This is a genomic window from Brevibacillus choshinensis (assembly GCF_016811915.1).
GTDB classification, from domain to species: Bacteria; Bacillota; Bacilli; order Brevibacillales; family Brevibacillaceae; genus Brevibacillus; species Brevibacillus choshinensis_A.
Map to the genome: position 1 here is coordinate 4,250,001 of NZ_CP069127.1, position 57,671 is coordinate 4,307,671.

A 57,671-nucleotide genomic window follows, 5' to 3' on the forward strand; every position below is an offset into this window, starting at 1 on the left:
GCTGTCGATTCCCCCGGAAAGCAGGAGCAGCACTTTTCCGCTCACACCCACCGGCAATCCACCTAGCCCAGGAATGGTTTCGCAGCTGACGTAGGTTCCTTCCGTACGAATTTCCACATTGACAATGGCTTCCGGTTCATGCACATCCACTTTAATGGCTGGGAGGGCACGCAAAATGTGGGTTCCGACCATGCGATTGACTTCCATCGAAGGGATCGGGTAGCGCTTGTCCGCACGACGGGTTACCACGCGGAACGTGCGAGGCTGCGGATTCATTTGGCGAATCAGCTCCAGGGAGCGTTCCTTGATCGTCTCAATATCCGGGTCCACGTGAATCGTCGGGCTGATCGAGGAGATCCCGAAAACACGCTTCAGTCGGTCCATGACTTCGTAAGCATCTTCCCCGTGCAGCTCCACATACATCCGTCCGTAATTGCGGCGCACTTTTACTTTATAGAAGGAACGCAAAACGCTTTTTACGCTGCGCATCAATGTTTCTTCAAACATGTCGCGGTTTTTCCCTTTCAGGGCCAACTCTCCGTAACGGATCAAAATTACATCGTAGTTCATGTTCGTCTCCTTTATCTGGTTACGCTTTTTGGTTTCATTTGCTTGCGCAGGCTATTGACACACGCCTCTAAAGCTGCGAGAAACTGACTGATGTCTTCCTTCGTATTTTCCCGTCCTAGGCTAATTCGCAGGGAAGACAGTGCACAATCACGCTCGATACCCACGGATGTCAGGACGCGACTCGGTTCATTCGCTTTGGAGGAGCAGGCTGATTTGGTGGAAACCAAAAAGCCCCGTTCTTCCAACGCGTGCAAGAGCACTTCCGCCTTCACTCCTGGAACAGAGATGTTCATGATGTGCGGTGCCGCTCCATTTGCTGGCGTATTGATGATGCATCCTTCGATCGCGGAGATTCCTTCACGCAGGTGATTCAGCAAAGCTTTCAGGCGGATGCTTTCCACCGAGCCCGTTTCTTCCAATAAACGGACTGCTTTCGCCATACCCGCAATCGCAGGCAAATTCTCCGTACCTGATCGAACGCCGCCTTCTTGGCCTCCCCCCATCATCAAAGGGTGAATGATCAATCCCTCACGCTTGTACAAGATCCCTACACCACGCGGTCCGTAAAACTTGTGGGCAGACACGCTCAAAAGATCAATGCCGGAATCCTTAAGGCGAAGCGGGACTTTTCCTACTGCTTGCACCGCATCCACATGAAACAGGACTTTGGGAAACTGCTTCAGCCATTGACCTATCTCCTCGATCGGCTGAATGGTACCCAATTCATTGTTCACATGCATGATGGAAACGAGAATCGTATCCGGCCGCATCGCTTTTTTCACATTTTCAAGCGAGACGCGTCCTTCTCGGTCGACAGGCAAAAAGGTCGTCGTAAACCCCAGGCTCTCCAATTGCTTGCAAACATCATAAACAGCCGGATGCTCTACCTGGGTCGTAATGATATGCTTCCCACGGTTTTGATATTGAAAGGCTACGCCTTTGATCGCCGTATTATTGCTTTCCGTACCGCCGGAGGTAAAAATGATTTCCCCCGCTTTGCAGCCCAAGAACTTTGCTGCTACCTCTCGCGCTTGCTTCAAAACTGCTTCCGCCTCTACTCCCATTTGATGGAGGGAGGAAGGGTTGCCATAGTAGCTTTCCATGGCACGTCTCATCGTCTCAACCACTTGGGGATGAGGACGAGTCGTAGCACTGTTGTCCAAATAAATCACTAGTCCACACCTTCCTGAGGGCGAGGTGCCCCATGTCTACGCTACATCATAACACGACTGTTCGTCGTACATACAGCGCAAAGCATGCTTTCCCTTCTATTTTCCCCACTTTCCCATCCAAATTCGCCATTTCCGCTGCGCTCCGAGCGATCGTTCACACACTATTCACACATAAAGCGCTTACATCCAGCATTAGGCTCTTTACATCAAAGGTCCTTTTCGTTAGAATTGTCAGTAAATTTAAACAAAACAACGAGGAGAGAGCAACCATGACAACCCAAGCTATGCAAGAAAAAATCACCAAGATGGAAGCAGAACTGAAACGCCTGCAGGCTGAACTTGCAAAAATGAACAAAAGCACCCCTCCCATCAACCGATCTGACGTCGCATACCTAAATGAGGTGTACAACGGGTGACATTTCGCTTATTTTGTTTTCAGTAGCGTGGAAGTGGCATGAAGGATCTGCCGCATCCCACGCTATTTTTGTGTCCATTTGCCCTTTTTCCTCCTACTTTGGTACGAAAATACATTTCTCAAAAGGGAGCCTACTTGCTCTTGCTGGAAATTGCGTCCATGTGAGTGTTAATTTACCTAATGAAAGCAGTTGGTTCTGCTGGTTACAATTATGGTGGAAAGATTCAAAAAACATCACGCTACGGCATCGAGGAGGCTTTCATGCTCAAATCAACACGATGGAAACGTCTAGCTGCTCAAACCACCCTGATTGCACTGCTGCTTCCTTCCACATCTGCTTTTGCACAGTCTATCTCCGTAAAGTCTGGAGACACACTGGGGAATCTGGCCTATCGCTACCAGGTGACAGTCGAGCAATTGATGATCGCCAACCACCTGCAAACCGATCAGATCCTATCCGGCCAATCCCTGTACATACCGCCAAGCTCAGATATTTATACCGTCAAATCTGGTGATGTCTTGTGGAAAATCGCTGCAGACCACCAGACCACCATTCCTACACTCATGGAGATCAATCAGCGCACGTCTTACGATCTCCTCGCAGGCGAGAAGCTCCTCGTACCGAAATCCGCGAATTCGGCAAACAACACCTACACGGTAAAAAGCGGAGACGTACTCTGGAAGATTGCGAGCCGCTACAGCGTAACCATCCAGGCCATCCTGGATGCCAACCAATTGACTTCTACAGATCTCTTGGTCGGACAAAAATTGCTGATCCCTTCTTCAGGTGGACAAGCCAATACCAAGCCCGTCGAACAGCCGAAAACGGATACGAGCAAACCTTGGGTAGAAAATACTCGCTATCAAGTGGCAAAAGGGGACACTCCCTGGACCGTTTCGATCGCTCACGGTATTCCGATGACGGAGCTGCTGCAAGTAAACAACCTGTCGGAAAGTTCTGAGCTGCAAATCGGGCAGTCACTCATCATCCCGGTTCACCATATCCCGAAGACGCAAGTTACAAGTTCCAAATACGGAGAATACCTGGATTGGTTTGAAGCAAGCCAGTATCTCTTTCCCATAAACGCCGTTGCGACCGTAACCGACTTTGAGACAGGGAAGAGCTTCCAAGTCAAACGGACCATCGGTGCCTCCCATTCCGATACCGAGCCTCTCACTGCTGCCGACACAGCAATCATCAAAGAGGTCTGGGGTGGCGATTTTTCATGGAGTGTACGTCCGGTAATTGTAGAAGTGAACGGCAGAAGAATCGCCGCTTCGATGACCTCCATGCCTCACAGCATCGAATACATCACCGACAATAACTTTACGGGTCACTTTGACATCCATTTCCTGAACAGCCTGCGTCATAAGGACAACGAGATCGATCCTGATCACCAGGAAGCCATCAAAGTGGCTGCTGGACTGAAATAGCACAAAAAACGTTCCGGTCATTTTCGACGGAACGTTTTTGCTTTTTCTATTTATAAGGGATCGGGCCTTGGTAGACTCCGGAAAATACTTCTGTGGCAGGGCCAGTCATAAACACGCGATTGTCGCTTTCTCGCCATTCTATAAACAGATCGCCGCCTGCCAGATGCACGGTCACCTTGCGATCCACTTTATCGCTCAAGATCGCGGCGACTGCTGCAGCACAGGCTCCTGTTCCACAGGCAAGAGTGACGCCTGAGCCTCTCTCCCATACCCGGAAGAGAATTTCCTGGCGGTCGAGAATCTGGATGAACTCTACATTCGTACGTTCCGGGAACCACTCATGAAATTCGATCTTCGGGCCGTACTTGACTACATCTTCGTCTACCACTTCATCCATGAACAGAATCGCATGCGGGTTTCCCATCGAAACTGCGGTCATGGTAAAAGCCTCTCCATCCACTTCGATGGTTTCTTCAAGAGCCTTCTCCTCCGGAATTCCTGCCATCGGAATGGCTGCACGCTCAAATCGCGGCTCGCCCATGTCAATCGTGACTTGCTCTACCTTGCCATCCTCGCCGAGTGACACGACAGGAGTCACAATTCCCCCCAACGTCTCTACGGTAAATGTATGTTCATGGGTCAAGCCATGATCGAATACGTACTTGCTGACACAGCGCAAGCCGTTCCCACAGTTTTTCGCTTCGCTGCCGTCGTTATTGAACACGCGCATGCGGAAATCCGCCCGCTCGGAGGGCAGGATCAAGATCAAGCCGTCACCGCCAATGCCGAAATGGCGGTCGCTTACACGTCTCGACAGCTCGGGAAGATCTACACCGGTCAAGTCTTCTGTGAAACCATTCACATATACATAATCGTTTCCCAGTCCATGCAATTTTGTGAACTTCATGGTCCTCTCCTCTTTTTCTCACAAATTTCTGTCTCTAGTATAAGCCCTATCTTATCACATCGCACCCGTTTATGGGGAAGTGGTATACTACCACTAGTTTATCGCAAGAAGCAGGAGGAGTGTCCCATGGATTTTTCCACCATTCGCTATGCGCTCGGAACAACGAACGCTGCCAAAAAAGCGGCCGTGCAGATGGCTACGCTTGCCGAACCCATTTGCCAATCCGTCCCTTCCGGCGTGTCAGGCCAACCCATGTCTGAGGAGGAAACGATTGCCGGCGCTATAAACCGCGCAAAGACCGTACTTGCAGAAGTCCCTCACGCACAAATCGGATTGGGACTGGAAGGCGGGCTCATGTACGACGATCGATACACACACCAATGGTATCTGATTTCCGTATGCGCTGCCTGGAACGGTGCAGAGCTTCATGTCGGAAAAGGCTTGTCCTTCCCCATCCCCAATAAAGCCGCTGAAAGGATTCAAAAGGAAAATATCGAATTGAGCGTCATCATCGACGAATGGAGCGGCCTTACAAACAGCAATCACCAGGGAGGAGCTTACGCTTTATTAACGGAGGACCGCATTCGCCGTGCGGATGTTTTTCGCGACGCCGTCCTTGCTGCGTTGACTCCTTTTTTCTCCAAACTCTATGAGTAAATGGAAAACCTCTCCAGACTGATCTGGAGAGGTTTTTTGGGAACGGTACCTACCGGGCCGTGTAGAATGGGTAAATGATTAGCGCGCCCAAAATGGCGATTGCCCCTACAATCATCGCCCAAGCCCCAAGCGTTCTCGAATTGCGTCGATACGCCAAGTAGCCAAGCACCATCCCAATGGGTGCAATCAGGTACGGCATTAAGAACAGGGAAAGGATCGACAACCCGAGCCCTGTCATCCCGATACCGCTTGCCCCACCTTCCCGACTGTCCTCCTCAGGTTCAACACGATCAGAACGACGTCGAACCGGAATCGGTTCGGCGATTTCCGCAGCGGTCTCTGTGTCGCGGTCCCGTACAGAGGATACCCTGTATACTTCTTCCTGTGTACGATCCACGCCGTCCAGGCGCTCGGAAAAATCGTTCTTGTCCTTACCCAGCTCGCCGTTATAGCGCTCTGTGCGGGTGTACGGGTCATACTGGATTCTTTGGATGGCGGCGTTTTTGTCGTCATCATCAAACGCCTTTTCAGTCCACGTATCCGCAGCAAACTCCGTATCGTGCAGGTCGACTGTCTCGGAAAAGCCGGTATCTTCCTTCCGCTTCGCAGTCATACGTTCAATACAGTCCGACATGCATGCTCAGCCCCTTTTGGCAAAGGATTTGTTGGTGAAGGAAGTAGCCTTATTCTCTGCGTTCGGTGTACAATTTAAACTGGAGGCGAGAGGATGAAACCAGAGAAAGTCCTAACGATTGGCATTGATATCGACGGCACAGTGACGTCACCCAGCAGTATTGTCCCGCTGATGAACGAAAGCTTTGGAAGAGATTTACGATATGAAGACTGCTATGAATACAACCTTGCTAATGTTTACAACATTACGGACGAGGAATTTGACAAATGGCTCGATCAGAATGGGGAGCGCTTATACAAGGAAGCTCCCGTTCACGGAAACGCGGATGACATCTTGAGAGCTTGGCATCCGCATTTCAAACTGGTTTACATCAGCGCTAGGGAAGATAGGCACCGCGATGTCACCATCAATTGGTTTTCCCGTTACGACATTCCGTTTCACGAGCTTGATCTGATTGGCTCCCATGACAAGCTGTCTGCTGCGAAAAAATGGGGCGTCGATCTGTTTTTGGAGGATCGCCTGGAAAATGCCCTTCAGCTGTCGGAAGCCCTGCAAATCCCAGTCTTTTTGTTCGATACTCCCTATAATCAGGGTGATCTTCCATCGCTCGTACATCGCGTCACCACCTGGGATGAAGTGCAAGAAAAAATTCAGCTGCTTTCCATGGAACGGACAAGCGTATAAGAAACGGCAAAAAGACGTATCACCAGTCAGGGATACGTCTTTTTGCGCCAAAAGCAGCCTACTTGCCGGATTGTTTCGGCTTGAACGTGAGACAACAGGTCTCGGACGAGGTGTTAGCCTTATCCTGGTGCGAATCGTTCTCCGCGGCAAACTCCGTCTTGTAGTCTGCGCTCGCGTGTGCGTCGATTTCCACCATGATCTCGTCAGCACTGCACAAGTTCCCTTGCGCCCAATACTCGCAATTCGCTACACTGCATTTTACTTGTGGCATGTGTATTCACCCCCTAGGGGCTATCCTTCACATCCTCAGGGAGGCTTATACCATGTCCAGTGTGGAAATAAACGCGGGAATCTTCCCATCTAAAACCGTCAGAAAGGATGAATCCATGACCGTACAGCGAATCGTCGTCATCACCGGAGCCTCAAGCGGACTTGGCCGAGCGCTCATCCGTCTGCATCTGGACAGAGGGGACATCGTCATCGCCACTGGACGCAAAGCATCCGGGCTGCAAGCACTCACATTGGAGCACCAGCAAAACGAGCGGCTACATACGCAGCTGTTCGATGTCGCTGACAGCGAAGCGGCTCGTCAATTGGCAGCGTGGGTACATGTGCGCTTTGGCGGCTGTGACCTCTTGTATAACAATGCTGGATCTGCCGTATTCACCGCACTTGCAGACATGCGTCTGGACGAGCTGGAAGAGATGCTGCGTACGAATATTGCAGGAGTGATGTTTACCACCCGCGCATTTTTGCCCATGATGCAGCAGGCCAAAGCGGGACATGTCGTCAATATTGCCTCCTTAGCCGGACAAGTCGCGACGTCCAAAGCAGCTGTATACGCTGCCAGCAAAGCAGCCATCATCCGATTGAGCGAAGGCTTGCGGCACGAGCTGAAGGAGCACGGCATTCACATTACCTGTGCAATGCCAGGCCCGATCGATACACCCTTTCTCGATCGGGCAGATCGAACCGGAAACTATCGCAGCAAAGTCAGCAAGTACCTGCTGACACCGGAGCAAACAGCAGCCTTAATCCTGCAGGCAGTCGAACGAAAAAAGCCGGAAGTGGCGATGCCCAAGCGCCTCTACTACCTGTCCTTACTCTACGCCCTCCTGCCGCACAGTGTGAAGCGACTCGTCGCCCCTCTCCTGAATCGCAAGTGACGGCTCATCCAATCGGCGCAGCATCCCGAATGCAATCCCGCCACAGACGATGCACACAGCAGCCCCGGCTCCAAACAAGCCTTGTACGCCCATAATGGGAATCAACAAGCCTGAGACGGCGGCTCCTGCGGGCATGCCAGTGCCTGTAATGGTCCGAATGCTGGTCATGACCCGTCCCAACAGCTCATCGGGGACCTGCTTCTGCAAATAGCTGCGATACAAAATGTTGTACGGAGAATAACAGAAGCCTGCCAAGGCCATCGCCAGCATCGCCACTTCCAGTCTGGAGAACAGGGCTAGCGGAAGTGTCGTAACCCCCCATCCCACAATGATTCCGGCCAGAGTCGCTCCCAACGGCCATTTCCAAGTAATCGTCGAGAAGAACAAGGAACCTAACAGAGCGCCGATTGCCAGGGAGGACCACAGCATCCCCAGTGCCACAGACCCTCCGCCCAAATCCTGATTCGCATAGAGCGGCAAAGCCACCTCTACAGGTCCATACGCCATATTGAACAAAAAGGTAAACAGGACGAGCACCAGCATCTGCTTGTGCCCTACGAGATAGCGGTAACCCGTGCGCATATCCAGAAGCAGAGTGCGCAAGTAAGCCCCCGCTTCGCTTTCCTTGGCGTCAGAAGCTGCCATGGCACTCTGCGTGAGGCGCTTCGGCAATCGCGAAAAGCAGAATGCGCATACAAAAAAGCTTGCTGCATCAATCAACAGCACATAAGCTTCGCCAATCCAACCGATGAGGACACCCGCCAGGGCAGGGCCAAACATGTATACGATCTGCCACTGACTTTCCATGACCCCATTCGCTTTGACCAAATGCTTGGGGTCTGACACCAACCTCGGCAGCAACGTCTGCGCCCCTGCTGTGCTAAGGGGAGAAAGAATCCCTGCAATGACAATCAGCATGTATATCACGAACAAAGGTACTTGGTCGACCTGAAGCAAGATCACCAATGAAATGAAAATAAAGCCTCGAGTGATATTGTCGATCATAATCAGTTTTCTGCGGTCATACCGATCCAAAAGCACTCCCGCTACCAATCCTGCCAATACGGCTGGCAGCATGTAGGCGAGAATCACTCCGCCCATTGCTGCAGAAGAGCCGGTCTTCTTCATGACAAACCAAGTCAAACCCATCCAGCCAAACTGATCACCCAGTCCTGACAAAAACATCCCCAGCCAGTACCAGCGAAAAGCATTCTGCCGCCAAAGCTCTTTCATTTCCATCTTCCTTTTCTTTCCTGTGGTTGCCCTTATTGTAAAGATTTTATCATACTTTTACAACAATTATATTTATTAAACCAAAAACTTTCGGATGAATCTGAGCAAAAAAAATCCCTTCGCCAAAGAAAGGCAAAAGGATTGCTTTCGTTTTACATTTCGGCCTCTCGATTTTCCAGCTGACGCCGACTCCACAACCAGATAAAGCCTGCAACGACTCCAAAAACGGCCAGCCAAACGGATACGACGGCACTCCCCACTTTTTCGGCTCCGTATCCCAGCACGAGACAGCTTGCAGAAAAGCTGCCCATCGTCGCCATTTCCCGTATGGAGAACACACGTGCCAAGTATTCGGGATCCGCCAAGCGCTGGAGCTTGGTAACGGAGAGAATCGAAGCACTGTAGGAAGCAAAGGAACAAAAGAGGATCGCCACAGCCAAACCGAGCAAGGGCTTGATGTGGAACACCGCGTAGATGGAGATCCCCATCGCCACCAGAGTCCAGCCCTGCACACCGGATACTCCTCTTTCCCCCAGACGGTCAGACATTCTCGACACCAGCACGCCAGCGAATACGCCTCCCAGTCCCAGGGGTATATCCAGCAGGCCGAAGATATAGAGTCCCTCTCCCCGCTCCTGAAGAATGTAAAACATCAGCATGATGTAGTACGCGCCCAATACACGCTCCGCCATTTGATACATCAGTACTTGGCCGATTTCCTTTTTGCTTGCAATGTAGCGAAAGCCCTCCTGCAGACGGGTCAAAAAGCTCGTTGCTTTTTTCGATTCGCTGGAAATCGCCATCTCGGGAAGTCTCAGCAGGATCAGCAAGGACAGCAGGTAGCAGGCAGCGTCGAGAAGGAAATTGTAGCGGTAGGAGAACAGATACACCAGGACAGCCGCAACACCCTGACAAACGATGATCAAAAAGGACGTCGTCCCCTGGAGCAAGGAATTCGCTGTGAGCCGATCCTTTTCATCTACCGAGCTGACGATGGCTACCTGCATAGCCGGCTGAAAAAAGGCGCTGCATATATTTACGAGAATCAAGAGCAAAAATGCGACCCACAAATAAGCGGGAGAGGAAATGAAGAAAAACAGACTGACGAGAATGCCGCGGAGCAGGTTGACCGTGATCATCACTCGTTGCTTATCCCAATTTTCCACGAGGGCTCCCGAAAAAAAGCTGGTCAGCACATAGGGAAGCATGCGAAAGACTGTTCCAGCGGCAAATGAAAGACCCGAGCCGCTCAGATCATGCAAGAGCCCTACTACCGCAATAAAAGTAAACTCATTTCCGATGATGTGAATGATATGTGCCGCGTACAAACGGCGAAATACCGGATGCGTGAGCAATGCCATAGATCTGGTCCCTTTCCACCGTTTTTCTCGTATTGTATCACTTGTCGAAAAATAAAGGCAGAATGGTCTTGAAATTCACTTCTTTTTGTTGATACAATACGTTCAAATAAAGTTGAACGTTTAAAAACAAAAAAACGTTTATCTGCACCGAAATGAGGCTGATCCTGTTGAAACGCTACCTGGTTATTGAGACCCTCGATCAATTAAAAGCCATCAGCGACTCCTTGCGCATGGACATCATTTCCTTACTCGTCAAAGACGCATTCACGGGAAAGCAGTTGGCCACCATGCTGAACCTCTCTGCATCCAAGGTCCATTACCATCTCAAGGAGTTGGAAAACCACCACTTTGTACATGTCGTGCGTACGGAAGAGAAGAACGGCATCGTCCAAAAGTTTTACCGTGCAGCGGCTTATGACATGAAGGTCAGTGATGCGCTGCTCCCCTCCCTGCAAGAAGACACCATGCTCATGCAGGAGGCGCTGCTCAATCATTTGCGCTCCAGTATCACTCGCTTGTATAACGCGCCTGACGAGTCCTTTCTGCAGTTTGCCGACGAGGCGAAACGCCCACCTGCCATCGGACTCAACTCGGAAGTCAAGGCTCCGCGTCACGAGATCAAAGCGTGGCTCAAGAAGTACATGGCTTTGATAAATGAGCTCGGAGAAATGGAGGCGCGCCATCTGCAGAAAGTAGCGAATGGAGAAGCAGAAGATAGCGAAGAAAACTTTTATCTGGTGACGGTCGGGTTCATGACCAACGAGCGCTACTACGTCTCGGAAGACGAATCCCTGCCTGATCACTACGAGCATGTCCCAACCGAGTACGAATACATCACAGAAAAAGTCGTAAAGAAAAAGAAAGGAAGCGACACTCATGACGACGATGACCGCAGCTAGGAGCCTTTGGCACAATCGCTCCTTTGTTCGCTTGTGGTGCGGCACCATTTTGTCAGCGCTCGCTGACAGTGCCTTTTTCATTGTGCTCTCCTGGTTCATCGTGGATGTGACTGGGTCGGAGGCCATGCTGGGAACCACGTTGATCTGCATGTCCATCCCGCGTCTGCTTTTTATGCTCGTAGGCGGTGTTGCTGCGGACCGCTGGAGTCGAAAGTGGATCATGTTTGGCTCGATTCTCGCGCGCGGCGTGATTCTCGCCCTGTTCAGCCTGCTGTTGATGGATGAGGGCGGCAGCGGGCTTCCTTACTCCGCCTATGCCGTCGCTGTGCTCTTTGGGACCGTCGATGCTTTCTTTTGGCCTGCTCGCAGCTCGATCTTGCCTTTTCTCGTGCCGCGCGAGCAGCTTGCGCCCGCCAACAGCATGATGGAAATTTCCCAGCAAATCAGTATGGTCGGAGGACCCTTGGTTTCTGCGCTGCTCATTCGGACCGCCCATTATCCCACCATGTTTCTCCTGCTTGGGGCAGCCTTTTTTGCGGGAACACTTTTCATCCTTTCGCTTCGCCTGGAGCCTGTCGAGGAGAATAATCCGACGAATGCGGCGGTTACCAGCTCCTATTTCAAAGATATTTTCAGCGGCATTCGCTTCACTTTCTCTGTTCCCATTTTAAGCATCATCTTTGTCACGTGCCTTTTTACGAACATGACGTTCTCCGGTCCGATCAACATGGGACTCCCCCTTCTCGTAAAAAGTCTGGGATGGGGTGGGAGCGCCTACAGCTCGCTCAGTATCACGCTCGGAATTGGCACGATCATTGGCGGAATCCTCACGGGTATCCTGAATGGCTTTCGCGGAAAATTCATGCTTCTCCCTTTCTTTACTGCCGTCATGGGCTTTGCGATAAGCTCCTTATTTTTCATGCAGCATATCAGCCTGGGATACGCAGCCATGTTTACGGTCGGCCTCATTCTCAGCATGACCAACATCCCCTATATCACCTACATCCAGAGCATCGTTCCCTCACACATGCTGGGACGTGTCATGTCGCTGCTTTCGCTGATGTCTATTGGTCTTGGTCCCGTGAGCTATGCCATCTGCTCATTTGTCCTTGAGCATAAGGTTGCCACTCCTGGCGTCATCATGCTCGCAGGCGGCTTCGGACTTGCGCTCATCAGCATGAGCTTGTGGCTTTTCCGTGAGTTTCGGAGGATGGAGCAGCACCCCTCCTGGGCAGGCTCGAACACAGCCACCTCTACGCGCTCGCTCTCCTCTTAGCATTGGCAATGGGCATAGAGAAACGCACACCCAAAGAGCAGGTCATCTGGCTCAGGGTGTGCGTTTGGTTTTTGATTATTTCACAGGTCGGAAGTTGGCGGAGCGAATGACATACTTTCCTACAGCCGCCTGGTTCACGGAATAGCCGATACCCGGTCCTTCCGGGACTGCGAGCTGACCCGGCGCAATCAGTTCCACGCCTGGCTCGATGATGTCCTGATCCCAGTAGCGGCTGGATGCTGCTGTATCCCCCGGAATCGTAAAGTTTGGCAGCGAGGTAATGGCCACATTGTGGGCGCGACCCACTCCGGATTCGACCATCCCTCCGCACCATACCGGAATGCCGTGCGCCTGGCACAGGTCGTGGATGCGCTTGGATTCTGTAAGCCCTCCTACGCGGCCAATTTTGATGTTGATGATCCCGCAGCTTCCCAGCTCGATCGCCTTTCTCGCATCTTCCGCATTATGAATGCTTTCGTCAAGGCAGATCGGCGTCTTCAGCTGTGCCTGCAGCTTGGCGTGATCGATGATATCGTCATGTGCCAATGGCTGTTCAATCATGATCAATCCGTATTGATCCAGCTCTTTCATGACGTCGAGGTGCTCCATCGTGTACGCAGAGTTGGCGTCGGCCATGAGGGGAACGGCGTCACCAAAGCGCTCACGGATCCCGCGGATGACCTGAACATCGAAACCTGGCTTGATTTTCACCTTGATTTTCTTGTACCCATCTCCGAGTGCACGCTCTACCTTCTCCAGCACTTGTTCTACCGACGGCTCGATGCCGATGCTGATGCCGACATCAATGACAGATTTCTCACCGCCCAATGCTTTTGCCAGTGAGATTCCTTTTTGCTTGCAGTAAAGATCCCAAATGGCGCCCTCCAGCGCAGACTTCGCCATGTTGTTCCGGCGAATGGATGCGAAAAGACGGTCTACATCTTCCGGTGTTTCTATCGGATTTGCAAACAGACGAGGAATCAAAAACTTCTCCAGCATGTACCACACGGTCTCCGTCGTTTCTTCATTATAAAAAGGATTGGGCATGGCCACGCTCTCTCCATAACCGACTTCTCCCTCAGCGTGTACAGAAATAAGCAGAAAATCTTTGATCGTTGTGCTGCCAAAGCTCGTTTCAAAGCGGAAACGAAGCGGCATATGTAATTGCTGTACCTCAATGCGCTCGATTTTCATTTCGTTCATCCTCTCTAATCGATATGACGTACAAACGGGTAAATTTGGCGGCTGGTCTCCTCATACTGGTCCAGCCGTTTTTGTACCTGCTCCCTGTCTGCCGCAACCACTCCGCTCACCAATGTATTCAGCAAGGAAAACAAGGCGGCCATCCCCACTAACACCGTCGGCGCAGGGGCTGTGACCTTGAGCAGCTGATCGGCAATCGGCCCGAGCGGAGACAGCTCGTTATCAGTGATCCCCAGCACGACTGCCCCTTTTTCCTTGGCCGCTTGGGCAAACTGAATCGTCTCGTTGATATACCGTGGAAACGAAAAAGCGATCACCAGGCAAGAAGAATCCAGCTGCGTAAGCAGGTAATTGGCATCGTCGATCGGCCCGTGGTACTGACGAACATTGCCTCTTACGACATTCAGCGCAAAGGCGAGCCAGTGTGCAGGCGCGTGCGAGCTGCGGAACCCTACCACAATAATTTGTTTGGCGGCAAGAATCGACGTGACGGCACGCTCCAGCTTCTCCTTGCCCATATCCGTCAACGTCTGCTGGATCGTGGCAAAATCTTGTTCCATGTGAAAAGCAATCAGATCCTCTTGTCCTTGCAGCTCATCTGCTGCATCCCGCAAATGGCTGAGGGTCTGCTCCTGTGGCGGACGGTCTAAAAGCGTACGGCGCAATTCGTTTTGCAGCTCGCTGTACCCCGAGTAGGAGAGGGCGTAGCATAAGCGGATGATTGTCGTTTCACTCGTTCCACTGAGTGCCCCTACGACCTTGGCAGGATTCAGGGCAACCTCTTTCGGCTCTTCCAAGATAAACTTGGCTGCCAGCTTTTGCTGATTGGTCAGTTGTGGAAAATACTTTCGAATACGCTCTTGAACATCTTCCATAAGGTACCTGAACGATTCTCCCTTCGACTGAAGTATAAACTTTAGTTTCTTGCAAACTTTGCAGTGTATCCTTACTTGAAAGTATAGTCTCCTTTTTCAAAATATTCAATGCCGCTCGTAGAAATCTTGGCTGCCCCTCGATTTTTTTGAGTGGGCCTTACCTGAAAAAAACCCCTCTTCCTATTCGGAAGAGAGGTTCCACTTGTTTTAGGACGTTTTCCATTTTGCCAATTCGGAAGGGAATTTGTCATTCAGCACCTTGATATAGGTACCTTTCATTCCCAACGAACGTGATTCCAGTACGCCGGCACTCGCCAGCTTGCGCAGAGCATTGACGATGACAGAACGGGTAAGCCCTGCTTGATCTGCCAATTGGCTTGCGACCAGCAAACCTTCTTTCGCGTCCAGCTGCTCCATGATTTTTTCAATCGCGATTTGCTCACTGTAGGAAAGCGATGAAAGCGCGATTTTTGCAAACGTTTTGTCACGAACTTCATTTTCGATCTGTTCGGTGCGTTGACGGACAATCTTCATTCCGATGACGGTCGCCCCGATTTCACCCAGGATCAGGTCCTCCGTTTCAAACTGTCCGTACGCACGGAGCAGCACCAACGTTCCAAGACGGCTGCCTCCTGCATTGATCGGCACGACTGTGGTCATCATCTGCGGGAACAGGGAACTCATATCGGCTGGCACCAGGCTGTATGGGCTGTTGACTGGCTCATTGGCCAGTGTTTGATTGACCTCCAACAGTTTTTGATGTACTCCATCCTGAACAGAGTTCGTGGAGCGTCCCTCATCGCTCAGCGTGATTTCCTGATTGAGGCCGCTGCCGAGGATCGAGCCGTCCGCTGTAATAATGTACACGTTCGCGGCAATGACTTCAGACAAGAGCCTCGCGAGATCTTGATACCCTACTCCGCTTCCTCCCATTGTCTTTTGCAGCATCACGTTAATTTTTCTGGTTTTTTCTAGTAAATTCATCAATTATTTCCTCCTTGGATTCTTCATGGTCACAGTATTGTCAGAAAAATCCAGGGCTATACATGCAAATCAAAAAATTAGAAAGACACTTTCTGGATGTTGTGAGGTACATGAATTAGGTCAAAGCCCGGACACCAGATCGTCTATCCACTAATATCCTGTAGGGAACAGAAGCTGAATCGTGAGCAGGAGGGAAATAAATGGGCCTCTTTAATGGAATTGGGATTGGATTGATCCTCGTATTGTTTATCCTACTGGTCATTGTCGGTGGCGATGAGTAATGATGGAAATGCAGAAAGCTGCCTGTGCACGTGGCTACAGGCAGCTTTTTATTTCTTAGGCACGAATTTGCTTGCGAATCAGATCCTCGATAGAGTCTGCAATGACACTCGTCGGACGATTCAGATCATCCGTATGAAGTCGGAAGCGCACATAGCGTTCATCCAAATTAAAGGCTTCTTCAAAGGCTCCCAGGAAGCCGCGGGCACGTTTGTCCAGCTCCAATAGCACCTCTACGCTGTTTTCCCGCAGGAAGAATACCACTTCCAGCTCCTCCAATCGACTGCGGAAAGGGCCAGTCGGACGGAATTCGAATTCCTGTACAAACGGATGCGTTTTCCCCAAATGACGATTATACTCGCAATCAACCTTGTACAATTGGAACCCGATGCTCTGAATCGCATCCAGCACCTTCACCATCAAGGGATGCGGGCGCACTTCGATAAAGTCAGAATCTCCGGGGTCGATCGCATTTTTGATGTCCAGTCCAGTCCGCAAATAAACGGGCTGGCGTCCCATTGTCAGCGGCGTTTCATACGGGAGCCGGAATGCGAACGGGAGTACCATGTTTTCTTTTGGCTGCAACACGATCGGATCTGTCAGGCGATGCTTGAGCAGGGTGCATTCTTCTTTTACCTTGGTGTCATTCGTTTCCCGTTCATAATGCGTGATGACATACATGTAAATCTCGTCGATCTCCTGGGCCACGTCTCCTCCGGTAAGATGCACCTCACCGGATAGTACATCCCCGGGCATAAGGGAATCCTGCTCCAATCTCGTGTCCACTTTCGCAGCTCCAACTCCCACGCTGGCCAACAGTTTTTTGAACATCGACATGCACTCATTCTCTCCTTTACGATGACCCTGTTAATCCGGTTAATCAGTCTACAGAGTACTTATGTAGGAGTATACGGTTGAAAAAAAAGAAAGTTTCGGGCGACCTTTTTCAAGACATCATCCTTTTTGACTTCAGCGGAAACAAACAGATGCAAAGTACGGCCAATGACGACTGTTTTTACCCGCACCTCTACCATGGTTCGATCGGGGAGGACGTATTCGCGTCGGCGCAGCATCTCATGAAGAACCTGGTGAACCTCTGCGACCTGCTCGACTTTTTTTCCCTTCAAGGAAGCGAGGTCCTTTTCCATCCTTTCGACGATCTGAACCTCGATTGTAGGATGGGGCTTGGGGTCGAGGACGGTGACTCGGACTTCCTCGATGCCTGTCGTCTGTTTTCTTCGCGCTACATTCTGACTTTTTTTCAGCTCCAGATTCTCTTCGTACAGCTTTTTGTTTTGAAACTCCAGACTCTTCTTTACTAGCATCATTTCTTCCATTTCCTTCCCATACAAAAAAAGCACAGCGGCTCCGCCGAGCAGGATGCCGATGACCCAAATGGCAACGTACCGTTTCCAATGCTGCCTGCTCATGATCGCACCTGTACCAGCCACTGCACGCAGATGGTCCCGATATGCGCTCCTAAAAAGGCGACGACAATCATCACCAATTGCTTGAACACGGGAGAGAAATTCCCCATCAGTATTTTCTCAATCTGTAAAAAGGAATCGAACGTCCCCCCCAACGCTCCAACGAGTCCCCATATCTTCAACTGATCCGCCAGCAGAGCCATGGACAAGAGAGGTGGTTTGTCCGTTAAAAATGCACCCAGTCCCCCTGATAGCGACCCTCCTATCACGATGCCGTACGCCACAAAAAACGTCAAAATCACTTGTGCCATGAAAGAATCCCTCCTCCCGACTGCGAGGTATATGGTTTATCCCTACGCGGCTTGTCTGGTTTTTATGATCGTGGAAGAGCGCGGCTTGCGATGTAAACAAGCGGCATGAATCTCTTGCACTCATGCCGCTGTTCGCCGGTATTATTTTCTTCTTCTCTTCAGCCTGCGCAGTCTTCTTTCAATTCGCGGAGAATACTGGACCATGTGATCCATGAAAAGATTGACCATCTTTGGATTGCTCAACATCTTTTTAAACACATCCGGGTTATCTTTGAACCATTGCTCATTGGCTCTTACCCACGCCTTAAACCCATCATTGGATCTGTAATATCGATTTAAAGGTCGGACCGATCGATTGCCACTCATCTTAATCAATCCCTTCATCAAAGAATATAGAGAGGAGAAAGATGATCAAAACGATCCAGATCACCACTTCAAAGCCATCTTGGTTAAAAAAACCACTCATGTCTATCCCCCCTTCGTGCCACCACGCGCCTTGCCTGCCAGGCTTACCGCCCACCGCTTTCTTCTTATTAGGTATATGTCGTCTTATCCCCTATGGATTGGACTTTTGTCCCGCTTCCTCTCATTTTCCGCAGCTACCCAATTTCGTGTATAGATCCCCTCGTTTTCCACTCATACTAATCCGGAGATGAACAAAAGAGGAGACGATCATGGAAGCCCAGGCTCGTTCACTGTGGCGTAACAAGCCATATCTATTGCTCTTGCTGCTCGTGTTTTTCATGCACCTCGCATCATATCTCGTCATCCCTGTCTTTCCTATTTTTTTGGAAAAGGCTCGTGCGCTCTCCCTCTCACAGGTAGGGCTCGTGCTGGGAGCAGGCAGCATCACCTACCAGATTGGCAGCCTGCTGGGGGGACCCATGTCAGACCGCTTTGGCAGACGCAGCATCATTTCGATTGGCGCCCTGCTCCAGGGAAGTGCGATGCTCGGCTATCACTATGCCATCTCGTATTGGTTGTTTCTCCTGTTTTCCGCTGTCAATGGTCTGGGTCTTGGCTTGCTTGCCCCCACGATTAAAGCCATGATCGCGGATGAAGTCGAAGCCGACCAACGAACCGCTGCCTTCTCCTGGCGTGGGATTCTGGCTCATTCCGGCATCATCGTGGCGGGTGTCGTCATCGCCTGGATGACCTCCCTCGGCCAACGGCCATTTCTCATGGCCGCGCTCGTTTTCGGTTCGCTCTCGGCACTCACCCGGTTCAGTCTCCCGGATGATCGCTGCGTCGGCCCAAACTGTGAACGGACACCGCTATCAGAGTATAAGAATATCCTGACTCACCGCAGCTTCCTGCTGTTTTCCGGAATTACGCTCTTGATCTGGGCGCTGTATGCACAATTTGCCCTGATCCTGCCGCTCCGGGGAGAGCATGTCCTCCATTCTTCCACGATGATCGGCCTAATCTGGACGATCAATTCGACCAGCGTCGTCTTGCTGCAGGGGGGAATCTCCCGCTTTGTCCTGCAGAAGATCAATCCTTATCTGTCTCTTGCGCTCGGCACGACTCTGTTAGGCACGGGACTGACTGTCATGGGGTGGGCCGAACAATTTTTGACCCTGAGTGGCGCAGCCATTTTGTTCATTTTGGGTGAAATGCTGTTTATGCCTGTGCAGGACAGCCTCGTTACCCATTTCGCCAAGGAGGATTGGCTGGGAGCTTACTTCGGTTTTTCCAACTTTGTCTCGGGCATCGGAACCGCCATTGGCACGAGCATAGGCGGGCTCATGGTGGAAAAACTGGGTGGTGTGGGGAGTCCTAATCCATGGATTGCCTACGGTGTCATCACGATATTCGTGACGGCCGTCCTCGGACTGTTCGCCATCTATGCCATGGCTCGGTACAAGCAGGCAGATCCACGGAAAAATCAGGCTGGCGCAGGAAATAAGGAGGGAGCTACTTGAAAAGCGCAGAAAGCCAACCGACTTCGATTGCATCGGAGAATAGATGGATGCCATTGTCTTCTCTGTTCGTTCATTTGGAAGACGTCGCAACCACTCGTCGGTACCCAAAGCAGGCAAAATCCAGCCGGAATTCTTGGCTGTAAACAAAGGAGGCTTGCATGGACAAGCAAAAACAAAAATCATCTGTTTCTGAGCAAAATGCCGAACGAAACCGCCAACCGGATTCCGTCAAAAACGATGCGCCAGGTTACGGGGATAAAAAACTGGAAGGGCCGAATCGCCCATCCACATAAGAAACATCCAGGAGCATTCACCTATATCGAATGCTCCTTTTACTATGCCTTACGTACCACATTTAATTTTCGACAATATTCGGATATTTTCTTGAAGGTTATGCCTCGATGCCCTATTATGAAAGAACAGCATACCAAAAATCGGAAAGGACGTAGAGCCTTGCCACTCAAATCAACGACCAAATCTCATCTTTATCCTATATTCCTCGTGCTTCTCCCTATTATTTTTACGGTGGTCGTTGTCATCGGGTATTCAGAGGCGAAAAAGCTCTATTTTCAATCTGGCGTACACGCGATGGACAGGCAGCTGAACACCGTAACGCAAATTCTTTCCCTTTTTAACGATCAGGTGAAAGACGGGCTCCTCAGCTACACCGCTGCGGAAAATCAGATCAGAGACATGATGGTCGGCCCCAAATTGCCAGATCAAACCCGCGACCGCACTCAGGTCAAGCTGACACTCGCCCAGGGCGATGAGCTGTTCGCGTTCAACTCACAAGGGACCTACATCGTCCACAATTCCCTCGAAGGGCAAAACATGTACAATCTTCCCAACCAGGGAGATCGTTTTCTGGTGAAGCAGACATTGGATGAGGGAAAGAAATTCAGCACCTATCGCTGGTCGCTGCCGGACGGTTCCTCTAGCATGGAAAAGATTGCTGTCGTTCGTTATTTCCCTCAATGGGACTGGTACATTTGCCTGGTTTCTACAGAGAGTGAATTTTACGAGCAATTTACTAAGGTCAAAGTCTTTCTCATCCTTCTCGTCGTCGGGAGCTATCTGATTGCCGCTATCTTGTTTACCCTCACATACCGGAAAGAAAAAGCCCTCCTCTCCTCCAATCTACGCGGAGAGCAGCTGGCAGAAGTGAACCAGAGCATCCTAAAATCCCTTGCGGTCGCCCTGGAAGAGCGCGATTCGTACACATCCGGTCACTCACAGCGTGTGGCGTATTACATGCACGTCATCGGCAAACAGATGGGATTAGATGAACGAACGCTTGACTTGATGTACACCGGCGGTTTGCTCCATGATATCGGCAAGATCGGGATCGAAGACAGCATTTTGCTCAAGCCGGGAAAACTGACGGACGAAGAATTCCACAGCATCAAGTCTCATCCCGTCCGCGGTGAGGCCCTTCTGCGAAAACTGTACGCGCAGGTGGATAAGAAGGACGCGGCCGGCATTCGATGCATTCTGGCGATTACACGCCACCATCATGAGCGCTTTGATGGAAAAGGATATCCCGACCAGCTGCAAAAGGACGATATCCCTATCTTTGCACGCGTTACCGCTGTTGCCGATTCCTTTGATGCGATGACCTCTTCGCGTGCGTACCGAAAAGGGCTCTCCTTTTCCAAAGCCTGTGATGAAATCATTCGCAATAAGGGAACGCAGTTTTGCCCCAAGGTGGTTGATGCGTTCTTTCAGAGCATCACCGAGGAAACCTTTCACCATGCTCATCAAATTTCGCGGGCGAACGAGCTGCTCGATCCCCTCGTGATGGAACAGCGCGCCCATCTCGCCTAGCAGTGACCGACCATTTCCACTCGGATAAAAGAAAAAAGCCATGCGCTCCCGGACTGACCCCGTAATGTGAGACAAATCAAAACACCTTCAAGAGAAAACAACCATGTCGTAAGATATGGGGACAACCTTGGAGGTGTTTTTGCGTTGGCAACAAGAGTTAGTTATCCCGTAGAAATTAAAATGAAAGCAATTGAAATGCGTCTTGCAGGCGTCACCAAAAAGCAGATCATGCAAGAACTAAATATAAAAAATAAGACCCAAATTCAACAGTGGATGCGCTGGTATCGTAGTGGAGACGTTCATCGTCTTCAGCAACCTGTAGGAAAGCAATACAGTTTTGGAAGAGGGCCGATGTACGATTCTGAACTGGAACAGGTCAAAGCAGAGAATCGTTTTCTAAAACAACAACTGGACGTTCTAAAAAAGTTAGAGGAGTGGGAAAGGAGGTGTCACCAGAAGTAATCGTTCCTTGGATGGAGTCCATTCGTGGGCAAGTAAGTGTGAGCCAAGCTTGCGCGTGGCTTGGTATCCCTCGTTCTACCTACTACCGTTGGAAAGCTGCATACGGGAAAAGAAACGAGGATCTCGTTGTGGGAAAGATTCGGCAATTATGTATTCAACATAAGTTCCGTTATGGGTATAGAAAGATTACAGCTCTGATGCGAGCTGAGATGTCTATTAATCATAAACGAGTACAACGTATCATGCAGCGTGAACAACTACAATGCCGAGTGAAGGTGAAGAAGCGCAAGACAACAGGTCAACCTTCTTATGTAGCAGATCATCTCCTGCTGAGACAATTTCAAGCAAGTGCCCCAATGCAGAAATTAGTGACCGACATTACTTATTTACCTTACGGAAGTAAACTTTTATATTTATCGAGCATCATGGACTTGTACAACGGTGAGATTGTGGCATACAGTATTTCTGACAAGCAAGACACATCGTTAGTCCTCGATACGCTATATCAACTGCCAGACCAACCTGGAATGATGCTTCATAGCGATCAGGGCAGCGTGTATACGTCTCAGGCGTATCAAGCAGCAGTAAAGGGAAAAGGCATTACCATGAGCATGTCCCGTAAGGGTACGCCCGCTGATAATGCCCCCATCGAGTCGTTTCATTCCACACTAAAGTCTGAAACGTTCTATCTCGATAATTTTATCTGTACGACGACGGCCATCGTTGTACAGATTGTCCAAAACTACATTCATTACTATAACTCAATTCGCATTCAAACGAAACTAAACAACCAGTCACCGATTCAATTTCGGCAACTGGCTGCTTAAATGGCTAAGGTGTTTTGATCCCTGTCCTACGGACGGGGGTCAGTCCCCCCCTTTCAATGGAGCTGCATGGCTTTTTGTCTGTATGAATTACTTGATCGGTACGAGCTTGTATGGCAAGGAATAGGCATCAAGCCCGGCCAAAAACCGATCCTGAGATCGAGCGTCAGGGGCGATCAGCTGCAAATAACGCGTAAAGTAAAAGACGATCCGATCTTCATCGCCTTCTTTCAAGCGGTAATGCGCAAGTGTCGCAATATCTTTGAGATGGTAGAAATACTCGTAGCGCTCCTCTGTCAACGGTGCGCGAAACGTACGACTGACTACGACTCCGTTTGTCATCGTCTCCCGGCTGTTGTCTTTGGTAGCCCCGAGGAAGCGGAGCAGCTCTCCAGCTCTTTTTGCGCCCACTTTTTCGACCAGCATGCTGTCATTGTACTCGATCTCCACTTCATTCAGCAGCTCGTGGACGGATTCCAGCATGGCCATCAAGACTTTACGCACCGCCAGGTTCTCCGTTGCAAACTGGTTGTCGAATACATTGAACTCAAAGGATGTGGCTTGCCCAAGACGCCTGGTGTATAAAGTGATGGCGTTCATCGCGCCACCTCCGTTTCGTTGTTATCTCGGCAGGATGGACTCCCATGTCTTGCGATCGAGCTTGCGCACAATGGAGAACAGAAGACGTTTGGCCGCTTCGTAATCTGCCGTGTCGATAATCGAAGCGTGACTATGGATATAGCGGGATGGAATGCCGATTACCGCTGAAGGCACACCTATGCCGTGGTTCTGAACTACGCCCGCGTCCGTGTACCCTTTAGCCACATAGATCTGGTACCGGATATTTTCTTCTTCACAGGTGGAAATCAGCAGCTCTCTAAGACCGACTGGCATGACGTACATCGGGTCGTAAATACGCATCAGCAGTCCGCCGCCAAGTTTGCCGCCTTCTTCCCGAACGCCTGGGATGTCTCCTGCCGGGCTGGCATCCAGTGCCAAAAAGAGATCCGGCTGAATCAATTCGGCAGCTGTTTTGGCACCACGGGCACCGCTCAGCTCTTCCTGCACGGTAGCGCCTACGTAGACGACATTCGGATGTCCAGGGTTTTCATGCAGATCTTTTGCCAGCTCTACTGCCAGACTGCAGCCATAGCGGTTGTCCCACGATTTGGCCATGATCCGTCGAGGATTTGCCATCACCTGAAGCGGACAGATCGGCAAAATCGGCTGACCCGGGCGAATGCCCAGACGCTCTGCTTCCTCCCTCGAATCGACTCCGATATCGATGTACATATTGCGCACATCCATCGGACGATTGCGCTGATCATCGCTCAGCACGTGCGGCGGGATCGAGCTGATGACGCCCTCGATGACGCCATGACCCGTAATGATCTGAACGCGCTGTGCCAGCAGGACCTGTCCCCACCAACCACCGAGCGTTTGGAAGGAAATAAACCCTTTTTCCGAAATGCGTGTGACCATGAAGCCCACTTCGTCCATATGTCCCGCCACCATGATACGCGGTCCCTGCTCATCGCCACGCATCACACCGAACATGCTGCCCAGATTATCGAATACGAGCTCATTTGTATACTGACTTATGTATTCTCGCATGATATCGCGTACCGGCCCTTCAAAGCCAGGCGCGCCAGGTGCTTCTGTCAGTCGTTTCCAAAGCTCGAGCTGATACTCGTTTGCCATAGCAGTCGTGCCTCCTCTATGTACTGCCAATTAACCTCTACGACCTCTATTATCGGCGAGGGGGCGCGGGGATGCAACCAATCTGTGGCAGGAATGCGCACACGTTTCCCCGAATGCTTTAGCATTACACCTTGTTTGGGAGGAAATCACATGTCCATTACGTTTCGCAAACTGACAGAGCCTGCCGAGCTGCAGCAGGTGGAAGCGCTGGAAGGCGCAGTCTGGAATACAACTGAGGTCATTCCGTACCACATGACCATTACGCTCGCCAAATTTGGCGGTCTCTTTTTGGGAGCATTCGAGGGAGACAAGATGATTGGCTTTCTCTACAGTTTTCCCGGCTATACGCACGGCGAACCTCACCTCTGCTCTCATATGCTCGGCTTCTTGCCTGAATATCGCAAGCAGGGCCTGGGCGTACAGATGAAGTGGCAGCAGCGTGGCGAAGCGCTGGCAATGGGGCACACGAAGATTACCTGGACGTATGACCCTTTGGAAACGGTCAATGGCATGCTCAATATCGTCAAGCTCGGAGGGATCGTGCGCTCCTACCTCCCTGACTGCTACGGCGAGCTGGAGGATGACTTCAATCGCGGACTGCCGACAGACCGTTTCCTCGTCGAATGGTTCCTCAATAGCAATCGCGTAGAAAGTCATCACACAGGACGTGCGGGAAAGCCGGCAGGAATCGAGCACGCCCCCGAGGTCCTTACCTTTGAATACGTGGATCAAGTACCGAGTCCGCGAAAGATGCGGCTCGATTTGCAGGATCCCGTGCTTTTGCTCCCCGTCCCTGCCCAGTTTCAGGAGGTCAAACGAAAGGATATGGACATTGCCAAGGCATGGCGCAAGATGACAAGCGAGCTGTTTACCACCTATATGGAAAAAGGCTACACGGTGACGCACTTGATCCGAGATCAAGATGTCGTCCGTTACGTACTCGAGCGTCAGCCGCTAACCTCTATCCTGAATGCATCGTCCCATGGGTAAGAGCGCACTGGATGACGCTTGTGGTACAATGGGTGTTGGCCTACCCTACACAAAAAGGACGAGAATATTCCATGCATAGATCTGAACACGATTATGATGTCATTATTATCGGCGGGGGTCCATCGGGATTGATGGCCTCAGTCGCCGCTTCCGCTCAGGGAGCGAGAGTCTGCCTCGTGGAAAAAGGCGGCAAGCTCGGGCGTAAGCTGATCATCTCTGGCGGCGGTCGCTGCAATGTAACCAATGCCAAGGAACAAGATGAATTGATCAAGCAGATGCCCGGAAACGGACGATTCATGTACAGCGCATTCGCACAGTTTAGCAATCGTGAAATCATCCAGTTTTTCGAGGAGCTCGGTGTCGCGCTGAAAGAAGAAGATCGCGGACGCATGTTTCCCGTGACCGACAAGGCTGTCACCGTCGCGCAAGCCCTGATCGACAAGATGAAAAAACAAGGCGTTACGGTACGTTTGAACAGTCCTGTCCAAAAAGTGCTCTATGAGGATGGGCACACTGCCGGAATCCAGCTGCAATCCGGCGAAGAACTGAGGTCTTCCTGTGTCGTGATTGCCGTAGGCGGCTGTTCTGTCCCTCAAACAGGTTCGACTGGTGATGGCTACTCCTGGGCAAAGGATGCCGGTCACACCATTACGGATCTTTACCCAACCGAAGTGCCTCTTGTGGCAAACGATCCCTTTATCCGCGATAAATCGGTGCAAGGCCTTTCTCTTCGCGATGTGGAAATGACGTTGTACGCCCCCAATGGAAAAAAGGTATCCACTCAGGAAGGAGACATGATCTTCACCCACCAAGGCTTGTCTGGCCCGGCTTCCCTGCGGATGGGTCATTACGTCTCCATTACCCAGCGAAAGCACGGGGCGATTCCCCTTTCCCTCACCATCGATCTCATGCCAACCAAGTCGGCTGACGAGATCGCTGCGGAGAGCTGGGAGCTTTTGGAGGAGCAGCCGAAGAAAGCGGTGAAGAATGTCCTGAAAGGGTATCTGCCCGAGCGAATCATCCCTCTCGTGCTCTCTCTCGCTTCCATCCCGGAGGAGACGACGCTCAGTCACATGCGAAAGCAGGAGTGGTCAGGCCTCGCGAAATTCATCAAGGCATTCCCCTTGACGATCACAGGGACTCTCTCCCTGCAAGAGGCCTTCATCACAGGCGGCGGCGTCAGTGTAAAAGAAATCGATCCGCGCACGATGAAGTCCAAATGCGTGGATGGTCTTTACTTTGCCGGTGAGGTCATGGATGTGCACGCGCACACGGGCGGCTACAACATCACCATTGCCTTTTCCTCCGGGCATGTCGCAGGAACTCACAGCGCCCTCGAGGCACTGGAAAAATATTCTGCAAAAGAGGTTTAATGAGTTTTCAAACGGGGAAGCTATAGAGAAGGTACTCTTTTTGGAAAAGAGTGATCAGCATCTTACTCCCCCCTAGTTGTAAGATGCTGGTTATCACACCTTTACTCCCTTTATCTTCCCTATATGGAGCGTCGCCACGGTGAGCGACGCTTCTTTTTTTCCTCATGAAAAAACACCCGATGCTTTGGCACGGGTGTTTTTCTTCCTTTCAAGATCCTACGGCTTGGTACAGATACGCCAAGCCTGCCATGATAAAAGCAAAGCCGAGCAAAAAAAACGTGTTGGCACGCTGCTTGACCCGCTTTTCATCTCCTTTAAAATGGGCTGCCATGCGGGATTGCCAGCGTTTTGTACGTGGCTGGATCATCACTACGGCGCCGATCAGGATAAGAAACAGAGGAAAATTCAAAGGCGTCTCACCCCTTTTTTTTCCGCCGCAGCAGCCAGCGCGTCTCTGTTTCTTCCGGAGCCCCTTCAACAACCAGACGCGCCTCTTCTGCTAACTGATAGGCTTCCGCGAAAGCGAGCTGTCTAAACGACTGTTCTGCTTTTGTCAGCAATTCGTTTACTTGACGATTCTGCCTGCGATAACGATTGGTGTATTGAATGGCGCCTTCCGCCAGCTGGCACGTCGAGATAATCCGCTCTGCCATCCGCTCGGTCTCGCTTACCAATTCATCGGCATCCTGAATGAGAATCGCGACCTCTTCCAGATCGTAGCGGTACTGCTCCATGATGGTCTTGATCCGGGCCAGCGTCTGTACGACTTCTTCGAACAGAAACTTCAGGTGATCAGGAATTCCCGGCAGATAGCTTCGCTTGATTTGCTGGCGAACCCGCACCAGCGTGCCTGAGATTCGTTCCAGCTCGTCCAATGCGTCATCTTCCGTTTCGATGACCAAAGAAGACGGCTCGGGTTCCGGTCTTCCTTCTTCCCACTCTGCTGGACGCTTCGGGATAACCAACTCGTATTCTTCCTCGTCGTCTACCACCGCTTCTGCCTCTTTTTGCGGTGCTTCTGGTGCAGCGGCCTGACGCGTAGACGAAGGGAACGGAATCGCTTTTGCATTCAACAGGACTTCCCGTTCAGCCTTGCTTAATTCAGCGGCAGCGACACCTGCTGCTTCTGCCTCATAGTCGTAGACCTTTGCCGTCCCTTGGTCCGATCGAGCAGCCTGCAAGGTGGGTGGTGCTTCATAGTGTTTTTTATCCGGTTCCTCCACCTGCACCTGTGCAGCGTCCCACTCTTCGGCGTCTCGCTCCTCGGTATCATCCGCTTGCTGGAGAGCTTCGGCAGTCACCTCAGGCAAAGTGTCGACGGGCATTTCATCCGCTTCATCCGCTTTCAGAGCTGCGGGCATGACTTGTGCTGCCGCCGCTTCCCTTTGCGCGAGAACCGTTTCTTCCAGGCTTTGATACGTGGCATCCATCAGTACCTCAAACGCCTTTTGGTGAGTCTGAACCCTCTCCAGACTGCCTTCTTCCAATGCGCCCTTCGCTGCCGCCAGCAATTGCTTCGCTTGCATCAACGAATGATCCAGAGCCGTTTGCTCCAGCTGGAAGCCGTCTCGCATTACCTGGTCGATGCCATCTTCGAGCTGTTTGAATTCCTCTGGCAGCTCCTTATTAATCCGCTGAACCATCGAAGGGATCTGCTCCATCGATTTGTTCACGCTTTCCAGCATCTGCTGCGCTTTTAATGTGGTTTCGTACGCGTGAACATCATCTCCGGCCGCACGTGAGGTTTTCACTAGCTGGCGCATCGTATCGACTTCATCCAGCGTCGCTTTCAACTCATGAAACGAAAGTCCGTACTCCAGTCGCAAGTCAGACAGACGGCGCTCTACTTGCTCGACCAGCTTACCGATTTCCGGGATGACGACCTTGTTTTCCTGCTTGGTGACTGCCACTTTGGACGAATCTGACTTCAGCTCGGACAATTCCTCCTCGATTTCCGCGATAGCCGCTCTCGCTTCCTCGAGCATTCCGAGCGCCAGTGTAAAACGGAAGCGGTCGCACGCTTCCTCTGCATCGAGAATCATCATTTCCACATCAGGAATGCGGATCCGCAGCAGGTTTTCTTTTTTGTCCGCCAGTTGGTGGTAACGGACCTCGGTTACCCCGCTGGAGCGGCTTCTAGGCTTTTCCACTTCGATGACATTGATTTTTTCGACCAGCTCATCTTTCCAGTCTTCCACATCGTCTACCTGAGCGAAGATAGACCGACGGCGAATCATGGCGTAAACCAGACTCACGGAAAGACCTGCGAAAACGACCCCGATCAGGTAGATCCACCATGGAACGCCGCCAAGCCCTGCCCCTTGCTGATCCGTAGACGTGGCATCAGATTGATCGGCCGCAGCTGAATTTGCCGTTCCCTGGTTCGTCTTGATCCGATCGACCTCCGAATTCACTTCATCGATCATCGTCTGGATTCCGGTCAAGTATTGCTTTTGGTTGCGAAACGGCTCGTAGTAAGAAGTGATTTTATCGTGGAGCATTTCCAGATTGGCGCCTTTTGACTGCAGGGCTGGACCCGCGTAAACGCCCAGCTGCTCCGTATCCATATCGAGGACAACCATCAGAGCGTCTTCGGCGAGATTGTAGTTATCAAACAGCTTCTGTGCGTATATATCAGGCGTATCTGCTTCAGGTGTGGTGCTTTCTACTACGACGACCTTGTAGCTTCCCGGATTGGCTTTGAGAGCATCCGCGAATTTCGTGCGATCTTCTTTTTTCAAGTAGTTGTCAGCGTCCTGAACAATTTCATCCGTTTTATCCGGAAATGGTGTGGCGAATGCCGGATTCGCATATAGCAACATGCCTGCGAGGCAGAGCATGAATAATGATCGTTTCACTTGTCATACAACCCCTTAGTGTATGTATTCATGGGAGAGGGCATTGCTTAGGCATCTAGCAAGCATGCACGCAGGTAACGCATGATGGAGGCTTGCTGCCATAAGGCGAACTCCTCAGAGTACGGTTCCAGATCGTAGACCTGCCGAACCATTTGAGCTTGCAAAAAAGGATATGTCATTTGACTGATGACAGCCAAGACAATCCTGTCCGTGGAGACGGGTTGGAATTCACTGGATGTAATTCCCATTTCAATGACCCGCGACAATCCGTGCTTCCACCGGCTGATGTAGAGAGTCAACACTTCTCTCGCCAGCATCGATTCGACGCTCAGTTCACGCTGGATCAGCCTGGTGATCGGAGCATGCTCACACTGAAAGCGCAAGTACAGCCCGATAATCTGTTCGAGCCTTTCGTAGGGTGGTGCGTCTCTATATTCGATTTCCTGCTCTTCTACCAGTCGGAATAACGTATCAAAATAAGAGGCTATCAAGGTTTCCAGCACGCCCTGCTTCCCCTGAAAATGGTAGGAGATGAGCGCGGAATTCACCTGAGCCTCCTCGGCAATATGTCGAACTGATGTCCCTTTGTAGCCGTAAATGTCGAACAGCTTGGCCGCTGCTGACAATATGCGCATCTTCGTCTGGTCCATTGCCTCGTCCCTCCTGTTAGGGCTCGTCACCAAGGGCAGTCAGGTTACTTCTCCATTGTACTGATGTTTCGACGTAAAAAGATAGTCTAGTTTGTTAGTTCGACAAAGTTTTCCAGTATTCCTCCTGCATCTGGACGAGCTATGATAAAAAAAGCTACCTATCTCTGTCGAAGCCTCATAGGAGGTACCATGGGAAAAAAATGGCTGCCGCTCACTTTGTTTCTTTCACTGCTTGCCACTCCGACAGGAGGACCTGTCGTCCAAAACATCGCTCCCTCCGGCTACTCTTCGCCTAGTAATTACGAGCATCCACTGTCTGTCGTTACGTACAACATACGGGGGTGTCGCACAGATTCTGGAAATGCCGATCCCGCACTGGTCACAGCTGCGCTTCGTACGCTTGATGCGGATATCATCGCCTTGCAGGAGGTGGACTACAACCTGCCTCGCTCCCACTTTGTGAATCAGGTCGAAGCGATCGCAAAGGCGTTGAACATGAATTACGCGTACGGTCCGTCAATCGATCTGGTGATTGGGGGGTACGGGAATGCCGTCCTCAGCAAATTCCAGATACGCCAAGCCCAGCAAAAAAAGCTCCCTGCCGTCTGGGAGCCGCGCAGCATTTTGGATGTGGCTGTCGATTGGAATGGCGATCCGCTCCATGTCGTAGTCACCCATTTAGGCACAAAAAAGTCAGAACATAGGCAACAAATCGAATTTTTGCGCGACTATTTGCAAGAAAAGTCATACAAGCACAGCATTTTGCTCGGTGATTTCAATCTGCTGCCGAGCGATCCGTTGCTCGAAACCTTACGCGGCACGTACCAGGATCCGGCCTATGCGGGGAAGCTCGGGCTGCGCACCCTGAGACATGCAGGTGCCCCGGAAGAAATTGATCGCATTTTCCTGTCGCCACAGCTTTCATTCATTGATGCCTCCGCGCCTGCCATCGGTCCGTCTGATCATTATCCCGTTCAGATGACGCTGCAAAGAGAGGATCTTGCGTACAAAAAGGCGATCTCTTCCCGCTGATGTGGGAACGAGACCGCCTTTGGTCGTTTGCTTTGCCTTATTTTCCTGCTGGACTCTCTTCCGGGTTTGGAAGCGGCTTGACCTTCCCGTAATTGGTCAAATACGTCTCGACCTGCGAATGCTCGCGGACTCGCTGCCCCTTCAAATCGTATTGCGATTGAATGGACATGCTGATGGTCGTCGGAAGCTTGCTTGTTTTATTGTAAAAGACTGTGTACTCCGCATTTACATCCATTTGATCCACAATCTCACTGACATTGGGTGCCGACTGGGATTGTATCCGGGGACCCTTGTGGCCTGTTGCACTCTTCTTCCATGCGCCATCGGACAATGACATCGCCAATTTCACACTTGGTTTGTAAACGGCAGAAGAAGTCGATTGAATCTGGGATCCTGATGCCTGCTCACTCATTTGTGTCACCAGCCAGCTTTTCAGCTTTGCGGAATCGAGGGTAACGCGCACTCCTTCAACATCATCGTTCGGATTCTCATCCGGCAAAGGGAGCACTTTCTTCTTCATTTCTGCCATCTGTTGAAACGCGTACGCCGGGTCCCAGTTATCCATTTCCTGCTGGAATCCGTGCTTCGTTTGTCCGACATCCTTCCAGCTTGAATCACTGCCCTGCTTGGCGTACAGCTTGTCTCCGCGATTTAGGAGACTCAGATTGTTTACCCGGTTTTCCTCCGGCACTGACAGCTTCACGTTCATATAAACGGCTTCTTTATCTTTTCGACCCGAAAAGTTTACTACGTTGCCATTTGCGCTGTTTTCCGTGAGCAGCTTGGTGCGACCGTGGAATTCATACGCATCCTGCGTGGTGAAATGGTCGCTGACCTCTTCAAACGCCGAGCCAGCGCTTTGCTTGACGCCCATTTGATTGCAGCCTCCCATGGCTGTGCATAAAAGGGTCACGAGACAAATCGTCCATCCTTTGCGCATTCATTACCCCTCCTTCACGCTACTCCCCATATCGTTTCCGGTGAAGAAAAAGGTTATTCTGCGGCTGGCAAACTCACTCGTCCCCACCTACACGGAGTAGTACAGGACGCCTTCTCGCTCTTGCACGTCCACCTGGTGCAGAATCGTCAGCAAATCGATATGCCCCAAAGTCTCCGAAATGGTCAGAGGAAGTTCTTTTTCATACAGCGTTGGGAAGAGCAGGGCCGTCAGCTCATACGCGGTTTTTTCGCCATCAGTGAGCAAGCGGCGAAGCGTGTCGGTCCTCTCCCAGTTCTTGCGCAGGCGGGCCTGGATCAACTCCCGATGGTCCATAACGGGTTCGCCATGTCCTGACAGCACCTGCTCTATTTCCATATCGGCACACATTTGCAGTGCGGTCCGATACTGAACCAGTGTCAATGGTCGCACACTGCTGCGGTCGCGCGGGGGCTCGATAAACGCATTGGATGAAATCCGCTTGATGATATGGTCGCCACCGATCATCACACGATCGGAGGCACGGTACAAAGACAAATGGCTCTGACTGTGGCCAGGCGTATACAGCACTTGCCACTGCGGCAGGTGAGGAACCGTCTGCTCATGCTTCAGATGTCCGTCAATACGGCTCGGCTCCGAAAAAGTCTTCATGAGTGCATGAAATCTTTGAATGATGAACAACTTCTCATGAGGGACTCCGCTTTGCTTGTACAGGTCCGTGAAAAACAGGTCGTGAAAGTCCATGAACTCCTCGTCGAGCTCGATGTACGGCACCGCCAACGGATGAGCCCATGTGCTGGCTCCCGATGCCTGCCTGACCCGCTCCAGCAGCCCGCAATGGTCGACGTGATGATGGGTCAGGAGCACCTGCTCAATGTCGCCTACAGCCAGCCCGATTGACCCTAATCCGTCCGCAAGGGCCTGCCATGCCTCCTCTGTGAGCGGTCCTACATCAACCAGTGTCAGCTTCTCGCCTTTGATCAGATATACGTTTACTGGACCGACGTTAAAAGGAGTCGGCAGCTCGATGCAAAATACATCCGGCGCCATTTCTTGCGCCCTTCCTCGCGAAGTGTGTGAAGTCATCTGATTTCCTCCCGTGAACCCCTCAATTTGCAGCCTGCATTTCCTAAAAAGAAAAGAGCCAATCTTGGCTCTATGCTAACACAACTTGGTTTCTTCCTGAATTTTTCGCTTCGTACAACGCGATATCGGCTTGATAAAACAGCGACTCGACGCTGAGATCGAGATCCGATTCTTTGCTCCATTTCGCAAGGCCGCACGAGATCGTCACCTGCGGCGAAGTCTCCTGCTCCACGCAATGGCGGATGCGCTCTGCGACGCTATGCGCCGTGGATTTGTCCACACGCGGCAAATAGACCGCCAGCTCCTCGCCTCCCCATCGCGCGGCGATATCGCTGTCACGTATGCTGCGACGAATGAGATTGGACACCTGGATCAATACCTCGTCCCCTACCTGATGGCCAAAGGTATCATTCACATTTTTGAAGTAATCGATATCGATCAAAATGAGCGAACCGTACCCATCCTTTTCGAGTGAAGCGCGCACCCTCTCATTCAAATGCCTGCGCGTAAACAGACCTGTCAAATTGTCCGTAATGACCATTCGTTCCATTTCATTGTGCAAGACTGCGTTGGTCATGGCGAGGCTGGCATGTTGGCCGAAAATTTCGAGTAGCTTGTAGTCATCAAAACTAAAAAAATGATAGCGTGAATCGGAGACTAACAGCACTCCACTAATTTCGCCTTCCACAATCAGCGGCACACCCATCAACGAGCAGCAAGGCAGCAGCGAGAACGGCAGTGGTCCGGCACCTGGCTGAGCAAGAAGCAGCGCCTGTTTGTTCTGCAAAATTTCCTGAAATGGCTTCTCATTGGTATGAACCGTCATGCCGTTGAATTCAGGCAAGGACGATGAGAGCACGTGAAAACGGTCCTCCCCAGGCGATTTGCTCAGAATGGCGCAAAACTCAGCATCAAAGGTAGCACCCATCATGGTAGTCACAAAATCCAGTATTTCTTTCAAATCGAGGCTGCGATTCAGCTGTCGCGCCATTTCATTGATCAATCTCAGCTCGCGAATCAAATTCCGGGACTGCTGGTAAAGCTGGGCATTCTCAAATGCGGTACCAGCCGTGTCAGCCAGAATCGCGATGTAATCTGTCTCATGCTGGCTCAAGGATACGCGCTGGTCCGATGTGACTTGCAGGACTCCGTATATTCCCTGTTTGCCCAGCAGCGGGGCCGCAATGACTGTCGTGGACTGTCCTTCCTCTTCCACTTTTTCCACAATCAGTCTCCCCTCCAGATATGCTCTCGTGCTGGTAGAAGGCTCGGCTTCCTGAAAGGATAGCTGCTTGACTGGCGTGGTGGCGTTCGGTTCGACTGTCAAAAACAGCTCGACGGACAATTGCGGATACAAGCTCGGAATGCTCGTCACGATTTCGTGCAGAACGTCATTGACATCGATCGAAGCCTGGATTTTGGACATGAGCTGATACAACAGGTCTTTTTTGCTGGCTTCCCTGCGCAAATCATCAGACAATACGGCCCGCCACAACGCGTTGCTTGCCTTTTCCCCCACTTCCTGCAAGAACGCGACATCCCGCTCGTCATACGTACAGTCAATCTCATCGGGCGGCAAATGGAGAATCAGCGCATAAAGCGGCTTGCTCTTGCAGATGATCGGCACGGAAACAATCCGATTTTCTTCGAGAATCGACGGTACGACCGGAGCTTGTCCAAATCGGGCAACGACCTGGGCGATTTCGCCCTGTCCCTCGTCCACCTGCTGTGTCGTTACAATCTCCTGCGGGATGCACAGTCCGCTTTCAGACAACTTCACCGCCGAACAATAGCCTTTTTGGATGATGTCACTGATTTGCTTCGTCAAGCTGATGAGCAGCTCGCGTGTCGTGTCGTGAAGATTGAGATCCATCACGATCTGACTGGTCGCGTGCTGGATGTAGGCGTCGTACCCCATCCGAATCATCGGCTCCAATCCTCTCAAATAGGAGAGGAGGTCAACATCTAATTCAGACTCGGGAGTAACGATACCAATCACAGCTCTCACGCGTCCGTCATTCTCAAGCAGAGGGATGGCTCCGAACAAATTGTGATCATCCTCCCAAGCTCTCACGACGATTCCCCTGGTGCTGAACGCCTCCTGAGTCAGCTCCCATGCGTGACCACAAGGAACAGAGTGTAGCATCAGGTCAAGTCCTTGAGGGTTCCAGGATTGGCCTACCTGCATCTCCATGACGTTTATTACACGGCCCCCGGAATCTGTCAAGAAAAGGATGCCTGGGCGCTTTTCCGGCCAAGATTGAAGAATAAAATGGGCCGTGTAGGAAAAGACCGTTTCTAACTTCCCCAACATTTTACTTGACACGAAATACTCCCTCTCTCAGCATTTTCTCAAATTTCCAAATGGTCTGTATCGTTCACTTGCAAGACTTCCCACCGATCGTCGGCAAACCGGAACATCGTGATCCCTGTATTGTCGATCCGTGTGACACCCGTTCCCTGCTCTCCGGCGGTCACGTAATGCAAAAAACTGTTGATCAAGCCGCCGTGGGATACGACGACCACCGCTTCGTTCGGATGGCCTTTGGCCAACTGCGTCAAGGCAGTGACGGCGCGCTGCTGCATGTCCTCGAATGTCTCGATCCCACAGGCAGCCTCATCCTGCGCTTCAAAGCGAGCGCGGATTTCTTCGTAAGTCAAGCCTTCCCACTGCCCGTAGCATCGCTCCCGCAGAGTCGTCCGGGTAGAAACGGACGAGCCGAACTCTTCCGCAATCTTTGTCGCTGTGACGCGTGCTCGGCTTAAATCACTGGAGTATACAGCGTGGATCGTCTCGCTCCGGAACCGACGGGCAACCTGTTCAGCCTGGCGCAACCCCTGCTCATTCAAGTCGATGTCACTATGGCCTTGAATGCGCCTGATCTGGTTCCATTCCGTTTCTCCGTGGCGGATGAGGTACAAGATGGTTTCCAAGACGATAATCTCCTTTGGCAATCTTTCTATTGATAGTACTTTTTATTATATAAGATGCTTATACGCAATTCTAGATTGATCAAAAAACATTTGGGACAAAATTCCTTTCCTGCCCTTCGAACTAGATTTCAACCATTTTTTCTTTCAAACGGTGAAACGCTGGCTCCTATCGCCACGTCAGAGTGGTAAGTGAAAATATTGACATCGTTGGAGGGGTTTAACATGAAACCTTGGCTCGTACGCTCAAGCTCGTTTCTATTGACTGCTAGTCTGGTGTTCCCGGTCTTTTCGGCACACGCCCAAACACCATACGCTTCTACCCAAGCGGTTTCCAATAACATGCAAGTAGGTGGTGCCATGCTAGCCGCTGCGAGCAAAGTGAAGCTGTCCAAGGAGGACGCTGCTGCTCTTGCCCAAAAGCTCGTACCGATGAAAGGACTGGAACTTACCAATGTCTCGTTCCGTTCAAGCGATACTTGGCGGCCGTTTCCAGAATGGTCATTTAGTTGGGAAAAGAAAGTCGCAAACAGTGAAGAACTAGAAGTGTCCTACAGCGTCAGCATCCACGCCAATACCGGGGAAGTAACGGCGTACTCTCGCTACGAACGGGGAGCGTCAAACCTCCCGTATGCCAAACGGGTATCGTATGAAGACGCGCGCAAACAAGCCGAAAATTTCTTGGCCAAATACAATGCGGGCAAAGCCGAGCAGACTCGCCTGTACGTCCGTGACATGCCTGCTCCCAAGACACCACTCAATACAGATACTGCGTACTCCTTCCGCTTCGTTCGTGTTGTCGATGGAGTGCTCTTCCCGGACAACAGTGCTGACATTACCGTCAATAGCGCTGGAACTGTCATCGGCTACTCTCTCACATGGAACGATGTCACTTTTGAAAAGCCAACGAAAGTGATCTCCCAGGAAGAAGCCGAAAAACAGATGATTGCACAGGCCGAAGCCCGACTCTCGTATCTCATCCCATGGGAAAAAAGTGGCGAGGCACGCAACAAACCCACGTTGGCCTATCAAAATCCGTTCACGTTTTACATCGATTCAGCTGACGGCACAGCTTTGTTACCGGCGTCCCTAGTTCCTCGCAGTCAACTCAAGGAACCGGCGCCTGTAAGCACGAAAGCACTGCCAGCTCGTCATTCGGGCAAAGCTCTTTCTCAGGAAGAAGCAGTGAAATTGGCTTCAAACACATTCGATCTGGGCAATTACGAGCTGCGTTCCGCTAATTATAATGAAAAGGATTATCGCGGAAACCGACCGGTCTGGAATCTGGAGTACGGTGAAAAAGAAAATCGCAACCGTGGTTATGCTTACGTATCCATCGATGCGACTACAGGTGATATTTACGCCTTTAACAAAGAGATTCAGCCATTAAAATCATCGGAGGGCTCCTCCAAAAAAGTCAGTACGGATGAACTGAAGGCCAAAGCGATCGAAACCGTCCGCAAATGGACGCCGACACTCGCACATCAGCTGTACTGGATCGATCGCTCCCAAGAGGATGCCGGGCAAGGTGATTCGGATCGCTACAGTGTAACCTTCCAGCGCTATTTGGATGGGATCGCAGCGGCTTCCGGTACCGCATCCCTTACGTTTGACACAAAGTCAGGAGAGCTCCTTTCCTATTACGCAGAACTCGGCAGCGAGACCTATCCGGCCAAACCTGGCAAGCACTTGTCTGAGCAAGAAGCCATTGACGCGTGGAAGGGCGAGATTGAGACCGAAGCAGTCTATGTCTTGACTCCGCTGAGTGCAGAGGATCGCAAAAAAACGGAATCTCAGGCATCTTACTTGCCAAAGAGATCAGCAAAACTCGTGTACCGGGCGACTACCACTCCGTTTGAACAGGCTTATTTCTACGATGCCACAACGGGGGATTGGCGCTCTCAATCATCCGGCAAGGTCATCAACCTGCATCGTCCACAGCCAGCTGATCTGGAAGGACATCCAGCGGAGAAAGAATTGCTCCTGATGTACGAATATGACGCCCTTTCCCTGATCGACGGCAAAATCATGCCGCAAAAAGAAATCACGCGGGGCGAAATGATCGAGATGCTGATGATCAGTCTGAACAACGGACGCTACTACCCAGTGTACTCCTCTGAGCGCAAGAACACGTTCAGCGACGTAGCAAACGGCTCCCGCTACTTCGCTGCTGTAGAGGCTGCAGTAGACCGCGGCCTGCTCGATAAAAACGCTTCCAAGCTCAATCCGAATGAACCGATCAATCGCGAAGAGCTGGCCGATATGATCGTGCGCGCCATGGGCTACAGCAAGCTGGCGGACTACTCTTCGATGTTCCAATCGAAACTCACAGACATCGCCAATACGAAACACCGCGGCGCGATCGTGATCGCAACGACTTTGGGGATCATGACCACAGACAAACAGGCGTTCAAGCCGACTGCGACCGTTTCGCGAGCGGATGCGGCTACAAGCTTTACCCGCTTCCTCGAGAAACGCGGCACACAAGAGACGAATCCCGTCATGTACCATGCCGAATACGAGTAAGCCTGACGCCATCCGCGCCAACATCGGTGCCGGATGGCCTCTGTCTTTTCCCTTGACTTCGCAATGCCTAGCCTAGTATTATTGAATGTATGTGTACAGGGTAGCATTGATTGTAGGTAAAAACGGAAGGATGTACCCTCTTAGTTCCCTCCCTTTCAGGCAGCGGCTGAACTACCTGTGAGGAGCACGATGCGGAAACGCTACCGTCCGAAGTTCGTGTAGATAAAGTAGGAACTAACCTGCCGGAAGTAAACACCTACGAATCCATATTAAAGGAGAATGAAAACATGTCACGTTACACAGGACCTCGTCACAAACTGGCCCGTCGTCTGGGTATCTCCCTCGATGGTACAGGAAAAGACATCAAACGCAACTTCCCTCCAGGTCAACACGGTCACAACAACCGTCGTAAACTGAGCGAGTACGGAATCCAGTTGCAAGAAAAACAAAAACTGCGCCACATGTTTGGCTTGAACGAAAAACAATTCCGCCGCACTTTCGACAATGCTAGCAAAATGGCTGGCGTTGTGGGTGAAAACTTCATGAAATTGCTGGAATCCCGCCTGGATAACGTGGTATACCGCATGGGCTTCGCTCCAACACGCCCAGCTGCTCGTCAGTTGGTAAACCATGGCCACTTCATGGTAAACGGCAAAAAAGTGAACATCCCATCTTACCGTGTTCAACCAGGTGATGTGATCTCCATCCGCGAGAAATCCCGTGGTCTGGAAATCATCAAGAACTCCCTGGAAGGCCGCAACTTCCTGCCAAACTACATCACTTTCAACGATGCTGCTGCTGAAGGTACCTTCACTCGTCTGCCTGACCGTGAAGAAATGCCAGCTGAAATCAACGAAGTTCTTATCGTTGAGTTCTACAGCCGTTAATCGACTGGAAGATAAAGAAAGAGTAGCGCCGCTCGTCGGCCTACTCTTTTTTTGTGAAAAACGTCCCGTCCCCTTGCTTCGATGCATCCTGACGTTTTTCATACGCTGTGCTCGCGATAAGCTTCCCGCACTCTCTCCATCTGCGCCAAATGGCCATCGACGTGATGGACATACCTTTCCAGAAGCTGCGAGAGCGTCAACGGCCCCGCCTCTTCGTGGATGCCGCAGCGATCCCAATCGGCACCTTCCACGCTCTCCAGTACGGGAACCATCATGGAACGCATGAGCCCAAACAGCTCAAGAGAGCGCCCTGCATCCTGACCCGAGTAACCCAGCGAGTTCGCCCACGCATCCTGGTCGTAGGCAGTCAACGCCGGGTTGTCTTCCGCAAGGACTCTTTTCATGCGATGGATGCCGACCAGTTCCGCATCCGCCAGGTGGACGATGATCTCATGGATGCTCCATTTATTATGCCCTGGCTTGTAATGCATCTCTTCCTCGGACAATGTGCGGATCGCTTCCTTCAGTCTTTCATACCCGTTGCTGTACGCTGCGATGAGCTCCTTACTCATTTCGCCCCCACTCCCTTTTCCGTAATCTCACGGGTTATCCCCCACCTCTATACACGTCTGGATGAGAAGAAAGTTGCGTTTGTGCATTGCACTTTCGAAAAGTTATTATCTTGACCACGGTAAGGTAGTTGCCTATAATCCTAAAATACATCGGTTGTTTCAAATAAAGCCCTGCTCCATCTTGCCATCCAGAAAGGGAGTTACTCTCTTTGAATGGGGAAACCTGAAGAAGCAGCCTAATACCGATAACCTCATCGAAGCGAAGGGAGACGCTCATGAAACCAAAATACCAGCCATTGTTTGATACATTCAGCTTTCGCAGCGGCGTGCAGGTGAAAAACCGCTTGGTCATGGCACCGATGACCACCTACTCGGGCAATCCGGATGATACCGTATCCAAAGGAGAGCTCACGTACTACAGCCGTCGCGCAAAAGGTCTCGGCATGGTCATCACCGCATGCACGTACGTCACGGCAAACGGGAAAGGATTCCCCGGAGAATTTGCAGGCGACCGTGATGACATGATCCCCAGCTTGCGTGAGCTGGCAACCACCATCCAAAGTCAAGGAGCAAAGGCCATCCTGCAGATTTTCCACGCAGGGCGCATGAGTCCTCCTGAGCTCGTACCCAATGGAGAAACCGTCAGTGCGTCTGCCGTCGCAGCTGAACAAGCAGGTGCGCAAACACCTCGCGCCCTCACCGATGCTGAAGTGAAGGACATCGTCAAAGCTTTTGGGGAAACCACTCGCCGCGCGATCGAAGCTGGCTACGACGGCGTCGAACTCCATGGGGCCAACGGTTATTTGATCCATCAATTTTTCTCTCCTCACTCCAACCGCAGAGAAGATCACTGGGGGGGCAGCCTGGAGAAGCGCTTGAACTTCCCCCTCGCTGTCGTAGAGGAAGTAAAACGCGTCGTAGCCGAGCATGCGAAGCAGCCATTTCTCGTCGGATACCGCTTTTCGCCAGAAGAATCGGAAACGCCGGGAATCACGATGGCTGATACACTCGTCCTCACCGATGCACTGGCGGGCAAGGGCCTCGATTACCTTCACGTTTCGCTGATGGATTTCTGGTCCACACCACGTACGGTGTCTGCAGGCTCCTCCGAAACACGCCTGCAGCTCATCATGAAACAAGTCAACGATCGGGTACCTGTCATCGGAGTAGGATCCATTCATACCCCGGATGAAGCGCTCAAGGCTCTTGAAACAGGTGTTCCACTCCTGGCATTAGGCCGTGAGCTCATCATCGAGCCGGAGTGGGTCGAGAAGGTGGCGCAAGGTCGAGAATCGGAAATTGCAGTCGAACTGAGCCGCAACGATCAAGCGCGTTTGGAGATTCCCGATCCGCTCTGGAATGCCATCATGCACACGCCAGGCTGGTTCCCGATCGCAGAAAAAGTCTGATCGCCCCGCTTTTGTCAAAAAGGTGCCTGTCCAGTGGCTCGTCTGCTGACAGGCGCCTTTTTTCGATGGTACTCACGCAAAATCGAGCGGCTTCGTCAGCCTGTAGAACCATGTCGACTACCCGCTGGACGCCTTCTCGACTTCTATCCTCCAGCTTCCTCGTATGGTATAATCAGGGTGTATGCTAGGGGGTCATAAATTATGTCGAATAGCCACAATTCTTCCTCTGAACCGACGAAGAAAAAACGCCGGCGAAGCCGCGGCAGAACGATCTGGATCATCGTCCAGCTGCTGTTTTTGCTAGGGATAATGGGAGGCGTCGTTGCAGGAGGAATCGTGACGGGTTATGTCGCAGCATTGGTAAAAGACGAGCCTGTGCGTAACAAAGAAGAACTCGAGAAAAAGATTTTCACGAACTATCTGACTGGATTCGCCTATTACAATGACGGCTCACTCATCGGTCAATTGCGTGCCGAAGAGGGCGACAGACGATTGGTGAAAAAAGCAGACGTTTCGCCTTATTTGATCAACGCTATCATCGCCACGGAAGACAGGAGCTTTTACCATCACAAAGGGGTTGCCCTGCAGTCCACCTTGCGCGGAGCCATCCAGGATTTTACCAACCAGCCCGTCGTAACGGGAGGCAGCACCATCACTCAGCAGCTCGTCAAAAACACCATTCTCTCCGCTGAAGTCAGCCATGCTCGCAAAGCCCGGGAAATCTTCACCGCTCTGCGGATCGAGCGCATGTTTTCCAAGGATCAGATTTTGGAAGCATACATGAATGAGATCTATTTCGGGAAAAATGCGAACGGCTCGAACGTTTACGGTGTACAAGCAGCGGCAAAAGGGGTCTTTGGCAAGGACGTCAAAGAGCTGAACCTCAGCGAAAGCTCGTACCTGGCAGGAATGATTCAAAATCCTGGCGCTTACAGTCCGTTTGGAAACGAAAGCTATCAGCGCGGAAAAGAACGCCAAAAGATGGTTCTCGACCGGATGCTCGAAAATGGCTATATCACTCAATCGCAGTACAACACGGCGAGCGATGCCGATCTCAAAGCTTCCCTGGCAAAGCCTACCGAACAAGCCTATCGCGAGGTACCGTTCCTGATGATGGAAATCGAGGAACGAGCCGCACGCCAGCTGGTCGACGCAGACCTCAAGGAAAAAGGCAGAGACAAAGATTCGGTGGGCCGCAACGAGTACCGCCAATTAGTGGAAGAAAAGCGTCGGGACATTCTCCGCAACGGTTACAAAGTACATACCACCATCGACAAAAACGTTTACAACATTATGCAAGCCGTCGCCAATGATCCGAAGAACTTCGGAAAAAATCGGACCTATACCATTCGACGCTCCAATGGCAAGACAGAAAAAATCGAAAATGCCTTGGAAGAAGTCGGCTCCATGCTCATCCACAACAAGACCGGCGCCATTCTCGGCATGATCGGCGGACGCGACTTCAAGGTGGAGCAGACGAACCATGCGACAGTGCCAAGACAGCCGGGATCTTCCATGAAGCCACTTGCTGCCTACGCACCTGCGTTTGAATTGGGCTTGCTGCAGCCAGCTTCTCCTATCGACGACTCGCCGGTCTTGCTCGCAGATGGACAAAACGGCTCTCACCTGCCGATGAACTGGAATAACAAATGGCAAGGGATCATGAGTGCCCGTGAAGCACTGCAGAAGTCCTGGAACATTCCAGCGATCAAGACCTATCTCAAGGTGGGCATCCCAACCGCCCTCGAGTATGTAAAGAAGATGGGAATTACGACACTGGTGGATGCGGATAATTACGCTTCGACCGGAGTAATCGGCGGCCTCACCTACGGGACGACCGTCGAAGAGATGACGAATGCATACGCCACCTTCGCCAACCACGGATCCTTCGTGGACGCCTACCTCATTGATCACATCGAGGACAGCCAGGGCAAGGTCATTTACAAGCACGAAGCTGGGCCCGTACAAGTGTACAGCGAACAAACGGCGTATTTGATCACCGACATGATGCGCTCGGTTGTCGACTCCGGCACAGGTACTCACATTCGCAAATACGTTCCTAGAAAAGTGGACGTAGCAGGAAAAACGGGAACCACCAACAGCAGCAATGACCTGTGGTTCGTAGGATATACGCCAGAGCTGTCCATGGGCGTCTGGGTCGGATTTGACGAGCCATATCCGATGCCGGATTCCGACAAGTACGTCCCCATGGTCGTCTGGGGCAAGGTCATGAAAGAGATCATCGAGAAACATCCGAATTTGTCTTCGCCGGATGACAATTTCAAAAAACCGGAGGGAATCGTCAGCGCAACGGTAGACTCCAAATCGGGTCTGCTGCCGAGCGAGCTTTCCAAAGAAGCGGGGCATGTGATCACCGACTTGTTCAATCGCCGTTTCGTGCCGACGAAAGTGGACGATAGCCATCAAAAAGCGCGCATCGTGACCTTTGACGATGAACGCTACCTGGCAAAAGAAGGGACTCCAGATGACTTTGTTACCGAGGGTGTCTTCTACCGCTCGCCGGATCCGCTCCCGACCAAGGAGCAGATTCAACAGAAAAACAAAAAAGTAGCCATTCACCCGCCTGACTGGGAGCAGCGACTCCCTGATAAGGAAGATCCGCGTACGGATGTCGCTGGAGCGCCTGCTTCGCCTAATGCCGTAGCCGTGAGCACAACAGGCAAGCAGAGCGTCCTCACCTGGCAATCTGCCAAGGAAGCGGATCTGCTCGGCTACCGCATCTACCGAGCAGATAGCCAAAATGGCTTTATCCGCATCGCTACCGTCAAGGATCCATCCGTACTGGCCTTCACCGATACGGGAGCTGCCATCGGGGAAACCGGCTACTACGTGACTGCTGTCGACATTGCTGGCCAGGAGTCTCAGCCATCCGCTATCGCGACCAGCTCCGGCGTTTCCCATACTTGGGAGCTGCCCGATCCAAATCCGGATCCAGGCTCGGGCACGACTGAGAGCCCTGGCGATTCAGAGGAACCGACGGATCCGACCGGAACGACAGGGCCTGCCGATGGGCAGTCAGATCCGGGAACAGTCTCCACCTCCCCTCCGTCAACACCGAAATCGCTGACGATCAAATCAGCGGGTGGCGGATGGAAGCTGCAATGGAAGGCGAATGCTTCCTCTGAGCAAGTCATTGCCTACAATATCTACTTCAAGCCGGATGCAAATAGCGGATACCTGCTGATTGATACGGTATCGGCTACCAGCTACAACCATACTTCCAATGTTCCAAACGGAAGCTATTACATCACTGCCGTGAACAGTTACGGAGAATCGTCACATTCGAACAGCGTCACGGCTAGCAACTGAGAATAAACTGAAAGAAGAAGCAGAGATGGTTTTCATGGCCATCTCTCTTTTTCTACAAGCACAAGGGGGGGACCTGATGGATCACGTCAAGCGCTATCATTCGCTGAAAATGACTGTGAACGGAAGAGAACTTTTGATTGAGGGACCCATTAACGGGAGTGAGCTTGCCTCCTATCGCTTTGATGAAGGCCTGAAAGCGTTCCGCATACCGGAGCAGCAGCACAAAGCCCTCATCGAAATCGCTGATCTCCCGGAAGGACGCATTATCGTAGCTCGCGAAGACGACCTGGTCCTCGGGTACGTCACCTTTCTCCACCCCGATCCGCTAGAACGCTGGTCTGAGGCCCAGCTCCCTGACCTTCTGGAGCTGGGCGCTATTGAAATCAGTCACCTGGTCCGAGCAGGAGGAGTGGCGAAGAAGCTCCTTGAAGTCGCCTTTATGGATGACGCTTTGGAAGACTACGTCATCATCACGACCGAATATTACTGGCATTGGGACCTCAAAGGAACCGGGCTGGATGTGTGGCAATACCGCAAAGTGATGGAAAAGGTCATGGGGAGCGTAGGAATGACGTGGATGGCGACTGACGATCCGGAAATCTGCTCTCATCCCGCCAACTGCCTGATGGCGAAAATCGGCAAGCGCGTTCCGCCCGAAACAGTCGAAGCTTTTGATGCCATGCGATTCCAGAACCGTTTTCTCTATTAGCTCGATCCATGCTCTCTCGGATGCGAAAAAGGAGGCCTCTCTCATGCGTATTGAGGATATTATGCGGAAAAACGTCGTCACGGTAAGTCCTTCCACTTCGATCGGGGAAGCTCTCCTCTTGCTCCGCGCCAAACGAATCAGACATTTGCCGGTCGTGGAGCATACTCGTTTGGTCGGCATCGTCTCCGACCGCGACCTTCGCGATGCCCTTCCCTCTCGCCTGCTGACACACGAAGATGACGACACGATCCTGCACAAGCCTGTCGCGGACATCATGCACAAACAGGTTATCACTGCCCATCCGCTTGACTTTATCGAGGATGCCGCAGCCCAGCTCTATGAGCACAAGATCGGTTCACTGCCTATTGTCGATCGCAGCCAACTCGTAGGCATGATCACCGAATCCGACTTGTTTTCCAGTCTGATTGAGCTCTTTGGGGTCAACAAACCCAGCTCCCATATCGAAGTCGAGGTAGATGATCGGGCAGGTATGCTGGCCGAGGTCAGTCAGGTTTTTCGGGAAGCTCACGTGAATGTGTGCAGCGTCGTGGTCTATCCCTCGAAAAACGTTCACAAGAAAAATCTCGTCTTCCGTGTCCAGACGATCGATCCGCGTATTGTCACCCAGAAGCTTTCCGATAAAGGATTTACAGTCATCTGGCCAACAGAAGGAGGGATCCCTCTGTGAGCCGCAATGCCCGACTTATTTACTCCTCGGACTACACGAACTACTACTTTCACGACGAACACCCCTTTAATCAAAGACGTCTGCTCCTCATGCATGATCTGATGAGCATGTACGGACTTTTGTCCGAGTCTGACATTCTTCCTCCGCGGCACGCCACCGACGAAGAGTTGGCATTGGTGCATGACTCCCGATACATAGCGTTCATCCGCGAACAAGGACACAGCGATGCGGAGCTTCCTCTCGCCGCCAGCTACGGGGTAGGCACGGAGGATGTTCCCTGCTTTGCCAATATGCACGAGTCAGCATCCCTGATAGCCGGTGGAACCCTGAATGCCGTAGAAGTGGTCATGAGCGGGCAGGCGCAGCACGCATTCAATCCTGCCGGAGGTCTGCATCACGCTTTTCGCGGACGCGCCTCTGGATTTTGCATCTACAATGACTGCTCTGTCGCAATTGCCTATTTGCGAAAGAAGTGGAATGCACGCGTCTTGTACATCGATACGGATGCCCATCACGGGGACGGCGTGCAATGGGCTTTTTATGACGATCCCAATGTGCTCACCATTTCTATTCACGAAACAGGAAAGTACTTGTTTCCAGGTACGGGCAATCTCACAGAGCGGGGGGATGGAAGCGGTTACGGCTATTCCGTCAATGTCCCACTCGACGCTTTTACCGAAGACGAATCGTTCCTCGCGGTGTACCAGGAGCTCGTCACCAAGGTTGCTCGCGGATTCAAACCAGATGTCATCCTGACGCAAAACGGCTGCGATGCCCATGCGTACGACCCGCTCACCCACCTGTCCTGTTCGATGAAAATTTATCAGGAGATCCCTCGGCTAGCTCATCAGCTGGCTCACGAGCTGTGCGAGGGTCGCTGGATCGCTGTCGGTGGAGGCGGGTACGATATTTGGCGAGTCGTCCCGAGGGCGTGGACCCTATTGTGGAGCGAGATGACCGACCAACCTTTGACGGACGGGCCGCTTCCAAAGGCGTGGGGCGAGCGTTGGCAGCCTCACACCGAACTGATTTTGCCGGAGCGCTTGTTTGATGAACCGTTTCCTGCGATCCCGCGCCGGGAAGAAATTACTCAAAAGAACAAAGTCACCCTGGAGCGTGCACTGATGTATGCCCCAGTCGAATAGCTTTCCTGCCATTGCGCTCATCGTATCTTTTTCCACATAAAAAAGCGTGAAGACGTCGTATCCGATCAGATACGTTGCCTTCACGCTTTTTACTTTCGGTTAAGCCAAGCCGCCTACCAGCTGCTCGAGCTCTGCTGGCTGATAGCCCTTTACTGCTTTATCGCCGAGGACGGTAACCGGTACGCCCATGAAGCCAAAACGTTCTACTTCCTCTTGATAAGCGCGGCTGGTCATAACATCGCGCACCTCGAAGGAGATCCCTTTGGCACTCAGCCATTGCTTGACCAGATTGCAGTCAATGCAGTTTTGTGTGGAATAAACAATGACCTGTGCAGCAGAATGGCTATCTGCTGTCAGCATGTTGCGCACGATGGCGTAGGAACGCTGCGACGCGAGCTTGGTGAATTCCACGAAGTTCACATGGGCGGATCCGTCAGCCTTGTCCGACATCGAACGAACGACAACAAACGGGATGCCGTTCATCGCGCATACCTGACCGACCGAGGCTCCTTCCATCTCTGTGCAGTGTGCTTGGAACTGCTCGTACAGCCATTGTACCTTCTCGCGGCTCGCGACGAACTGGTCTCCTGACAAAATGCGCCCGCTCACCACTTGAATGCCTGCCTCGATTCCTTTTCCTGCCTCGATCGCTTGCTGCATCAGCTCCTCATCCGCTTTCCAAACCCACTGCTCAGTAAAAGGAATTTGGCCAGGCGCAAAGCCCAGGGCAGACACGTCAATGTCATGCTGGACGCAATCCGTCGATACGACGATATCGCCGATGTTGAGGTCCGGATGAACCGCGCCTGCGACACCCGTAAAAATGACGCGCTCCACTTGAAACTGATCAATCAAGATTTGTGTGGTGACAGCCGCATTTACCTTACCCACACCTGATTTGCAGAGAACGACGGATTTGCCTTCCATCTCACCTTCATAATAGGTGATGCCCGCCTTTCCCGTCTGTTTCGTCTGTCCCATCGCTTCCAAATACAGCGCGATTTCCTCATCCATCGCGCCGATGATGCCGATCCGCATAACGATATCCTCCTCTTGCTGGTCCATCCATGTGTCCGTTATTATGCTTGCTCGGGTCTGGTGCTCTCCCGGTATTCGATTCGGTGTGGCAGCAGCACGACATGCTCCTCCACGTTTTCATTATTCATGTACTTGGTGAGCAAACGCATCGCTACTGCACCAATGTCATACATCGGCTGCACCACGGATGTCAGGCGAGGGCGTACCATTTCAACCAGGCGGATATTGTCGTGACCGATCACTTCAATATCTGCAGGCACGTTCAAGCCTGAGTCTTGAATCGCGTGGATCGCACCGATTGCCATTTCATCGTTTGCCGCAAAAACAGCGGTAGGAGGCTCAGCCAGCTTCAAAAACTCTTTGGTTTTGGTAAGTCCGGATTCGTAGAAGAAGTTCCCGTTTGCCACGAGCTCCTCATTGAGGCCGATCCCTGCGTCGATCAGTGCTTTCTTGTATCCTTCGAAGCGCATCAGTCCGCTCAGCGGGTCGCTCTGAGGGCCGGTGATCATGGCAATACGCTTGTGCCCGCGATCGATCAGCGCTTGGGTCGCATCGTACCCAGCCTGGAAATGATCAATGGTGACGGATGGCAGTGCGTTGTCTGCATCGCGCGTAGCTGCCAGAACGGTCGGAACGGACGTGCTCGTGAGCGCCTGCAGGTGGTCTTCCTTGATTTCAGCGCCCATGAACAACAGCCCGTCCACTTGTTTTTCAAGCAACGTATTGATCAACTGCAATTCCTTTTCCATCCGTTGGTCGGAGTTGCAGAGAATGATGTTGTATTTGTACATAGTCGCGATGTCTTCAATTCCGCGTGCCAATTCTGAGAAAAACAAACTGGAGATATCCGGGATAATGACACCGACAGTTGTTGTCTTCTTGCTAGCGAGTCCTCGCGCGACTGCATTCGGGCGATATCCCAATCGCTCAATGGCAGCCAACACTTTTTTTCGGGTCAGCGGTTTCACGTTTGGGTTTCCGTTGACCACACGTGAGACCGTAGCCATCGAAACCCCCGCTTCTCTTGCCACGTCATAGATTGTAACCGGCATCACACACCCTCACTTTCCCCATTTAATGGTTTTCATAATCATTTTCATAAATATATGCACCTATGATACGACAAGCCATGCAGGGTTGCAATCGTTTTTAGCTTGTCAAATCCTCGTTACTTCATTAGTTTGTTCATCGTTTTCAGCAGTTCGTCGATAACTTCATTGTCCCCCTGCTGAATGCGTTCCATGACACAGCTCCGCATATGTCCTTCCAGGAGAATCTTGCCTACTGAATTCAGCGCGGACTGCACAGCAGCTATCTGATTCAAGATGTCATCACAATACACATCTTTCTCGACCATCCCGCGAATACCGCGAATTTGACCTTCTACCCGATTCAGGCGGGACACGAGATTCGATTTGACTTTGTCTGTGCGCACAGTGGCTCGTTCAGACGAGCAGCATTGGTCGTGTTCATTCATCTGGCACCATCTCCCTTCTTGCGTTACCAGCGCGTAGTTCTAGCTTACTTGGTAGCCCCTTGTTCGTCAAATGGAGAAGGAGGTCTCTCCCGCTTTCAGGAAAGACCTCCTTCGATCACTAGCGTATCGGATTATCCGCGGGCTGCGACCACTTCGCCTTTGTACAGGCCGGAAGCCAGCAGAGCGTCAACAAACTGATTGAAATCCGGGATGTTCAGCTGTTGTTTTGCATCGGACAAGGCCACGTCTGGGTCAGGGTGAACTTCGACCATGATTCCGTCTGAACCGACAGCGATACCTGCTTTTGCAGTAGGCAAGAGGAGGTCGCGACGTCCTGTGGAGTGAGTCACGTCCACGAATACTGGCAAGTGAGTTTCTTGCTTGAGAAGTGGTACTGCGGAAATGTCCAGCGTATTGCGAGTCGCTTTTTCGTACGTGCGGATACCGCGCTCACACAGCATGACTTGCGTATTGCCTTCGGACAGGATGTACTCTGCCGCGTAGATGAATTCCTCGATGGTAGCGGACAAGCCACGCTTGAGCAGGATTGGCTTGTTGAGGCGACCTGCTGCTTTCAACAGTTCGAAGTTTTGCATATTGCGCGCGCCGATTTGGATCACGTCGATGTAGTTGCTTGCCATCTCCAGATCAGCAGGTGTCACGATCTCACTGATCGTAACGAGGTTGTACTCGTCACCGATGCGCTTGAGGATTTGCAGGCCCTCTTCACCCAAGCCTTGGAAATCGTAAGGGGAGGTGCGTGGCTTGTATGCGCCGCCGCGCAGTGTGCGCAGACCGCGTTTCACGTGGTTTTCTGCTACTGCCTTCACTTGCTCGTAGCTTTCTACCGAGCAAGGGCCAGCGATCAAAATCGGATTGCCGGCGCCGAACTCCACGCCTTTTACTGTAATCACTGTATCTTCCGCCTGTTTTTTGCGGCTGACCAAGAGTACTTTCTTCTTGTCGTCGTTTTGCAGGTCGAGAGATACTTGGAAGATTTGTTTGAACAAATGGCGAACGGTATTGTCATTGAAAGGGCCTTTGTTGTTTTCAACCAGCAGGTTGAGCATTTGACGCTCGCGCTCTGGATCAAAACGGTTGCTGCCCTGTTTTTCTTTTTCTTTGCCCAGCTCTTGTACCAAGGTAGCGCGTTTGTTGATCAGATCAAGAATTTGCAGGTTGATCTCATCGATCTGTTTGCGCATGGTATCGATCACATCGTGTGCCATGTCTCTCCACTCTCCTTTTTTATATGTGCTTTTTCAGGTGCTTATCGATAAATTAGGGTTATTATAATCGATTCGATCTCCCTTGTCAGCAGTTTAGCGCCAAAAAGCGCGAAAGTAAATTGTAAATGTTTTTCAAATCTTCTTTGCGAAGCGAGAAGATTCCTTCATTCGACAGGATTCTCTTTAAAACGAGTCGAATAATTGGATATATGTACATCTATTTGCACATTATTCATCCAGAACGAGGAGTGACCTAACCTTTGTCTCTGCATACAGAAACAGCCAAATCAGAGCTGATTTTTTCTTTAGATATCGGTACTCGCAGTGTGGTAGGACTGATCATGGAAGCGACGGGTGAGCAATATCGCGTCCTCGATTGCGCCATTCGTGAGCATGACGAGCGCTCCATGCTGGATGGACAAATCCACGACATCGTCGCCGTAGCCAAAGTGATCGGACAAATCAAGGAAGAGCTGGAACAAAAATACGGCCCCCTCCACCAAGTCGCTGTAGCTGCAGCTGGCCGTTCCCTACGCACGCGCCGCGTAAAGCTGGACATGCCTCTCGCACGCCATGCTTTCATCACTCGCGAGGATGTGCTGACGCTGGAGTTTGCCGCCGTACAGGAAGCGCAGGCAGAGCTCGCACAAGAATTAAAAGACCAGGATGTGACGCGCTACTACTGCGTCGGCTACAGTGTCGTCCATTACCATTTGGACGGCGAGCTGATCGGCAGCCTGATCGACCAGCGCGGGGATGCCGCCAGCGTGGACGTCATTGCTACCTTTTTGCCTCGCATGGTAGTAGATTCCCTGATCGCTGCCCTGAAACGGTGCGACCTCGACATGCAGGCGCTCACACTGGAGCCGATCGCCGCCATCAACGTGTTGATCCCAGTCACGATGCGCAGGCTGAATATTGCACTCGTCGACATCGGAGCAGGTACGTCGGACGTAGCGCTGACGGAGGAAGGCGCCATCACTGCCTACGGGATGGTACCTGTGGCGGGAGATGAGATCACGGACGCACTCATGAATGCCTATCTGCTGGATTTCCCCATGGCGGAAGAAGCAAAGCGGCTCCTCTCCGCTCAGGAGACGGTCTCGTTTACTGATATTCTCGGGCTGGAGCACTCTCTGCCCTCCGAGGAGGTCACAGCGGCAATCGATGCAGATATCCATCTGCTGGCGGAGAAAATCGCTTTCAAGATTCTCGAGCTGAATGGAAAGCCGCCTCAGGCCGTCATGCTGATCGGCGGGGGAAGCCTCACCCCAGGCTTGACGACAAAAGTGGCGCAAGTCCTCCAAATCCCTGCTGCCCGTGTCGCCGTACGGGGAGCGGATGCGATCAAGCAATATGTTGGCGACCATCCGCTTCTGGGAGGACCGGAATTCGTCACACCTGTGGGGATCGCCGTAGCAGCGCGCCGCCACCCTCTGCGCTATGTGACTGTCTCCGTCAATGACGTGCCCGTACGCATTTTCGACCTACGCAAAATGACGCTCGGGGATGCGGTCATCGCAGCAGGTTTGGATATTCGCCGCCTCTTCGGCCGACCTGGTTTAGCCATGACCGTCACGATCAATGGCCGGATGAAAATGATCCCGGGCAAGCATGGCACCCCGCCCGTCATCGAAAGAAACGGCGAAGCTGCCGGCTTGGATGCTCCCCTGGAGGATGGCGATCAGATCACGATCATTGCAGGCGAAAATGGCGAGGATGCACACGTACGGGCAAAAGATTTGCTCGAGCATCTCGATACGTTGGAAATCAGCTGCAATGGGCTGCCGCTGTCGCTTGGCCCCGTGATTCTGGTCAATGGAGAGGCGCATTCCCTAGACGCAGATGTGCCGGATCGAAGCGAGGTAGAGATCCGCTTGCCGCGTACGGTCGGCGAGGTGCTGCAGATTTCGGGGACCGAGCTGGGTGCGGAGGCTGCTGCGTACCAATTCAGCGTTAACGGTCATTCCTACTCCATGCCGTCCCGCACGGTCACGATCCAGGTAAATGGCAAGCCTGTTACTCTCGCAGACTCAATTCGTCAAGGGGACGCGCTGATCTATCGGGTGGAAGACGTCTCTCCTCCCACCATCCGCGATGTGATCCCTCTCGAGGAATGGGTACAGGAAACGATCATCGTCCATTTCAATGGGGAGCGCGTCGTCCTGCCGGTGGCGCAGGTGACGATCACGATGGATGGACGCGCTGTAAAAGACGAGGAAGCGATCACGGACGGAGCCGTCATCACAGTCAAATCTGCTCCAGCCTCCACACCCGTCTTTAGCGATGTATTCCGTTACGTCGATGTCTCACTGGAAAAGCCTGATCGTGAAAGCATTTCCGGCTTTGTCATGCTGGTGAATGGCGAGCTGGCTTCCTTTCAGACCGAGCTCAAGTCCGGCGACAAGCTTGAACTTTATTGGGAATAAAGAAAAAGAGCTGCTGACTCGATCGAGTCGACAGCTCTTTTCGTTTGTTAGGCGTTCAGTGCTTGCGCGATGGCATCCTGGGTGATTTTCCAGTGAGAGGTATGCCATTTCACTTGCCCATCCTCCAGCAAAAAGATTTGCGGAGACTCATGCTTGATTGCAAAGCGCTCTGCTGCGGCATTGGAAACAGGGCGGTCTTCAATCACGTGAATGACAGCGGAAGGAACGTCTTGGCCCTGTAAGAAAGTCTGAAATTCCGAAAACGCTGTCGCGCTGATCGGGCAAGTCGTGCTGTGTTTGAACAAGAGTCGTTTGCCGCCCTCTGCTACAAACTGATCCAATTCATCAGTCGAATGGAGTTGTTTTTGAGCCACTGTAGATCTCTCCTTTAGATTCCATACTGTGTGGCTTCCAGTATACAAAAACAGATCAGGAGAAGTCTATGTTCGCGGTGCAGGATCAGTCACAAAAGAAAAAAGACGCCCTCTTCCAGGCGCCCCTCCCCCTTCATGTTACACCATTATCTTTGTCAATCGTTCCCGAAGCTCTCTCATCCACTTCTCGTCTCCCAGAGATTGCGCCAATAAAAACAAGTCCAAGAGTTCGTTCACTCGCTCACCCAGCACTTCTCTTATGGAAGAGTCCATCCCTTCATTGGCAATCAGCACCAATAAGTTGGATAACTCTGACATTTCTTCGAATTCGATCGCCTGTCGCTCTGGATGCTGCCCCAATTCCTCCATGAGTGCTTTTAGATCGTCTTTAATGACATCCACCACCTGGGAATGGGCACAGCAGTCGTCCACGCAGACGTGCACCGGTACATTCAGGATTTTGACCCGGTTGCGGTACACGACGTTGCGTAGCACGATTTCCATGTCGTTTCCGCAGCGGCTACATTTCTTCTGCATCATTTCACCTCAATTCCACATATGTATACCTCTGTACTATTCGTGAAACCTCTCTTCAATCCTGCTAAACCTCTGGTGGTACATGGTGGATGCAGTGGCAGATAAAGATAACAAAAGCGACGCCCGCATGAGGCATCGCTTTTTTCTTGATCATCTCTTTGGTGTTGGCAAATCAGGCGTAAATGGCGTTCACTTTCTCACAGTGCGGGCACACGGCTACTTTTCCAGAATGCCCCTCTTCATCCTCTACCCGATAACCGGTAATTTGCTCTGAGAAGCAAAACAGGCATTCCGTATTGAAGTCCATATCGTACTGAGCTTTCCATACGATTGATTTAAAGTCTTCCCCTACGTTGATGGTGATCGGAACGAGGTCGTGCTGGAGACTGGACAATGATCTTTGCATCTGAATGACATCCTTTCGCTATTGCAAAGTCTTTTGGTATCCTCTAGCTTTTCCTGCTTTTCAGAATAATAAACATTGCCACCTCAAGGATTAAAAAAATGACCCGAAAGAATCTTCCCAAAAATGGGCATATGCCCGTATCGGCCCTGTGCGTAAACCCATATCTTATGGATGTAAGCACAAGAGGCTTAACACACAAGGGAGGATGTTTATCATATGAGTAGCATCTTTAACGGCGGTTTTGACGGCTTCACTTTAGTGTTGATCCTGTTCATCCTACTGGTAATTGTTGCTTGCAGCTGCGATTAATTAGCTGCATATAGATATGGAACAATTAGGCAGGGAGCTGCATATACATTAAAACCGAATCCTGTTAAGCGCGTTTCGTCGCAAGCTACCCGTTCTTCGGGTAGCTTTTTTGTGTGCAGGTTGTGTACAATACATACTGAATGTAATGGAAAGCGAGGGATACTCTTCCTATGAAAGATCCACGAATTGAACAGCTGGCTGACGTTCTCGTCAACTATTCCACGACCGTCCAGCCGGGGGAAAACGTATTGATTTACGCTATCGGCCAAGTTCATGATCTGGTGAAAGCCGTCATCGCCAAAGTATATGAAGCTGGGGGCAACCCTTACGTACAGCTGATCGATCAATCCATTCAACGCGAGCTTCTCCTGAACGCAAATGAAACGCAGCTGGGTGTGATGCGCGAAGCAGATGTGAGCTTCATGAAAAAAATGGATTGCTACATCGGCATTCGGGGCGGAGACAACATCAGCGAGCTGGCTGACGTCCCTGGCGACAAAATGCAGCTGTACTCGAAGCTCTTGATGCGCCCTGTGCTCGACGTGCGCGTTCCAGAGACCAAATGGGTCGTACTTCGCTATCCAAACGCCTCGATGGCGCAGCTGGCTAACATGAGCACCGATGCTTTCGAGGACTTCTACTTCAAGGTATGCACACTCGATTACGGCAAAATGGACAGTGCCATGGACAGCCTGGTCGAACTCATGGAGAAGACGGACAAGGTACGCATCACGGGTCCGGGTACCGATCTGACGTTCTCGATCAAAGGAATTCCTGCGATCAAGTGCGCAGGCAACGCAAATATTCCGGATGGAGAAGTATTCACTGCACCTGTGCGCGATTCTGTGAACGGCACGATTTCTTACAACACACCGTCTCCTTACCAAGGCTACACCTATGACAACATCAAGCTGACCTTCCAAGATGGCAAGATCATCGAAGCGACGGCAAACGATACTGCGAAAATCAATGAAGTGTTTGATACAGATGAAGGCGCCCGTTATGTCGGGGAATTTGCAATCGGGGTCAACCCCTTTATTCAAAACCCGATGAAAGACATTCTGTTCGATGAGAAAATCGACGGCAGCTTCCACTTCACACCAGGTCAAGCCTACGACGAAGCTTTCAACGGCAACAAGTCCTCCATCCACTGGGATCTGGTGATGATCCAGCGACCGGAATGGGGAGGCGGCGAGATCTGGTTTGATGACCGCTTGATTCGCAAAGACGGGCGATTTGTCATTCCAGAGCTGGAGTGCCTGAATCCAGAAAACCTGAAATAATCGGATCCAAACAAAAAGCGAAGGCACCCACTGCGGGCCTTCGCTTTTTCAGTTCGCCTTCCGCTGACTACACAGGCACGGAACAGGCTGGCTGTTTCAACAGAGACGATGATTTTTGCTCCAAAAACGCAATGGTCGTCTCCAAATGGTGTATCGTATATTCCCAGCAAAAACGCTGATACTCGTCAAAATTGGCTTCCAGCTTTTTAAAGGTCGTCTTGCTTTGCTGCAATACTTGGCGTTGAACTTCGATGCAGCCCTCGAGCAGATCTTTTTGTTCATCCTCGCTGCGGCTCTTTCCGAAGAAGATTTTTACCAGCATGTCAGAACGAAGAACGGCCGGTACGATTGGAGTCTGAATTTCCTGCAGGAAGGTTTCTCTTCCCGTGTCCGTGATTCGGTACAGGATCTTGTTTGGCTTCCCGGACTGAATGATTTCCTGCTTTGTCACGTAGCCTTCTTCCTCGAGCTTGCGCAGCGCTGGATAAATCGCACCAAAGCTGGCGTCGTAGAAGAACCCAATGCTGTTGGTAAACGCCTGCTTTATGTCGTACCCGCTCATCTCACCGTAACTCAAAAAGCCAAGTATGATTGTTTTTACGTCCATCTCTTCGCATCCTCCATTACCGTTGTTTCTTTTCTCTCTGTGGTGACTCTGGCAGATAATCGAATCCGCATAGCCTTTATGTTCAAAATATTCTTTAGATATATGTATTATAATTGGATTCTAATAATTATACCAATGCTATTTCTTTATTATATCAATCAAAAATAATGATATATAAACACTGATATATGCTCGAAACATAGGAAAATTGGGCTTCCCTTCCTTATCCACTCCCCATAAGATGATACATACCTATCTGCTGTAGGGGGAGAAATCGGTGAAAAGTAAAAAATGGTCCCATTATACGCGGGTAAAGTACCCCGTGAGCAGCAGCAGTTTGCATCCCTTCAATTTTTTCGTGCCAATCGTGGAACGAGTCCAAGAGGGAGTGGTCTCCATCGTCACCGAGGACGCTCCCCATTCCAAAAACATGGATTCCTTGATTCGCAGTCTGATGAACGAGGAAGAAACCCCATCCACCACGGAGCGAAGCTTTGGTTCAGGATTCCTTTTTCATCCGAAAGGCTACATCCTGACCAGTGAACATGTAATCGGCAAGTCCAAAAACATTTACGTCAAGCTGTTCAATGGTCGCGTTTTTGAAGCACAACGCATCCTGTCCGATCGCGTGCGTGA

At 51.5% G+C, this 57,671-nt stretch carries 56 protein-coding genes and 1 pseudogene (2 of these 57 cut by a window edge); 26 read left to right on the forward strand and 31 right to left on the reverse strand.

Translation table 11 applies throughout. The features are described 5' to 3' along the window. Together thiI and JNE38_RS21445 are read right to left on the reverse strand one after the other, a co-directional pair. Positions 1-570, reverse strand: the beginning of a protein-coding gene (gene thiI / locus JNE38_RS21440; protein WP_203353168.1) for a tRNA uracil 4-sulfurtransferase ThiI. The gene continues 630 nt to the left of window position 1, outside the view; 570 of the gene's 1,200 nt are visible here — the first part of the coding sequence; the start codon lies at positions 568-570; its stop codon lies off the left edge, out of view. Positions 571-581: 11 nt separating this feature from the next. Then, on the reverse strand, positions 582-1,742 hold the full coding sequence (locus JNE38_RS21445) for a cysteine desulfurase family protein (protein WP_203353169.1): 1,161 nt from the start codon (positions 1,740-1,742) through the stop codon (positions 582-584). Between the two features lie 269 nt (positions 1,743-2,011). Between JNE38_RS21445 and JNE38_RS21450 the strand changes: the two genes are divergently transcribed. Next, positions 2,012-2,158 (forward strand): hypothetical protein, encoded by a 147-nt coding sequence (locus JNE38_RS21450; RefSeq protein ID WP_169791917.1) that lies wholly within the window; start codon positions 2,012-2,014, stop codon positions 2,156-2,158. A gap of 260 nt (positions 2,159-2,418) precedes the next feature. Then, complete coding sequence (locus tag JNE38_RS21455; protein ID WP_238933407.1) at positions 2,419-3,591, forward strand: LysM peptidoglycan-binding domain-containing protein; 1,173 nt, start codon at positions 2,419-2,421, stop codon at positions 3,589-3,591. 46 nt (positions 3,592-3,637) lie between these two features. On the opposite strand, the gene dapF is transcribed toward JNE38_RS21455, so the two are convergent. Next, positions 3,638-4,498, reverse strand: a complete 861-nt coding sequence (gene dapF / locus JNE38_RS21460; protein WP_203353170.1) for a diaminopimelate epimerase — start codon at positions 4,496-4,498, stop codon at positions 3,638-3,640. 126 nt (positions 4,499-4,624) lie between these two features. Here dapF and JNE38_RS21465 point away from each other — a divergent pair, with 126 nt between their 5' ends. Beyond that, positions 4,625-5,155 carry a DUF84 family protein gene (locus tag JNE38_RS21465; protein WP_203353171.1) on the forward strand — a complete coding sequence of 177 codons (531 nt, stop codon included), beginning with the start codon at positions 4,625-4,627 and terminating at the stop codon, positions 5,153-5,155. 49 nt (positions 5,156-5,204) lie between these two features. Here the strand turns inward: JNE38_RS21465 and JNE38_RS21470 are convergent, their stop codons facing one another. After that, on the reverse strand, positions 5,205-5,789 hold the full coding sequence (locus JNE38_RS21470; RefSeq protein ID WP_203353172.1) for a DUF456 domain-containing protein: 585 nt from the start codon (positions 5,787-5,789) through the stop codon (positions 5,205-5,207). 93 nt (positions 5,790-5,882) lie between these two features. Here JNE38_RS21470 and JNE38_RS21475 point away from each other — a divergent pair, with 93 nt between their 5' ends. Continuing rightward, positions 5,883-6,473, forward strand: coding sequence for a 5' nucleotidase, NT5C type (locus tag JNE38_RS21475; protein ID WP_203353173.1), 591 nt, complete (start codon positions 5,883-5,885; stop codon positions 6,471-6,473). Between the two features lie 58 nt (positions 6,474-6,531). On the opposite strand, the gene JNE38_RS21480 is transcribed toward JNE38_RS21475, so the two are convergent. Then, positions 6,532-6,744, reverse strand: coding sequence for a DUF1540 domain-containing protein (locus JNE38_RS21480; RefSeq protein WP_203353174.1), 213 nt, complete (start codon positions 6,742-6,744; stop codon positions 6,532-6,534). Positions 6,745-6,859: 115 nt separating this feature from the next. Between JNE38_RS21480 and JNE38_RS21485 the strand changes: the two genes are divergently transcribed. After that, entirely contained in the window at positions 6,860-7,639 is a 780-nt protein-coding gene (locus JNE38_RS21485) for an SDR family NAD(P)-dependent oxidoreductase (RefSeq protein WP_203357675.1), read from the forward strand. Here the strand turns inward: JNE38_RS21485 and JNE38_RS21490 are convergent. Further along, positions 7,574-8,872, reverse strand: coding sequence for an MFS transporter (locus JNE38_RS21490; protein WP_203353175.1), 1,299 nt, complete (start codon positions 8,870-8,872; stop codon positions 7,574-7,576). The genes JNE38_RS21485 and JNE38_RS21490 overlap by 66 nt on opposite strands. A gap of 152 nt (positions 8,873-9,024) precedes the next feature. Continuing rightward, the gene (locus tag JNE38_RS21495; protein WP_203353176.1) at positions 9,025-10,233 is read right to left on the reverse strand and encodes an MFS transporter; all 1,209 of its coding nucleotides are present in this window, start codon (positions 10,231-10,233) and stop codon (positions 9,025-9,027) included. A 167-nt stretch (positions 10,234-10,400) separates the two neighbouring features. Between JNE38_RS21495 and JNE38_RS21500 the strand changes: the two genes are divergently transcribed. Continuing rightward, on the forward strand, positions 10,401-11,132 hold the full coding sequence (locus tag JNE38_RS21500) for an ArsR/SmtB family transcription factor (RefSeq protein WP_203353177.1): 732 nt from the start codon (positions 10,401-10,403) through the stop codon (positions 11,130-11,132). Then, positions 11,110-12,408 carry an MFS transporter gene (locus tag JNE38_RS21505; protein WP_203353178.1) on the forward strand — a complete coding sequence of 433 codons (1,299 nt, stop codon included), beginning with the start codon at positions 11,110-11,112 and terminating at the stop codon, positions 12,406-12,408. The genes JNE38_RS21500 and JNE38_RS21505 overlap by 23 nt, the downstream gene beginning before the upstream one ends. Before the next feature lie 75 nt (positions 12,409-12,483). Here JNE38_RS21505 and menC read toward each other — a convergent pair whose 3' ends face one another. From menC to JNE38_RS21535, 6 genes are all read right to left on the reverse strand, one after another. Then, complete coding sequence (gene menC, locus JNE38_RS21510) at positions 12,484-13,602, reverse strand: o-succinylbenzoate synthase (protein WP_203353179.1); 1,119 nt, start codon at positions 13,600-13,602, stop codon at positions 12,484-12,486. 14 nt (positions 13,603-13,616) lie between these two features. Next, positions 13,617-14,486 (reverse strand): MurR/RpiR family transcriptional regulator, encoded by an 870-nt coding sequence (locus tag JNE38_RS21515; RefSeq protein ID WP_203353180.1) that lies wholly within the window; start codon positions 14,484-14,486, stop codon positions 13,617-13,619. Between the two features lie 207 nt (positions 14,487-14,693). Beyond that, positions 14,694-15,470 (reverse strand): GTP-sensing pleiotropic transcriptional regulator CodY, encoded by a 777-nt coding sequence (gene codY / locus JNE38_RS21520; protein ID WP_203353181.1) that lies wholly within the window; start codon positions 15,468-15,470, stop codon positions 14,694-14,696. Between the two features lie 336 nt (positions 15,471-15,806). Then, on the reverse strand, positions 15,807-16,586 hold the full coding sequence (locus JNE38_RS21525) for a sporulation protein (protein WP_203353182.1): 780 nt from the start codon (positions 16,584-16,586) through the stop codon (positions 15,807-15,809). 59 nt (positions 16,587-16,645) lie between these two features. Then, positions 16,646-17,179 carry a sporulation membrane protein YtrI gene (locus tag JNE38_RS21530; RefSeq protein ID WP_203353183.1) on the reverse strand — a complete coding sequence of 178 codons (534 nt, stop codon included), beginning with the start codon at positions 17,177-17,179 and terminating at the stop codon, positions 16,646-16,648. Then, entirely contained in the window at positions 17,176-17,487 is a 312-nt protein-coding gene (locus tag JNE38_RS21535) for a YtrH family sporulation protein (RefSeq protein ID WP_203353184.1), read from the reverse strand. The genes JNE38_RS21530 and JNE38_RS21535 overlap by 4 nt, the downstream gene beginning before the upstream one ends. A 674-nt stretch (positions 17,488-18,161) precedes the next feature. Here JNE38_RS21535 and JNE38_RS21545 point away from each other — a divergent pair. From JNE38_RS21545 to JNE38_RS21560, 5 genes are all read left to right on the forward strand, one after another. Then, complete coding sequence (locus JNE38_RS21545; protein WP_203353185.1) at positions 18,162-19,412, forward strand: MFS transporter; 1,251 nt, start codon at positions 18,162-18,164, stop codon at positions 19,410-19,412. Next, positions 19,409-19,555, forward strand: a complete 147-nt coding sequence (locus JNE38_RS21550; protein ID WP_203353186.1) for a hypothetical protein — start codon at positions 19,409-19,411, stop codon at positions 19,553-19,555. The genes JNE38_RS21545 and JNE38_RS21550 overlap by 4 nt, the downstream gene beginning before the upstream one ends. A gap of 15 nt (positions 19,556-19,570) precedes the next feature. Next, complete coding sequence (locus JNE38_RS30995; RefSeq protein ID WP_275296593.1) at positions 19,571-19,705, forward strand: hypothetical protein; 135 nt, start codon at positions 19,571-19,573, stop codon at positions 19,703-19,705. A 160-nt stretch (positions 19,706-19,865) separates the two neighbouring features. Further along, a complete protein-coding gene (locus JNE38_RS21555; RefSeq protein WP_203353187.1) occupies positions 19,866-21,236 on the forward strand; it encodes an HD domain-containing phosphohydrolase in 1,371 nt (456 codons plus the stop codon). A 144-nt stretch (positions 21,237-21,380) separates the two neighbouring features. After that, a protein-coding gene (locus JNE38_RS21560) for an IS3 family transposase (protein ID WP_203353188.1) occupies positions 21,381-22,525 on the forward strand; the annotation gives its coding sequence in 2 pieces (ribosomal slippage) (positions 21,381-21,654 and positions 21,654-22,525; 1,146 coding nt in all). An 87-nt stretch (positions 22,526-22,612) separates the two neighbouring features. Here JNE38_RS21560 and JNE38_RS21565 read toward each other — a convergent pair. Both JNE38_RS21565 and JNE38_RS21570 read right to left on the reverse strand, forming a co-directional pair. Beyond that, positions 22,613-23,122, reverse strand: coding sequence for a hypothetical protein (locus JNE38_RS21565; RefSeq protein ID WP_203353189.1), 510 nt, complete (start codon positions 23,120-23,122; stop codon positions 22,613-22,615). A 21-nt stretch (positions 23,123-23,143) separates the two neighbouring features. After that, positions 23,144-24,223, reverse strand: a complete 1,080-nt coding sequence (locus JNE38_RS21570; protein WP_203353190.1) for a M42 family metallopeptidase — start codon at positions 24,221-24,223, stop codon at positions 23,144-23,146. Between the two features lie 150 nt (positions 24,224-24,373). On the opposite strand from JNE38_RS21570, the gene JNE38_RS21575 reads away from it, so the two are divergent. After that, positions 24,374-25,213, forward strand: a complete 840-nt coding sequence (locus JNE38_RS21575) for a GNAT family N-acetyltransferase (RefSeq protein ID WP_203353191.1) — start codon at positions 24,374-24,376, stop codon at positions 25,211-25,213. Between the two features lie 71 nt (positions 25,214-25,284). Beyond that, complete coding sequence (locus JNE38_RS21580) at positions 25,285-26,586, forward strand: BaiN/RdsA family NAD(P)/FAD-dependent oxidoreductase (protein ID WP_203353192.1); 1,302 nt, start codon at positions 25,285-25,287, stop codon at positions 26,584-26,586. 208 nt (positions 26,587-26,794) lie between these two features. Here JNE38_RS21580 and JNE38_RS21585 read toward each other — a convergent pair whose 3' ends face one another. The 3 genes from JNE38_RS21585 to refZ are packed head-to-tail and all read right to left on the reverse strand — an operon-like array spanning position 26,795 to position 30,094. After that, the gene (locus tag JNE38_RS21585) at positions 26,795-26,995 is read right to left on the reverse strand and encodes a hypothetical protein (protein ID WP_203357820.1); all 201 of its coding nucleotides are present in this window, start codon (positions 26,993-26,995) and stop codon (positions 26,795-26,797) included. A 7-nt stretch (positions 26,996-27,002) separates the two neighbouring features. Then, positions 27,003-29,444 (reverse strand): septation ring formation regulator EzrA, encoded by a 2,442-nt coding sequence (locus tag JNE38_RS21590; RefSeq protein WP_203353193.1) that lies wholly within the window; start codon positions 29,442-29,444, stop codon positions 27,003-27,005. 47 nt (positions 29,445-29,491) lie between these two features. Beyond that, positions 29,492-30,094 carry a forespore capture DNA-binding protein RefZ gene (refZ, locus tag JNE38_RS21595; protein ID WP_203353194.1) on the reverse strand — a complete coding sequence of 201 codons (603 nt, stop codon included), beginning with the start codon at positions 30,092-30,094 and terminating at the stop codon, positions 29,492-29,494. Positions 30,095-30,283: 189 nt separating this feature from the next. On the opposite strand from refZ, the gene JNE38_RS21600 reads away from it, so the two are divergent. Then, on the forward strand, positions 30,284-31,126 hold the full coding sequence (locus JNE38_RS21600; RefSeq protein WP_203353195.1) for an endonuclease/exonuclease/phosphatase family protein: 843 nt from the start codon (positions 30,284-30,286) through the stop codon (positions 31,124-31,126). A 37-nt stretch (positions 31,127-31,163) separates the two neighbouring features. On the opposite strand, the gene JNE38_RS21605 is transcribed toward JNE38_RS21600, so the two are convergent. The 4 genes from JNE38_RS21605 to JNE38_RS21620 form a co-directional block, all read right to left on the reverse strand. Continuing rightward, positions 31,164-32,066 carry a hypothetical protein gene (locus JNE38_RS21605; protein WP_203353196.1) on the reverse strand — a complete coding sequence of 301 codons (903 nt, stop codon included), beginning with the start codon at positions 32,064-32,066 and terminating at the stop codon, positions 31,164-31,166. An 87-nt stretch (positions 32,067-32,153) separates the two neighbouring features. Next, the gene (locus JNE38_RS21610; protein ID WP_203353197.1) at positions 32,154-33,149 is read right to left on the reverse strand and encodes an MBL fold metallo-hydrolase; all 996 of its coding nucleotides are present in this window, start codon (positions 33,147-33,149) and stop codon (positions 32,154-32,156) included. 70 nt (positions 33,150-33,219) lie between these two features. After that, positions 33,220-35,463 carry a sensor domain-containing diguanylate cyclase gene (locus JNE38_RS21615; protein WP_203357677.1) on the reverse strand — a complete coding sequence of 748 codons (2,244 nt, stop codon included), beginning with the start codon at positions 35,461-35,463 and terminating at the stop codon, positions 33,220-33,222. A 38-nt stretch (positions 35,464-35,501) separates the two neighbouring features. After that, positions 35,502-36,083 carry a histidine phosphatase family protein gene (locus tag JNE38_RS21620; protein WP_203353198.1) on the reverse strand — a complete coding sequence of 194 codons (582 nt, stop codon included), beginning with the start codon at positions 36,081-36,083 and terminating at the stop codon, positions 35,502-35,504. 222 nt (positions 36,084-36,305) lie between these two features. Here JNE38_RS21620 and JNE38_RS21625 point away from each other — a divergent pair, with 222 nt between their 5' ends. Together JNE38_RS21625 and rpsD are read left to right on the forward strand one after the other, a co-directional pair. After that, positions 36,306-38,606 carry a YcdB/YcdC domain-containing protein gene (locus JNE38_RS21625; RefSeq protein ID WP_203353199.1) on the forward strand — a complete coding sequence of 767 codons (2,301 nt, stop codon included), beginning with the start codon at positions 36,306-36,308 and terminating at the stop codon, positions 38,604-38,606. A 287-nt stretch (positions 38,607-38,893) separates the two neighbouring features. Then, complete coding sequence (gene rpsD / locus JNE38_RS21630) at positions 38,894-39,493, forward strand: 30S ribosomal protein S4 (RefSeq protein ID WP_203353200.1); 600 nt, start codon at positions 38,894-38,896, stop codon at positions 39,491-39,493. Between the two features lie 98 nt (positions 39,494-39,591). On the opposite strand, the gene JNE38_RS21635 is transcribed toward rpsD, so the two are convergent. Beyond that, on the reverse strand, positions 39,592-40,065 hold the full coding sequence (locus JNE38_RS21635; protein ID WP_203353201.1) for a DinB family protein: 474 nt from the start codon (positions 40,063-40,065) through the stop codon (positions 39,592-39,594). Positions 40,066-40,340: 275 nt separating this feature from the next. Here JNE38_RS21635 and JNE38_RS21640 point away from each other — a divergent pair, with 275 nt between their 5' ends. The 5 genes from JNE38_RS21640 to JNE38_RS21660 all read left to right on the forward strand — a co-directional run bounded on the left by JNE38_RS21640 (position 40,341) and on the right by JNE38_RS21660 (position 47,346). Next, positions 40,341-41,474 (forward strand): NADH-dependent flavin oxidoreductase, encoded by a 1,134-nt coding sequence (locus JNE38_RS21640; protein WP_203353202.1) that lies wholly within the window; start codon positions 40,341-40,343, stop codon positions 41,472-41,474. A gap of 201 nt (positions 41,475-41,675) precedes the next feature. Further along, complete coding sequence (locus tag JNE38_RS21645; protein WP_203353203.1) at positions 41,676-44,804, forward strand: penicillin-binding protein 1A; 3,129 nt, start codon at positions 41,676-41,678, stop codon at positions 44,802-44,804. A gap of 76 nt (positions 44,805-44,880) precedes the next feature. Further along, positions 44,881-45,513, forward strand: a complete 633-nt coding sequence (locus JNE38_RS21650; RefSeq protein WP_203353204.1) for an N-acetyltransferase — start codon at positions 44,881-44,883, stop codon at positions 45,511-45,513. Positions 45,514-45,556: 43 nt separating this feature from the next. Then, a complete protein-coding gene (locus tag JNE38_RS21655) occupies positions 45,557-46,201 on the forward strand; it encodes a CBS and ACT domain-containing protein (protein WP_203353205.1) in 645 nt (214 codons plus the stop codon). Then, positions 46,198-47,346 carry an acetoin utilization protein AcuC gene (locus JNE38_RS21660; RefSeq protein ID WP_203353206.1) on the forward strand — a complete coding sequence of 383 codons (1,149 nt, stop codon included), beginning with the start codon at positions 46,198-46,200 and terminating at the stop codon, positions 47,344-47,346. The genes JNE38_RS21655 and JNE38_RS21660 overlap by 4 nt, the downstream gene beginning before the upstream one ends. Positions 47,347-47,445: 99 nt before the next feature. On the opposite strand, the gene JNE38_RS21665 is transcribed toward JNE38_RS21660, so the two are convergent. The 4 genes from JNE38_RS21665 to JNE38_RS21680 all read right to left on the reverse strand — a co-directional run bounded on the left by JNE38_RS21665 (position 47,446) and on the right by JNE38_RS21680 (position 51,090). Then, positions 47,446-48,384 carry a 5'-methylthioadenosine/adenosylhomocysteine nucleosidase gene (locus JNE38_RS21665; RefSeq protein ID WP_203353207.1) on the reverse strand — a complete coding sequence of 313 codons (939 nt, stop codon included), beginning with the start codon at positions 48,382-48,384 and terminating at the stop codon, positions 47,446-47,448. Between the two features lie 41 nt (positions 48,385-48,425). Then, complete coding sequence (gene ccpA / locus JNE38_RS21670) at positions 48,426-49,436, reverse strand: catabolite control protein A (RefSeq protein ID WP_203353208.1); 1,011 nt, start codon at positions 49,434-49,436, stop codon at positions 48,426-48,428. 116 nt (positions 49,437-49,552) lie between these two features. Then, positions 49,553-49,861 (reverse strand): metal-sensitive transcriptional regulator, encoded by a 309-nt coding sequence (locus JNE38_RS21675; protein WP_203353209.1) that lies wholly within the window; start codon positions 49,859-49,861, stop codon positions 49,553-49,555. Positions 49,862-49,992: 131 nt separating this feature from the next. Further along, positions 49,993-51,090: a bifunctional 3-deoxy-7-phosphoheptulonate synthase/chorismate mutase gene (locus JNE38_RS21680; protein ID WP_203353210.1), complete on the reverse strand. Its 1,098-nt coding sequence runs from the start codon at positions 51,088-51,090 to the stop codon at positions 49,993-49,995. A gap of 260 nt (positions 51,091-51,350) precedes the next feature. Between JNE38_RS21680 and JNE38_RS21685 the strand changes: the two genes are divergently transcribed. Beyond that, complete coding sequence (locus tag JNE38_RS21685) at positions 51,351-53,519, forward strand: cell division protein FtsA (RefSeq protein WP_203353211.1); 2,169 nt, start codon at positions 51,351-51,353, stop codon at positions 53,517-53,519. A 47-nt stretch (positions 53,520-53,566) separates the two neighbouring features. Here the strand turns inward: JNE38_RS21685 and ytxJ are convergent, their stop codons facing one another. The 3 genes from ytxJ to JNE38_RS21700 form a co-directional block, all read right to left on the reverse strand. Continuing rightward, positions 53,567-53,893, reverse strand: coding sequence for a bacillithiol system redox-active protein YtxJ (ytxJ, locus tag JNE38_RS21690; RefSeq protein ID WP_203353212.1), 327 nt, complete (start codon positions 53,891-53,893; stop codon positions 53,567-53,569). 138 nt (positions 53,894-54,031) lie between these two features. Then, positions 54,032-54,430 (reverse strand): hypothetical protein, encoded by a 399-nt coding sequence (locus JNE38_RS21695; RefSeq protein ID WP_203353213.1) that lies wholly within the window; start codon positions 54,428-54,430, stop codon positions 54,032-54,034. Between the two features lie 172 nt (positions 54,431-54,602). Further along, positions 54,603-54,836, reverse strand: coding sequence for a hypothetical protein (locus tag JNE38_RS21700; RefSeq protein WP_203353214.1), 234 nt, complete (start codon positions 54,834-54,836; stop codon positions 54,603-54,605). A 216-nt stretch (positions 54,837-55,052) separates the two neighbouring features. Here JNE38_RS21700 and JNE38_RS21705 point away from each other — a divergent pair, with 216 nt between their 5' ends. Both JNE38_RS21705 and JNE38_RS21710 read left to right on the forward strand, forming a co-directional pair. Beyond that, positions 55,053-55,145, forward strand: a complete 93-nt coding sequence (locus tag JNE38_RS21705) for a YjcZ family sporulation protein (RefSeq protein WP_203353215.1) — start codon at positions 55,053-55,055, stop codon at positions 55,143-55,145. A gap of 170 nt (positions 55,146-55,315) precedes the next feature. Beyond that, complete coding sequence (locus JNE38_RS21710) at positions 55,316-56,428, forward strand: aminopeptidase (protein ID WP_203353216.1); 1,113 nt, start codon at positions 55,316-55,318, stop codon at positions 56,426-56,428. Between the two features lie 67 nt (positions 56,429-56,495). On the opposite strand, the gene JNE38_RS21715 is transcribed toward JNE38_RS21710, so the two are convergent. After that, positions 56,496-57,035, reverse strand: a complete 540-nt coding sequence (locus JNE38_RS21715; protein WP_203353217.1) for a PadR family transcriptional regulator — start codon at positions 57,033-57,035, stop codon at positions 56,496-56,498. A 454-nt stretch (positions 57,036-57,489) separates the two neighbouring features. Between JNE38_RS21715 and JNE38_RS30775 the strand changes: the two are divergent. Next, a pseudogene (locus JNE38_RS30775) lies at positions 57,490-57,671 on the forward strand (S1C family serine protease) (its annotated part continues 97 nt past the right edge of the window); the annotation flags it as partial.

Bases quoted from the DNA above. Each gene is read 5' to 3' on its own strand.
- JNE38_RS21505 (WP_203353178.1), top strand. From the start codon at position 11,110: ATGACGACGATGACCGCAGCTAGGAGCCTTTGGCACAATCGCTCCTTT.
- JNE38_RS21495 (WP_203353176.1), bottom strand. From the start codon at position 10,233: ATGGCATTGCTCACGCATCCGGTATTTCGCCGTTTGTACGCGGCACAT.
- JNE38_RS21535 (WP_203353184.1), bottom strand. From the start codon at position 17,487: ATGGCACAAGTGATTTTGACGTTTTTTGTGGCGTACGGCATCGTGATA.
- rpsD (WP_203353200.1), top strand. From the start codon at position 38,894: ATGTCACGTTACACAGGACCTCGTCACAAACTGGCCCGTCGTCTGGGT.
- JNE38_RS21625 (WP_203353199.1), top strand. From the start codon at position 36,306: ATGAAACCTTGGCTCGTACGCTCAAGCTCGTTTCTATTGACTGCTAGT.
- dapF (WP_203353170.1), bottom strand. From the start codon at position 4,498: ATGAAGTTCACAAAATTGCATGGACTGGGAAACGATTATGTATATGTG.
- JNE38_RS21705 (WP_203353215.1), top strand. From the start codon at position 55,053: ATGAGTAGCATCTTTAACGGCGGTTTTGACGGCTTCACTTTAGTGTTG.
- ccpA (WP_203353208.1), bottom strand. From the start codon at position 49,436: ATGCCGGTTACAATCTATGACGTGGCAAGAGAAGCGGGGGTTTCGATG.
- JNE38_RS21470 (WP_203353172.1), bottom strand. From the start codon at position 5,789: ATGTCGGACTGTATTGAACGTATGACTGCGAAGCGGAAGGAAGATACC.
- JNE38_RS21615 (WP_203357677.1), bottom strand. From the start codon at position 35,463: ATGTTGGGGAAGTTAGAAACGGTCTTTTCCTACACGGCCCATTTTATT.
- JNE38_RS21580 (WP_203353192.1), top strand. From the start codon at position 25,285: ATGCATAGATCTGAACACGATTATGATGTCATTATTATCGGCGGGGGT.
- JNE38_RS21680 (WP_203353210.1), bottom strand. From the start codon at position 51,090: ATGGCACACGATGTGATCGATACCATGCGCAAACAGATCGATGAGATC.
- JNE38_RS21710 (WP_203353216.1), top strand. From the start codon at position 55,316: ATGAAAGATCCACGAATTGAACAGCTGGCTGACGTTCTCGTCAACTAT.
- JNE38_RS21675 (WP_203353209.1), bottom strand. From the start codon at position 49,861: ATGAATGAACACGACCAATGCTGCTCGTCTGAACGAGCCACTGTGCGC.
- JNE38_RS21485 (WP_203357675.1), top strand. From the start codon at position 6,860: ATGACCGTACAGCGAATCGTCGTCATCACCGGAGCCTCAAGCGGACTT.
- JNE38_RS21570 (WP_203353190.1), bottom strand. From the start codon at position 24,223: ATGGCAAACGAGTATCAGCTCGAGCTTTGGAAACGACTGACAGAAGCA.
- JNE38_RS21650 (WP_203353204.1), top strand. From the start codon at position 44,881: ATGGATCACGTCAAGCGCTATCATTCGCTGAAAATGACTGTGAACGGA.
- JNE38_RS21610 (WP_203353197.1), bottom strand. From the start codon at position 33,149: ATGACTTCACACACTTCGCGAGGAAGGGCGCAAGAAATGGCGCCGGAT.
- JNE38_RS21525 (WP_203353182.1), bottom strand. From the start codon at position 16,586: ATGTCGATGTTCAAAAAACTGTTGGCCAGCGTGGGAGTTGGAGCTGCG.
- JNE38_RS21565 (WP_203353189.1), bottom strand. From the start codon at position 23,122: ATGAACGCCATCACTTTATACACCAGGCGTCTTGGGCAAGCCACATCC.
- JNE38_RS21715 (WP_203353217.1), bottom strand. From the start codon at position 57,035: ATGGACGTAAAAACAATCATACTTGGCTTTTTGAGTTACGGTGAGATG.
- JNE38_RS21640 (WP_203353202.1), top strand. From the start codon at position 40,341: ATGAAACCAAAATACCAGCCATTGTTTGATACATTCAGCTTTCGCAGC.
- JNE38_RS21475 (WP_203353173.1), top strand. From the start codon at position 5,883: ATGAAACCAGAGAAAGTCCTAACGATTGGCATTGATATCGACGGCACA.
- JNE38_RS21600 (WP_203353195.1), top strand. From the start codon at position 30,284: ATGGGAAAAAAATGGCTGCCGCTCACTTTGTTTCTTTCACTGCTTGCC.
- JNE38_RS21465 (WP_203353171.1), top strand. From the start codon at position 4,625: ATGGATTTTTCCACCATTCGCTATGCGCTCGGAACAACGAACGCTGCC.
- JNE38_RS21665 (WP_203353207.1), bottom strand. From the start codon at position 48,384: ATGCGGATCGGCATCATCGGCGCGATGGATGAGGAAATCGCGCTGTAT.
- JNE38_RS21455 (WP_238933407.1), top strand. From the start codon at position 2,419: ATGCTCAAATCAACACGATGGAAACGTCTAGCTGCTCAAACCACCCTG.
- JNE38_RS21695 (WP_203353213.1), bottom strand. From the start codon at position 54,430: ATGCAGAAGAAATGTAGCCGCTGCGGAAACGACATGGAAATCGTGCTA.
- JNE38_RS21575 (WP_203353191.1), top strand. From the start codon at position 24,374: ATGTCCATTACGTTTCGCAAACTGACAGAGCCTGCCGAGCTGCAGCAG.
- JNE38_RS21545 (WP_203353185.1), top strand. From the start codon at position 18,162: ATGGAAGCCCAGGCTCGTTCACTGTGGCGTAACAAGCCATATCTATTG.
- JNE38_RS21605 (WP_203353196.1), bottom strand. From the start codon at position 32,066: ATGCGCAAAGGATGGACGATTTGTCTCGTGACCCTTTTATGCACAGCC.
- JNE38_RS21450 (WP_169791917.1), top strand. From the start codon at position 2,012: ATGACAACCCAAGCTATGCAAGAAAAAATCACCAAGATGGAAGCAGAA.
- JNE38_RS21490 (WP_203353175.1), bottom strand. From the start codon at position 8,872: ATGAAAGAGCTTTGGCGGCAGAATGCTTTTCGCTGGTACTGGCTGGGG.
- JNE38_RS21515 (WP_203353180.1), bottom strand. From the start codon at position 14,486: ATGGAAGATGTTCAAGAGCGTATTCGAAAGTATTTTCCACAACTGACC.
- JNE38_RS21655 (WP_203353205.1), top strand. From the start codon at position 45,557: ATGCGTATTGAGGATATTATGCGGAAAAACGTCGTCACGGTAAGTCCT.
- refZ (WP_203353194.1), bottom strand. From the start codon at position 30,094: ATGGACCAGACGAAGATGCGCATATTGTCAGCAGCGGCCAAGCTGTTC.
- codY (WP_203353181.1), bottom strand. From the start codon at position 15,470: ATGAATTTACTAGAAAAAACCAGAAAAATTAACGTGATGCTGCAAAAG.
- JNE38_RS21635 (WP_203353201.1), bottom strand. From the start codon at position 40,065: ATGAGTAAGGAGCTCATCGCAGCGTACAGCAACGGGTATGAAAGACTG.
- menC (WP_203353179.1), bottom strand. From the start codon at position 13,602: ATGAAAATCGAGCGCATTGAGGTACAGCAATTACATATGCCGCTTCGT.
- JNE38_RS21480 (WP_203353174.1), bottom strand. From the start codon at position 6,744: ATGCCACAAGTAAAATGCAGTGTAGCGAATTGCGAGTATTGGGCGCAA.
- JNE38_RS21530 (WP_203353183.1), bottom strand. From the start codon at position 17,179: ATGAGCAGGCAGCATTGGAAACGGTACGTTGCCATTTGGGTCATCGGC.
- JNE38_RS21645 (WP_203353203.1), top strand. From the start codon at position 41,676: ATGTCGAATAGCCACAATTCTTCCTCTGAACCGACGAAGAAAAAACGC.
- JNE38_RS21700 (WP_203353214.1), bottom strand. From the start codon at position 54,836: ATGCAAAGATCATTGTCCAGTCTCCAGCACGACCTCGTTCCGATCACC.
- JNE38_RS30995 (WP_275296593.1), top strand. From the start codon at position 19,571: ATGGACAAGCAAAAACAAAAATCATCTGTTTCTGAGCAAAATGCCGAA.